Origin of the sequence: Geosporobacter subterraneus DSM 17957 (genome assembly GCF_900142145.1) — a bacterium.
GTDB lineage: Bacteria > Bacillota > Clostridia > Peptostreptococcales > Thermotaleaceae > Geosporobacter > Geosporobacter subterraneus.
Map to the genome: position 1 here is coordinate 1 of NZ_FQZV01000032.1, position 50,555 is coordinate 50,555.

The following is a 50,555-nucleotide window of genomic DNA, read 5'->3' on the forward strand; positions in this document are numbered from 1 at the left end:
AATTCTAATCCCTTTGCTGCTCCCGGCAGTGTAATTGCTCTTAGTAATGCGATGAGTAATAATGCAAATAGGGTAGGGATCATGACTTTGCTTGCTTTTTCTATCCCGTTTGTAACTCCTTTATAAATGATAATTCCAGCGATACCCATTGAGATAAAATGAAAGAATATGGTCTGTGACGGTGTTGTAGTGAAGGTGTTCCAAATCGCCTGGGTTGCTTCTGTTCCCATTCCCGGCTGGAAGGCACCAGACAACGCTAATGTAAAGTACTTCACACACCAGCCCATAATTACGGAGTAGTAGAACATAATCAATAAGCAGACTGCTGCGATCCAGGTACCCATCCAGGTATATTTCTTACCCATGTAGTCTCTGAATGCACCGATGGTACCCAATCCTGTACGGCGCCCCATTACCATCTCGCCCATCAGAAGTGGCAGTACCCAAACAAATAGGGCAATCGTCCATGCGATGATAAAGGGTCCTCCTCCATTGGCTGCAGCTACCCTCGGGAATCTCCAAACATTCCCCGTACCGATTGCCATACCGATAGAAGCTGCAATAAAGCCCCATCGGCTTCCCCATTGCTCTTTTTGTTGACTCATAAAAACCCTCCTTCGATTGATTTTTTTAGTATTATTCCAAAAACTCATTGTTTGCCGGCATTTTACAATGAACTTTTCTAAAAAACATTTTTTGACAATAAAAAAACTCCCATCCCTATGAAGGGACGAGAGTTACCCGCGGTACCACCCTAATTAGCCGAACTCGGCTCACTTTCATAATCGTAACGTGATCAACGTATTGACTTGCTCGTCATATGCTCCAGAGCGGGTTCAAGAAGCTAGTTTGCAGATCTCTCATCCATAATCCGCTTTCTGTGAAACATCACATCTTTACTATTCTCTATCTTTGCACTTAACAATATTATGTTTATACATGATTTTATAGAATTATGCGTTACCTGTCAACTTGAAATTTTTGTTTATATGGAAAAATTATTTTTCAAGACATTCTAGTTCTCCCAATTACTGGGAATTATTCATTTTTCTCTGCATTCCTGTATGGTCAATATAATAGTTTTCCTTCATGATTAACTGGGAAATCGGAACAATTTCATATCCTTGTTTTTGGAGGCGTTCTATTACCAAAGGCAAGTACTCCAGCACATATTTCGCATTGTTATGGAATAATACTATAGAACCCTTCTTGACATTTCTCGTAACACGATCTACCACAGGCTGTGCACCTAACTCCTTCCAATCCAACGAATCCACATCCCATTGAATCACATAATGATGGTTCGCCGTAATGGTCTCTATCACCTTGTTGCTATAATCCCCAAAGGGAGGCCTGAATAGAGTAGGTCTCACCCCTGTCAGGTTTTCTATTTTATCGCTGGTTGTGTTGAGTTCATGGGCAATTTGTTCAGCAGACAGTTTTGACATATGGGGGTGGGTTGTAGAGTGATTCTCCACATCATGCCCCTTCTCGTGGATTTTTTTAACCATATCCGGATACTTATCTACCCAAAAACCCACTAAAAAGAAAGTGGCCTTTACATTATATCGATCTAGTATTTTCAATATGCCATCTGTAAACTGATCTCCCCATGCAGCATCAAAGCTGATAGCTACCTTTTTTTCCTCCGCATCTACACAGTAGATCGGCAGCAGCTTATCTTTATTCATAACGCTGAGAATATGATTTCCCATACCCTTAGAATACACTAGCGTTGCACCGAATACTACAGAAAATATCAGTAGACCTAATAATACTTTTTTGCGAATGATGATAATTCTCATCCCTTTGTCCCCCTTTCTGTACACACATCTCTACTATATATTAAATTTATTCGAAAATTGTCCTGATATTCCTGAAAATATTTAATCTTCTCAGCATATTCCCCTGTAAAAACAAATATAACATATTAGTGACAATGCTATAGGGAGGAAATAGTATGCTCCTAAAAATTATTGCAGGTGCATTAGCAGGAATTTCAATCTTATTTCTCGGTATGAATATGATGTCTGACGGGGTTCTATCCCTTGCTACCAAAAGGTTGAAGTTTGTTTTATCTACCTTCACCACGAATCCTGTGATAGGCGTTCTTTGCGGCGCTTTGGTCACTGCCCTTACACAAAGCAGCAGTGGTACAACGGTAATGGTGGTGAGCCTTGTCAATGGCGGGGTATTAGATTTATATCAGGCAGCAGCAGTAATCATGGGAGCAAATATTGGCACGACCGTCACTGCACAGTTAATCAGCTATGATTTTTTTGTATTTATCCCCCATCTTTTATTTTTGGGGATTTTATTGTATCATTTAAAGCTCACGTCAATCATGCGTGAACTTGGCAGGTTTCTAATCGGTTTCTCTTTACTGTTTTTAGGGATACGGGTTATGGTGGTGTCCCTCTATCCATTAAAAAATCTATTGGGTTTTCAGCACATGCTGTTTTCCGTGGGAGACCATCAGCTGCTGGGGGTTCTTCTAGGGGCCCTAACAACAGGAATCATTCAAAGCAGCAGCACGGGAATTGCTATCCTACAAGGGTTGTCTTATCAAGGTCTCATTAGTCTTTCGCAAGCCCTGCCTATCCTTATGGGTCAAAATATAGGCACCTGCGTCACTACATTGCTTTCCAGCATATCCAGCGATAAAAATGGCAAAAGGGCTGCCCTCATCCATCTGCTTTTTAACCTTTTAGGAACCCTTATACTATTTCCCTTCATGGGTTGGATGGCTATATGGGTTACAAAGCTTTCTCCAAATCTCGTAGTACGGCAAATTGCCAATGCCCACACCCTCTTTAACGTACTGACAGTGATACTTCTGCTGCCATTTTTGTCTGGTTTGGTTACTTTATCAAAAAAAATAATAAGATAGCCTTAAGGCTATCTTATTATTGCTTATTCATTGAGGGTATAGGTACGGATGCTTCGTTCTCCTACCTTGTCTGCATCCAGTATATCCTGAAACTGCTCCGGTACTGTTACGGTATTAGGATCACCGTCAGATATATAACGAATGCGGCTTCCCTTTTCAAATTGCTCAAGCCAGTCATACAGCCCTACCCCTTTTACATACTTTTCTAAATCACTGGCACGCACACGGTGTATAGCCAGTGGATTAAAATCCCTGTGATAGGGAGATTTATAAGGATCCCAGCCTACCTCTAGAATAGCGATGTTGTGATAAGCAGTTCCTTCATATACCCCCTTTTCTAAGTAGGTCGTGAGACTCTTGTCCTTCGGCTTCGATCCAAAGGGCAGTGCCAGAGTATCCACAGTATAATCAGGCAAGAATGCATTTACCAGGTTCACGATTCCTGCTAATTCCTTCTGAATCCTATCCTGATCCGCTTTTGTAAAGTCTACATGGGTGGCAGTATGATTCCCTATTTCCATTCCCTTTTCTGCTAAGTATTTTAATTTAAATTCTAAATGCTCCTTCTGTCCGAAGGGTACGTTGTCATTGATAAAAAAGGTTGCTTTTAATGGAAAATCAGGATGCTCCTGATGAAATTTCTCTAATATCCCTACGGCACAATCAGGATCAATAACCCATTCTCCCTTTTCCTTCTGCAACATATTAAAGTTATTTTGTCTTCCATCATCAAAGGTCAAAACAATGGGCGTATAGCCTGCTTCAGTATGAATATTCCCCGTAACATAATCCTTCAAAGAAATGGGTCGGTAGCCTTTTTTATATAAAACCTCTAAATCCTTTCTAAAGTTCTCCGGAGTCCTTGCCCATTCAGCCTCAGGCTGAGCAATATGATGATACATCAATACCATAATCTGTCCCGCTTCATTGGGTTTCACCTGCTGTAAATCAATCTCCTCTATTGGTTCTTGAGGCTTTGCCTCCTCAAAAGCTAAAACCTCCTGAACTACTGGCTTATCCAGCTCTTTTGCAGTATGCTGCGAAGCAGAGCTATTACATCCAGTGAAGCCAATCATTGCCGCCATAGCTACTGCGATTAATTTTGCTTTTGTCATATATGTGCCCCCCTTCAATGACTTGTTCTAAAATTCATTATATATCAGCTTTATCAGTTACACTAGCTGATCCTAAAATAAATAAAATGGCAATTAATTCCATGAAGCTTTGTTGCAAGCATATTTTATGCGTTCTTCACCCATACTAATCAAGAAGGATTCCATCATTTAAAGTCCAAAGAAAGGAAGTGTTTGCCTTTGTCTATCATCAGAAGCCAATATACGACAGTAAAAGGCGAAAGAACTGAATTAGGCAGAAGAACCTTCAAAATAGAAGACAGACATTTTCATAAAGAAGCAAAGTCTCAAAAAGCACAGCTGGAAAGCGGTCATACCCATGGAATCCGGAAAGATGTAAAAATAAAGATGAATCGAAAGCTAACATAGGGTAGAGCAATCTACCCTATCTTTTTATCACTTTTTTTCCCATGGGACAAGATTTTATGCAAACACCACAAACAGAACCCCTTCCTATATGCTGATAATGCTGATGCATATGGGTACTACAGGCTTTAGCATCAAAAAGTTCCTCTCTTGCTATCCCAGGTTCCCACTGATTTCCCTGGATAGCCAAAGCAGGGCAATTTTCCACACACTTCCTGCAATTGCCACATTGAGATGCATTGATAGGATCGTCATAGACTGGTTCCCAATCGGTTAAAACAGTACCTAACCGTATCCGCGGACCAAATTCTGGAGTAATCAGGCAGGCACTTTTACCAATCCAGCCCAAGCCCGCCCTTGTAGCCACTGTTTTATGCGGAAACACACCCCTATAGCTCTTGCCATCGATATTTACCGATTGGGAAGCTGCAATCGGCATAGCTAAATATCCATCCTGCTGAAGTACCGCAGCGATCTTGAAGGTGATTTGGTCAATAAATGCATTTACCGTTCTATAATGATGAAAGTAGGTGTGAGTAGGTGCTCCATGAATCTGACTAATGATTTCATCGGACAACCTGATGGCAATAGAAATGCCGGTTTTTAGATGAGCATATTCTTCCGGCAACAGCTTAGTAAGATCTGCATATCCTACTTTAGCAGCACCCCACTCTAAAATTTTTTCTTTCAATTGGACAGACTTATCCATTCACCCTTTCCTCCTAGTTCTTAACCTTATCTCAATTACGTTCATAAGTTAATTTTTGTCAATTTAATATTCATATGCAATATAGCCAAAAATTATACCTTATTACATTATATACTAACATATTTCTATATTTCAGTGGTTAAATTAATAGTACAACATCAAAAGATGTTGGCAACAAATAATAACTATAAATAAAATTAGGAGGGAAATTTTATGGCAGGCAGAAACAGAGCTGTTGTACCCGAAGCTAGAGCAGCATTGAATCAAATGAAGCTTGAAATTGCTGGAGAACTTGGAATCACTAACTATGAAACAATAGATAAAGGAAATTTAACTGCACGACAAAACGGATATGTTGGCGGTTATATGACTAAACGATTAGTTGAAACAGCTGAAAGAAGTCTATCTGGAAAATAATTTCAATAAATTAAAAGGAGAAAGGTTCAACCCTTTCTCCTTTTAATTTTTATGATTCAAAAACCATTTTGTATGCTATAATCAAAATAAGTGACGGAAACAAAATACAGCCTATAGATTATCTAAAAAAGCGGGTGAGAAAATGTTTTATAATAATACGCAGCAATTGGCTGAACATAAGCTTTTGTTGTTATATATACTAGATCGTTTTGAAATTCCTTTAACCAATACACAGCTTACTCAGTTTGTTATGGAAAAAGACTATATGAATTATTTTCTGCTGCAGCAGTATCTCGGTGAGTTGGTATCCTCCAGTATGCTGGAGTATAGCGAAAGTGAAGGAAACTATTTTTATTTAATCACAGAAAAGGGCAAAAACACTCTCCAGTTCTTTAGCGACCGCCTTTCTTCCACCCTGACGGCTACTTTGGATCAAGCGGTAGAAATGAAAAAGCAAGTACTTTTGAAAGAAATGCAGATACTGGCGGACTACACAAAGAAGAAAGAGAGCGAATATATTGTAGATCTGAAAGTAATAGAAAATGACATCACCCTTATTGATTTAAAGCTTAATGTTGTATCCAACAAATATGCAAAAGAAATTTGTGATAAATGGAAGCGGGAAGCACCTAAGCTTTATGGAGAAATCATACACCTTCTTATCCAATAAAAGTCCTTTATTTTATAAAATAAAGGACTTTTATATACACAGAATTCCGTTGGGTTCAATGCCTACAGGAATTATTGCTGCAAGCTTCAGTTCCGCTTGATCTATTACAGAGAGGGTATTATCCTGAATATTCGTTGTGAGTAAATACTTTCCATTTTCACTCCTAGCAATACATCCTGGCATCCTTCCCACACTGATTTGATGGATTAGTTTTTGGCTTTGAATTTCTAAAACACTCACTGCATTCATCTCGGCATCAGCAATATACAAATAGAGCCCCTGGTGGCCGATGACAGCATCCATAGGCATTTTGCCCACAAAGATTCTATCCATGATCTGATAGGTGCCTGACTCAACTACCGTTATACTTCCTGCCTCCATTAACGGATAGCCCGTATTGATAATATAAAGCAGTTTTCCATCTTGGCTGAGGGTAATATGATAGGGATGGGGAGGTGTAATGATGGTTTTATCTTGTTCATTGCTGGATGTATCAATTACAGTTAAAGAATGGGCCTCTACATTTACTACATAAAGCTTTTGTCCATCTATGCTCAGTTTTACATCGTGAGGCATGGCACCCACGGGAATCTGCGCTATTGGTGCTCTTGTTTCCAAGTCAATAGCTGTAACTGAATTAGAGTCACTGTTGACTACATAAAGGGTCTTATTTTTGTTACATATCTGCAAATGAGTAGGACAGCTGCCCACACCTATATCATCAACGATCTTTTTTTTGATAAGATCGATCACACTAATGGTAGAGTTATGTGAATTTGAAGTATAAAGATACTGTTGATTATGGTCAATTACCATATGGTGAGGCCCTAGGGTTGGCTTTCGAATACCGCTCAAATTGATGCCTTGTTGAAGCTCCATCTTCCCAATTTGAAGGAAGCTGTTTAAATCTACAATCGAAATAGAATCTTCTCCTGTATTACAAATATAAACTTTGTTTTCCATGTCATTTCCCATCCCATCACCTCGCAGAAAAGACAGTTTCATACTAAAATCAATTTATTATCATCATATGCACTTTCCTTATTGATGTGAGATGTTTTTGAAAATTAATAAACGCCAGAACATATATCCTGGCGTCTATTGTTTGCTTTGTAAGCGGGCGAACACTGTTGGCTCCTATATAACTTTCTAAAAGTAAATGATTCTATCGGTAGAGAATCCGGTCGAGAAGGATATCCTTTGGACACTCCAATTCTCGAATCTTTGCTTCTCTGACCAGCTGATCACACAATTGAAAATATTCTCTATCCCCCGGCTGATCCTTAAGGAGCTCGAAAGTCTTATAGATCTCTTGTATTAGCTCTTCATCATCCATTCTCTTAAAGGGCCTGAATAAGATCACTGTCATCTTACTTCCCCCATTCACATATATTTCTAAATATATGCATTCAAAAGAATAATATGACAAGAAGAATAATATGACAAGCTTTCCATAGATATAGATAAACGCCTAAGTGATTTAATTAAAGATCATATATCTAATAGGCGTCAACCTAATCTAAATATTTCGAAATTGCCCTTAGAAGCATGTCATTCTGAGCGTTAGCCAATAATCTTATAGAACATAAGCAAGATTACTTTTGATTATCAGAATATATCTCTAGCTTAAAGATCCTTCGACTCCGTTTTTCTCCCTTCAGGATGACAAATTATGGGTTAATTTACGTCTATGGATCTGCCCCTAGGGTTTTCTGTGACGCAAAATTGTTCTTACATCTCCGATCATATAAAGAGATCCGCAGAAGACAATCACATCTTCTTCATGGGCCAATTCAAAAGCAGCTTCTACTGCCTTTGGTATTTCTGCTTCCTTTCGAACAGGCTTTTGGTAAGGTCTGACTCTCTCTTCCAATCTATCCACAGGCAGTGCTCTTTCATTGTTGGGCTGTGTAAGCACCACCTGATCTGCAAGAGGGATTATTTCACTTAACATACCGCTTACATCCTTATCCCCTAAGATGGCGATAACCAGAATCAACCTTTTTTGGGCATAAAGCTTCGTTAAGGCTTTTTTTAGGGCCCGGATGCCATGGATATTGTGCGCTCCATCAATAAGCACAGTAGGATTTTTCTTCATGATTTCCAACCGCCCGGGCCAAACAGTCTTTTTAAAGCCCGTGTACATAGCCTCCTGCGAAATATCAATCTGATGTTCTTCCATCAGAACTTTTAATGCTGTTAAGGCAACGGTGGCATTTTGTGTTTGATGTTCCCCCAAAAGGGCTATGGATAGATTTTCAAACTTCTCTTCCCCACAGTAGGTATGAAACCGCTGGCCTTCCTCGTCATACTCCAACAGCTCTATACGGTCAATGGCAGCAACGCTAAGCTTTGCATGCTGCTGTACACAAACCTCCTCGATCACCTTCATCGCTTCTTCTTTTTGTGGATAAGAAACTACAAAACTGTTTTTCTTAATGATGCCTGCCTTCTCATAGGCTATCTTATCTAAAGTATTTCCCAGATATTCCACATGGTCAAAGTCAATGGGGGTGATCACAGATACAAGGGGGTCATCAATTACATTGGTAGAATCTCCACGTCCTCCAAGACCTACCTCCAGCACAAGATAATCCACCTTCTGACGCTTAAAGTATTCAAAACCGATGGCCGTAACTACTTCAAATTCTGTAGGATGATTCATGCCATCTGCCAGCATTTGTTCCACCTTCTCTTTCGTGAAGGCCGTAATTTCTGCCAGTTCCTTTTTTGGTATATTCTCTCCGTTCACGCGAATTCTCTCTGTAAATTCTTCTAAGAAGGGAGAGGTATATAACCCTACCTTATACCCTTGTTCAACCAATACAGCACTTATGAAGGAAGAGGTAGACCCCTTGCCATTGGTTCCTGCTACATGGATTACCTTTAGGCCTTCATGGGGATTACCCATTAGATTTAATAGATATTTGATGTTCTCCAGACCCAGCTTACTGCCAAATTTATAAACACTGGAAATATAATCTAATGCCTCTTGATAGTTCATCATTGACGCCCCCTGTATTTTATTAATCTTTGCCTTAGAAATACAACCTATTTATGTAGGGGCAGACCCATGTGTCTGCCCTTTTTTTCGGGACGACAAATGGGTCGTCCCCTATATTTATTCCAGTCTTCCGTTCATACTATTTTTTCCTGCTTTTCATTGTCTTAATTCTTTCCAATACCTTATCCATCATCTGCTGATAGGAAGCCTGCTTGCCCTTTTCTTCCTCAATCAAGGAAGCGGGAGCCTTGGCAAGGAAACCTTCATTGGACAGCTTACCCGTTACTCGCTTTAACTCGCCCTCCAGCTTAACTCTTTCCTTCTCCAGCCGCTCTATTTCCTTATCAAAATCCACCAGATCATCTAAAGGCAAGAAGATTTCTACCCCAGGAACGATAGCCGATACCGCATCCTCCGGGATATCCTTTTTATCCTTCTGCAGTACTACCTCTGAAGCCCCGGCTAAAGTCACAAAGTAGTTTTTCCCCATTTCCATAGATGCATGAGCACTGCCCTCTGATGCAGCAAGGATTACTTTCGCTTTTCTTGAGGGCACTACATTCATCTCTGCACGAATATTTCTTATGCTGCGGATAGCCTCCATTACTAAATCCATTGCCTGCTCCTGGGCTGTAAAATCTAACCGATCATCAGATTTTGGCCATGAGGCGATCATGATGCTGTCTTCTTTGGTCGTGGGCAAATGCTGCCAAATCTCCTCTGTGATAAACGGCATAAATGGATGCAGGAGCTTGAGTATATTCTCCAGTACCAGCGTGAGAACATAAAGGGCAGTTTTCTTTGAAATCATATCTTCCCCATATAAGCGTGGCTTTACTAACTCAATATACCAGTCGCAGTATTCACTCCAGGTAAAATCATAAACTTTTTGTACGGCCATTCCCAATTCAAATTTATCCAGATTATCTGTGATTTCTTTGGCAACCCGGTTCATTCTGGATAGAATCCACTGATCCGCCAGGGTTAGGTTTGTCATAGCCTGATCCGCATCAAGATTTGCATCTTCCAGGTTCATCAATACAAATCTTGTGGCGTTCCAAAGCTTATTGGCAAAGTTTCGGCTGGCTTCCACCCGTTCCATATAGAAACGCATATCATTTCCAGGACTGTTTCCGGTAGCAAGGGTCATCCGCAGTGCGTCGGCACCATACTGTTCGATAATATCCAGCGGATCAATACCATTGCCTAGGGATTTGCTCATTTTTCTTCCTTGGGCATCTCTTACCAATCCATGAACAAAAACATATTTAAAAGGAATCTCATTCATCTGTTCCAGACCGGAAAAAGCCATTCGTACAACCCAGAAGAAAATAATATCGTAGCCTGTTACCAAAACATCTGTAGGATAGAAATACTTGAGCTCAGCTGTATTCTCTGGCCAGCCCAAAGTCGAGAAAGGCCATAGGGCAGAACTAAACCACGTATCCAATACATCCTCATCCTGCTTAAACTGATAGCTGCTGCATTTTGTACAGCTTTCAGGCGCTTTAGCAGCTACAATAATTTCTCCGCAATCCTGACAGTAATAAGCCGGTATACGATGTCCCCACCATAGCTGTCTGGAGATGCACCAATCTTTTATATTTTCCAGCCAGTGAAGATAGGTCTTGCTAAAGCGCTCCGGTACAAATTTAATAATACCTTTTTGTACTGCTTCTATAGCAGGCTTTGCCAGTTCATCCATTTGTACAAACCATTGGTCCGAAAGTCTAGGCTCTACTACAGTACTGCACCGGTAGCATATTCCTACATTGTGCTGATGCTCTTTGATAGACATCAGATATCCCTGATCCTGCAAATCCTTAACCAATTCTTTTCTGCACGCATAACGATCCATTCCTGCATACTTTCCTGCATGTTCGTTCATAGTGGCATCATCATTCATTACAGTAATCTGGGGCAAACTATGGCGCACCCCTATCTCAAAATCATTGGGATCATGGGCAGGAGTAATCTTTACGGCTCCAGTTCCAAACTCTCGATCAACATAATCATCGGCGATCACCGGAATTTCCCTGTTCACAATTGGTAAAATCAGCGTTTTCCCGATAAGATGATTGTAACGTTCATCCTCCGGGTGAACTGCTACAGCTGTATCTCCCAGCATCGTTTCCGGTCTTGTAGTGGCAATCTCAATATATTCATCAGAATCCTTTACAGGGTATTTGATATGCCAGAAATGCCCTTGCTTTTCCTCATGCTCAACCTCTGCATCAGACAGGGAGGTTTTACAATCAGGACACCAGTTGATCAATCTATTTCCGCGGTAAATATATCCTTTTTCATATAATCTTATAAAAACTTCAGTTACAGCTTGGCTGCAGCCCTCATCCATGGTAAACCGTTCTCGTTCCCAGTCACAGGAATTTCCCAGCTTTTTCATCTGCTCTACGATTTTTCCACCGTATTCATCCTTCCAAGCCCAAGCCCTTTGCAAAAATCCATCTCTTCCAACCTCTTGCTTGCTTAGCCCCTCTTCTTTTTGAATTTTTTCAACAACCTTTACTTCCGTGGCAATACTGGCATGATCCGTCCCAGGAAGCCAAAGTGCCTCGTAGCCCTGCATCCGCTTCCAACGGATCAAAATATCCTGCAGCGTATGATCCAATGCATGTCCCATGTGCAGCTGTCCTGTGATATTAGGCGGGGGCAGCACGATGGTATAGGGTGTTTTCTCCGGATTTACCTCTGCATGGAAATAGCCCTTTTCCATCCAGCTCTCATATACCTTCTTTTCAAATTCTTGGGGATTATAGGTTTTTTCTAAGTTTTTCGCTGACATTACAGCACTCCTCTCCATCTATGAAATATTCGTATAAACTTCATTGACTGCGGAATTTCTCCAGAAAGAATCAGCCAAAAAGCCAGAAAGGCTAAAAGCATTCCAATCATTTTGACCATGATGACCCCTTGGGTATCATTTCTATTCATATGTCTGAGAATCCAGGGACTTTTATAAATGCAAAAACCCCCTAAAAGCAGCAGCACCATACCCACTTGGAACACCCTATCACCTCACTTTTTCAAATAAAAAAACTCCTTCATCCCAATTTAAGGACGAAAGAGTCGTTTCGCGGTACCACCTTAATTCCGACAAACAGTCGGCGCTTCATAATCTTTATCGGAATTACCCGGCTGAATCTACATGGATTCTTTCTCAACTCAGCTGCTCTGAAGCTACCTTCGACAATTCTTACCGAGAAACCTCTCAGCCTTGGATTTCTCTCTCTGGAGGCAGATAATTGGCTACTCCTCTTCCTCAACACATCCAGTAATATTCATTTTTCATCATTATATCCCATATTATGCAAAAGTCAAGACTTACCCGGTAAAATTTTTATTGTGAAGCTTTTTAAATCCAATGATATATTTTATAAGTGCCATCAGTGTTAATGCCACTGCTGCTGCAACCCAAACAATATGATAAGGCATCTGAAATACCACTGCAAAGATGGCTCCATAAAAAAACACTGTAGCCGTCTTTCCGAAGCTATTAGAGGGAATCACCCGCTTGTTTCCATGATAATATAATGCCAGTGCACCGATAATCAGCAAGGTTTCCTTCGCCCCAATAATTAAAATTACCCACAAGGGAATATATTGGCGGTGGGTCAAACAAGCCAGCACCGTTAACTGCATCAGTTTATCCGCTAAGGGGTCCATGGCTTGGCCCCACTTAGTAATGCTATTATACTTTCTTGCAATATAACCGTCTAGGATATCGGTAACCCCTGCCAGTGCAAACACATAAAAGGCTTGAATAATACTTTCATCAGATCCAGAATAAAAGATATAAACAAATGCAGGTATAAGCAGAAATCGAAGAGCCGTTAAAATATTCGGTATATTCATGAAGGACTCCTTGTTATTCAGAATTATTTGTACCATTATTCTACTAAAATTATAACCTATCTTTCTTTATTTTTCCTCAATAATCTGATAAATTATCCTTCACGCTTTAAAAGTTTTTCGCACAAAAAAAGGACCATCTTGTGAAACAAAGACAGCCCTAGCCCGTTATTTTACATGTAATGTTAATTCTAAGAACTTTCCGGCGCTCTCCATCTTATGGATCAGCTCTTCAGTGATCATTTCACCTTCATAAGCCAACAGAATTTCTCCATCCATAATGTTCTTTGATACCTCTCGTCCGATCAGATACTCCCGTTGCTTTTTCTGAAAGGCTTCTGTGGTAGCTGATGAGGTTTCTTCCCCTATAGGATTAGCCGCTTCCGCTTGAGCACCATTTAATATTGCCGCAAGAGATTCCTTTAACTGATCCTGAAGCTCATGCTCAACAATTGTTACTTCCTTGCCGTAGGTAATGATAGAACGGGAGTCAAAGAACTTGGTCTGCCCCATGTTTTCTATTTCACAACCAATAATTTTTCCCGATTCGTCATTGATAAATATTTCTCGAATCTGACCAAGGTTTTTGCCCTTTTTGGTAAATACCTTGCTATTTACTACCCCAACATTCTTGTTCAAAAGATCTACAACCTTTGGCTCCTGTTGTGCATCCATCAGCAGACCAGCAGTTTCAATCATCAAAGCCTCATCACCGATTCCCATAATCTTACTCATTGGGACAACTTTGATTTGGAACATTGACTTGTCATCTACTACAAAATATTGAACCGTTCCATCTTCCGGATCGATTACTACACTTTTTATTTTCCCTACTTCTTGTCCTTCGAATACACTTATAATGGGAAGATTGACAATTTCTTTCAAGCTCTTCATGGTTTTCCCTCCTGTTGTGTTTGGTTCAGCTGTTTAGTAATGCTGCAGCCTGGCGCAGCAGACCTAGGTCAATTGCATTTTTGTTATCTTTAATGAAGTAGTACAGTATGTCCTGAGCCTGTTGCTTCTGATCCATATCTCTATAGATAGCAGCAATATGTATGCAGCTTAGAAATCTTGTATTTGCTTCTTTTGAATTTTTCAGGATATGCATAAAGCTTTCCAATGCTTCTACATTGCGTCCCTGTCTCTTATATTCAAAGGCTTTGTCAATATAATATGGTACATCCATTTTGGTTTCTACCGACTTAGAAGGCTCTTCCGCTAGCAGATTCGGAGATACTGCCAATGTAATCCCAGGATCAAAGTATTCCCCGAGCAAGCCTCTTTCCTCGTCCTCTTCAAGTTCCTCTACATGGATCTGACTTTGCTGCTGAACCGGCTCAACTGGCAATATAGGTTCCACCGCAGGTAAAGATTCTGCTGGCGGCATGATCGCCATTAACCCTGAATGTGCCTGCTTGTTGAATAATGCATTTCCCATTATAAACAAACTGCTGCCTGCTAATATACTGGCATACTTGTGACTATTCATTAAAAATAAAAAAGCACAAAGGATGAGAAAATATAGAATGACTGCATTCTTAAGACTATAATAAATAGCCACGAATGGAAAGGTAAATCCTGTAGTAGTTCCAAAAAATGTACTGTTAATGAATAAATTTCTGCTAATTCCGATCCTGTAGAAGATTACATCATACAACAAAAACAACAAAATATTCACTACAATGATAAATAATACGACCCCAAAATAATCCCCCCCATCTAAATAAATTTGTGTGGATAATGACTTATTTTTTCTACACGGTTCGACCAAATCCTTTTAATTTCCTGTTTTTGGTACTATAGTACTAGTCTTTATATACGCAAAAAAACAGGCACTCTCCTGCCTGTTATAATCGTAAACTGGTAATTTGATCGGTCATTACCAGCGGTCTTGTGTCATCCTTTACACCATAGGCCATCAGCACTTCACCGATGAAAAGGGTATGATCTCCCGTAGTATATAGGTCTAAAACCCTGCATTCCAGGTTCACAACCGCATCTTGAATAAGGGGCGCCTTAATATAAAAGGGCTTTTCCGTCAAAATTCTTCCTTCCTGAAACTTGTCCACATCATAGCCGGTTTTGCTTCCGCAATACAGGGCCAGTTCTTCCTGCTTCTCACTCAGTATAGCTAAAGTAAATTCTCCCGATTGTTTGATTAGATCATGAATATATCGCTCGGGAGATATGCTGATCATGAGCAGCGGTGGTATATTAGATACCTTCGAAATCCAAGCTACAGTGGTCACATCCCGTTTTTCGTTGTGCTGTGCGGTTACCAAACCCACGGGATTTGGAATTTTTCTTAAACTGACTTTGATATCACTGCTTTGCATTTGTACGCCTCCTGATTATTTAACAATTCTTAGAGAATATCTTCTCTCCAAATAATTGACCAGTTCTCTCGTCATATCCATGCAGTCGCTGCTCAGAACATCCCACTCCCGCTTATAGTTGGCATAGATAAATCTTCTGATGCTGGAGGTTGGAAGGTATGGATTTCCACCATGATCTATAACCTCTTTGTAAATACACAATCGGGATACTCTTCCCAAGCCACTTTGAAGATTTAGGGGATCAATTCCCACATCAATCTTCTCTCTGTGAACCAATGCATACCAGTTGTAGTTTTCAATCTTACCCTTTATATACCCGTACTTGTGCTTACCCTCGTCAATACTAATTTTATAATTCATATCAATCCCTGCCTTTTAACTCATTTGACATTTTTACATAGAATCTATTTTGATATAAGATATATTCATTAGTATTAGCATTTAATAATTTTTTTTACATGAGGGCATAGATTGATAATAATCTTTTAATATGGAGGCAGATAAGGATGCTTAGGCATAATCATTTACTCCTATACCTTTTTTTTGTTTTTGTGGCGGTTTCCAGCAGTTTATTAGGAAAAATTCTATTGATGTATCCACATATTGTCTGGCATTCCTATACCCAGATGGACCGATTCTCCATTCACTCCTTGCAGTTTTTGGCCAATCATCGATTTATGGGAATTATTCTGGCAGCAATAGGTTTCATTCTCCTATGCTATTTATCTTTTCTAACAGCTTATGCGCTTGCCTGCCACTGGCAGATTCTTCAAAAGCCTATACGTTTGTTTTTGTTAGGCTGGATAATTCTTTTGGGATTCTCAGGAATCTTAAATTCTGCTCTGTTGCTGCATATCTCTGAATATCTTCTTCTGTTTTCTATATTAATATTGTTTTTATCTCTCCTGTGCAGTTATTTTTGGTATACCGGATAGATTCTCCCCTGATCTCATTTATTCCGGCATAATCAAATCTGATTGATCCGGTTTATTGTGAATCTAAAAAAGCTCTCTTCGTTTTTACCATTTCCTCATATTGATCTTCTGTTATCTTGCCTTCATCTAACAATTGATCACAAAAACTGATAAATTCCATCACTAATTCCTTTAAAAGAAGTTTTTCCATTCCATAATCCCTCCAATATCATCAATTTTCTTCATTGTATGATGGGTTCTTGTGAAATATGACAAAAACCGTAAAAAATATCCTGTTTTTTACCGGTTCATTTTTGGCTATAGACGCTCATATATCCGTCTGTACAGTTTATACCTATTATATATTTATACCATTGTTATAAAACCTGTAACCATTATTTTTCTCATTGAATATATTGAAATTATATGATGAATATTACGCCATTTTGGAGGGATTGTTGTGAGAAAATTGAAAGCCATCTCATTCATCTTAGTGTTTACACTGCTGCTTTCTATGGTTTTTACCGGCTGCAGTTCAAACAAGGAATTGACGAAGATTAAACTATCTGAAGTAACCCATTCCGTCTTCTATGCACCGCAATACGTGGCTATTTCAGAAGGATTTTTCGCTGAAGAGGGCCTTGAAGTGGAGCTGATTAACGGTCAAGGAGCAGATAAAGTCATGGCCGCTCTATTGTCTGATCAGGTAGATATTGGATTTATGGGTCCGGAAGCATCGATCTATGTCTACAATCAAGGTGCCACAGACTATGCAGTCAACTTTGCACAATTGACACAGCGGGACGGGTCATTTTTCCTGGCCAGAGAACCAATGCCCAATTTTAAATTTGATGATGTTCGAGGCAAAAGCATCATCGGCGGGCGAAAAGGCGGTGTACCGAATATGACACTGCAGTATGTATTAAGAAAATACGGCGTTGAACCAGGGATAGATGCAGAAGTACGTACAGATATTCAATTTCCAGTAATGGCTGGCGCCTTCACCGGCGGAGAAGGTGATTTTGTGGCCCTTTTTGAGCCAGCAGCCTCTCTTGTTGAAAAGGAAGGAAAAGGCTATATCGTTGCTTCCATTGGGGCAGAAGGCGGATATATCCCATATACCGCTTATTCAGCTAAGAAAAGCTATATTGAAAAAAATCCTGAAGTGATCCAGCGATTTACCAATGCCATCTATAAAGGTATGAAGTGGGTAGAGACCCATACTGCAGAGGAAATTGCAAAATCCATCGCACCCCATTTCCCCGAATCGGACTTAGATATTCTGACAAGAGTTGCTGAACGTTATAAGGCACAGGATACCTGGAAGCCAGACCTGGTATTGACTGAGGACGGATTAAACCACCTGATGTATATCATGGAGCAGGCAGGGGAGCTGGATAAAAGAGCGCCATACGACGCCATTGTAATCACAGAGTTTGCTAAAAAAGCAATGAAATAGGAAGAGCAAATCCACCCTACATAGGGTGGATTTGCTTTTAACCAATCTTACTCTCCAAAGTTTGTTTCAAATAAAGAAATGATAGCCTCTAATGCTTCTTTCTCGTCTGATCCGTCAGCTCTTATCTGTATTTTCTCACCTTTAACAGCTCCCATTGCCATAATCCCCATAATGCTTTTTGCATTTACCTCGTTATTTTCTTTTATTAGTACTATATTGCTTTTAAATTGGGCAGCGGTTTTTATCAGCAGAGTAGCCGGTCTTGCATGCAGCCCTGTTGCATTCCTTATTTCAATTTCTTTTTGAAGCATTAAAAGATCTCCTTTCTTTTGTCAACTAGCGTCACAGAACGAGTTCCTGCGTGCCAATTTTATATATGATTTTATCTAGTCTATTTTCTTCTTCAAGATTCCTAATAGCAGAGCAGTAATCATCGTTCCTGCTGCAATGGCTACAATATATCCGCCTAGATTTCCAACTGCGTTTGGTATAGGCAATACAAAGATTCCTCCGTGTGGGGCTCTTAAGGTCGCCTTAAATGCCATAGAAAGGGCTCCGGCTACCGCTGAACCTGTAATAATAGAGGGCAATACTCTGATTGGGTCTGCTGCTGCAAATGGAATTGCACCTTCGGTAATAAAGGATATTCCCAATACCCATGCTGCTTTTCCCGCTTCTCTCTCGGCAGTGCTAAATTTATTTTTAAAGAGAACTGTTGCCAAAGCCAACCCAAGGGGCGGCGTCATACCTGCTGCCATAACGGCTGCCTGAGGTTCGAAAATATTGGAGCCTAGCAGGCCAACTGCAAAGGTATATGCAGCTTTATTAACGGGACCTCCCATGTCAAAGGCCATCATAGCACCTAAGATGGCACCCAGCAGGGCTGCATTTGTTCCGCTTAAGTTTTGCAGCCAGCCTGTTAATGCATCAGAAATGCTCTTTACAGGTGCTCCAATTACATAAATCATCATGATACCAACAAATAAGGACGATAAGAATGGCAATAACAAAATGGGCTTTAAGCCTTCAAGAGACTTTGGCAGACGGATGGTCTTCTTAAGAAAATCTGCTGTATAACCTGCGATAAAGCCGGCAATAATACCGCCTAAGAATCCAGCCCCCACTTGTACTGCTAAAGATCCACCAATTAGACCAGGAGCTAATCCGGGTCTATCTGCAATAGAAAAAGCAATATAACCTGCCAGAATCGGTACCATTAACCCAAAAGCTGATGCCCCGCCGATTTGCATAAGTGCTGCAGCCAAAGTTCCTTCTTCTTTGAACGCTTCAATACCAAATACAAATGATAATGCAATGATTAAACCGCCGGCTACAACTAAAGGAAGCATAAAAGAAACACCTGACATCAAGTGCTTATAGAAGCCTGTTCTTTCAGCACTTCTTTCTTGTTTAATCGTTTCCACCTGCTGGGCTAAATCTTTTTTCTCAAGCTGCATGGCTCTTTCAATAATATTTGCTGCATCTTTAATGGCTTGAGCCACTTCAACTTCCAAAATCGCTTTACCTTCGAATCTTTCTTTAGAAACGTTTGCCCCTGCTGCAATAATCACTGCATGGGCTTCTCTGATTTCTTCAGCCGTTAGTTCGTTTTCCACCCCTACAGAACCCTGTGTTTCTACTTTTAATGCAATTCCCTTTTTCTTAGCTGCATTTTCTAAGGCTTCAGCTGCCATGTAGGTGTGGGCTATTCCTGTTGGACATGATGTTACTGCTACTAATTTCACTTTTAAATCCCCCTTTTCATTATTATTTTTTACTCCTGAAATGCACTTATAACTTCAGCTTCGTTTGTTGAAGCTATCAGCTTTTCCCTCACATCTTCGTGCATCAGTTTCCTTGATAACTGGCTTAACACTTTAAGATGCTCGTTGTTGGAATCCTCCGGCACAGCAATCAGAAAGAAAATATAAGCGGGCTCTCCGTCCAAAGATTGATAATCAATTCCTTTCGTAGATTTGCCAAATACAATAGATGGCTTAGAAACCGCATTGGATCTTCCATGGGGTATGGCAATCCCCATACCAATACCTGTAGAAGACATTTTTTCTCTCTCCATCACTGCATTGACAAAGCCCTCTCTATTGCTGACGATCCCTTTTTTGACCAGTGCATCTACTAACTCTCCTACTACTTCTTCTTTGCTGCCCGCCTTAAGTTCTAAGAGCATCAAATCCTTTTTTAGCATATCTGTAATCTTCATCTTTTTTCACCCTCCCTATCCAATCTCTAGGATTTTGATTCTATTTTTATATTGCTCTATCCTTGGATATTGACCGAATACAGTCCCCTGTTTTACATGTACTGTAGCCGTAGCCGCTGCTAAGCTTAAAATGTCCACTAGGGCGTATCCCTTATCGATGCCATATGCAAAAGCTCCTACCATCGAATCTCCTGCACCAACAGTATTTTTTACAGTTACATTTATTTTCTCTGTCTTCCATGCACCATCTTTTGTAATCATTAAGGCACCCTCTGCACCCATAGAAATAACTACAATTTCCACATCCTGATCCAAAAAGAAACTACAGCATTTAATAATATCCCTCGTATCCTTTAGTTTAACATCGAAGGTATTTTCCAATTCATGAATGTTCGGTTTTACCATATAGGGTGATGCCTTGGCACCATCAAGCAGCGCCTGACCGTCTGCATCTAAAATTGTCTTGCAACCCTTTGCTTTAGCAATCCCAATAAGCTTTTCATATATGTCAGAAGATATATTTGGGGGCAAGCTGCCGGAAAAGACCATTACATTGCTGGTTTCTGCCCAAAATCTTACTTTATCATAGAGTTTTTCTACCCAGATTTCTTTCACTTCTTTACCTTGATCATTGATATCCGTTATTTGTTGTTTTGCTGTATCAATAATTTTAATATTGGTTCTTGTTTCCTGGTTTAATTGAACAAAATCTGTTTCAATCTCTAAAGCTTTTAGTCTTTCATCAATCCATTTTCCTGAATCGCCTCCCACAAAGCCCAAAGTAATCGTAGACCCTCCAAGGGCTTTTACAACCTTTGATACGTTAATCCCTTTGCCTCCCGGTTCCATATGGCTCTGTAAAACCCTATTTACACTACCGGGTGTGAAACTGTCAATCTCAATCGTCTTGTCTATTGCTGCATTGAGTGTAACTGTTGCTATCATTATATCCTCCTTACTAGTAGATGATTTCAACGCCTTGGAGAGAAAACTTTTCTACAATTTGTGGTTCAACCCTCTTGTCTGTAATAATTCCATTGACTTCATCCAATTTGGCAATTTGAGAAAAACAAACTTTTCCAAATTTGCTATGGTCAGCCACAATGTATACTTCCTTTGATGATTGGATCATAATGCTTTTGGTGTGAGCCTCGCTCATGTTAGGTGTTGTACATCCATCCTGAATCGTGATCCCATTAGCTCCAATAAAAGCCTTATCCACTCGAAATTTCTGAATAATCCTATCGGTCAAAGGACCGACAATAGATAATGTCTCTTTTCTGGTATAGCCCCCGGTCACTACCACTTCTATATCTTTTTTTGGGGTGAGTTCCAATGCAATCAACATAGAGTTGGTTAATACAGTTACGTTCTTTGCACTAATATATTTTGCTATTTGCAGCGTCGTTGTACCTGCATCTAAAATAATGGTTTCATTATCTTTAATGAGTGCTGCAGCCTTTTTCCCGATTTCTATTTTTTCTTCCTTGTGGGCCTCTTCCTTTTCATCCATAGTTGGTTCAAAGCCTGTATTTTCTGCTTTTACTGCCCCTCCATGGGTTCTTTTTAACAGCCCGGCATATTCTAAATCTTGCAAATCCCTTCGAATTGTAGATTCTGATACCTGTAATTTCTCCGTTAATTCATCCACCTTTACACGATTCTTATTGTCTAATATTTCTAAAATTCTAGCTTTTCTCTCCTCTATAAACAAATTATCCCCTCCGTTAGATACCTAATTTCGAAAAAGTGACCGTTTATGATTTTTATTTGATCATTTTTGATTGATTATGAATTTATTTGATTGTTTTTGATTATATCATTGTCAATTTTTTCTGTCAACTATAATATCTACTATTTTTTCATTTGCATTTGATCGTTTTTGATTGATTTTTTGACAGCAAAAAATCCACCTTATTTCAGATGGACTTTCTATATTATTGAACAGAAATTTCTATTCCCTTATGATAAGCTTGAGTATAACAAATTCGCTTAAATAACAGCTTCATACTTTCTCCATTTCCCTTAAAATGTAAAATCCTTTCACGGCGTATTTCTCCTGTAACTAACTTTTCAAGTCTTTCTTCCATCATCTTTTCTAAAGGAAACTCTTCCCCGTCTGCTTCCAAATATATCTTCCTAAAAATGATATCCTCACGAGTATCAATCGTAACATAGGTATTGCTTCCTTCTGTTCTGACCCCCTTAATCAGGACTTCCTGCCCTTCTACCTCAAGTTTTTCCGTCTCCATACCATCTTTCAGAACCACCGCTGTATGAATATCCTTCGTTTTAGTCATCTCTGTCAATTTAATTTCAAGTTTTTTCACACCTTTGGGCAATGCGTCAAATCTAACCTTAAAGGTTATTCCTTCTAAAGAAGTACTCATGCTTGATCCCGTCTGCTCTATTTTTATACCATCTGCATATAGCTCAGTCAGCACCTGTACCCGCGTCCGTTCGCCAGATACAGCCTCTTTCACTAAATCAAACTTTGATCCTACAGAACCGGTAATCACAGTTTGTGTTGGGGTAGCCGTTATGGTATCAAAGTGAATATGGGTACCATCTATAGTTATTGTCTGGCGAATCTTATCTTTAATCATAAATCCCATTGCTTTTTGTCTATCCAGTTTGACTGCGATCATGCCTTCTTCATAGATATCACCATATTTTAGAGGAAAGTAAAACTTTAGTGTTTTTTCGAAAGCTTTTGGCGGTTCATAGGAGTTGATATTTCTGATCTCCGAATTATCCTCATTTATTATTCCCTGTCCGCTGTGCATCATATACCGTCCAAATAAACCACCATAAGCAACGGGATTGAAGTTCGCTTGGTCTACCTTTCCCGAAGGATCCTTTACTGTATAGAATGCCAGCAGCTGGTTATCATCTACCATGATTCCATCTAGCGTTACCGTAACACCGTTGCCAAAGGTATAGCTTTCATTGACCGGCTGTCCTTCTCCTAATTCATTCAGATCCTTTAGCGTTCCCCACATAAGCTCTTCAAAGCCTAAAATCCTTTTACCATAAAAAGCAAGTGTATCAAAATTATAAGATATTAAAAAATAGTATAAAGCTTCTATTGTCAAACATTCAACAGGAGTGGGCTTTCGCCCACTCCCTTAACTCCATTTTGGTGTTCTGAATTCACCAGGCTTTATCCTTTTGCTTTCTTCCTCCGAAACAATATAGGCTGAAACACCCTGTTGATCATATTTTTTTACCTGCTGAATGGCTTCTTCTCTACTCATAGGTTCGGAGATAAATGCGTCGGTTCGAATCACATATCTTTTATCCATAAAATTTCCTCCTTCGTAACCTGACTTTCCATCCTTCATATATTATTATGATCATTTTTAAGTCGGGTATCTTAGGAAATAATTGGACTGTTTCCAAGAACCTTTTATTCTCATCTAATATTATCCCTTTTTGCCATATAACTCAGCTATTTTTACGATCACCTCTACGGCTTTTTCCATGGCATAGGTTGGAATATACTCGTACCTGCCGTGGAAATTGTGTCCTCCGGTAAAGATATTGGGCGTTGGCAGTCCCATATAGGAAAGCCTTGCGCCATCGGTGCCGCCCCGTACGGGAGTGATTGCAGGCTCAACATCTACAGCCTGCATCGCCTCATAAGCAATATCTACCACATGCTTAACTGCTTCGATTTTTTCACGCATATTATAGTACTGATCCTTTAAGTCTAGGGCCACGGTGCCTTCTCCATATTTTTGGTTCAACTGATCTACCACATGCTTTACTAAATTTTTCCTATCCTCAAATCTTTTTTTATCAAATTCTCGAATGATATAATGCATTTTCGTCTGCTCTACATCCCCATTTAAGCTATTGAGGTGATAAAAACCTTCATATCCTTCCGTATGGGCCGGTGTTTCCTCCTGAGGCAGCATTGATGCTAATTCTACAGCTATGAGCATAGAATTGATCATTTTATTTTTTGCCGATCCTGGATGTACATTTCTCCCGTTGATTGTGATTTTCGCTCCTGCTGCATTGAAATTTTCATATTCCAGCTCTCCGATCGGCCCTCCGTCTACAGTATACGCATAGAGTGCACCAAACCTCTCTACATCAAACAAATCTGCACCCCTTCCAATCTCTTCATCTGGAGTAAAGCCAATCTTGATGGTCCCATGGGGAATTTCCGGATGTTGGATGAGATATTCAGCCGCTGTGATAATTTCCGCAATACCCGCTTTATTATCGGCTCCTAAGAGTGTTGTTCCGTCTGTAGTGATAAGATCTCTGCCTATATAGTCCTTCAGCTCAGGAAAATCTGCTGGGGATAAAAGGATGTTCTGCTGTTCATTCAGTACAATATCCCTTCCATCATAGTTTCTTACAATTCTCGGTTTTACATTTTCCCCTGAAAAGTCAGGACTGGTGTCCATATGGGCGATAAAGCCGATCACAGGCACCTGATGGTCTACATTTGCTGGAAGGGTTGCCATCACATAGCCATGCTCGTCTACAGAAACCTCTTGCAGTCCTATTTCCTGAAGTTCTTTCCCAAGTATTTCTGCGAATACTTTCTGCTTCTCAGTACTAGGACAGCCTTCAAAACTCTCATCAGATCTGGTGTCATATTGTACATACCTTAAAAACCGCTCTACAACTTTCTCCACTGTACTATTCCCCTTTCTCCTTGTATAAATATGTGACAAAGAATCCTAATGAATATTTGAAATGATGAGGCCATCGACCCCTACATTTCTATAGAGGTTTACCCTGAAAACAGCACAAGAGTAGCCGCTCCTTCAATGATAGTCCCCTTAATAATATATAAATCCACCGGTCTAGTTTTCCATACATTGGTAAACAGATGCAGAATTGAACTCTCCGCTTCCGGTTATACTGTTACCAGAGAGGAGGTAGTTTATGCAGGAACAATATTTGAATTCCTTAAAAGAGCTTAATTATGCTCATCTTACAAAAGATCAGGAAGAACGTCTTCGAGAACTCGAGAAACAGTTTAACAATGACTTTGGAAAACAAGCTTACTTTATGGTGATGGAAAGATAAAAAGCGGAAGCTTTTTATCTTTCTCCACTTTTAGAAGGCTTACTTCAGCAGATCCAAATACTCAGTATTTTTGGCTCTTACAAATGCCATGGTGGCAGAATCCGCGTGGCCTGGATAAATACGAACTTGATCCTCCCACTTAGATATCTTATTTGTAATGGATCGTTTCATAGACTCTGGACTGCCGCCTTCCAAATCTGTTCTCCCTAAATCATCATCAAATATAGTATCTCCTGTAAATGCTATATTTTCATCCTTTACCACTAAACAAATACTTCCAGGTGTATGCCCCGGTGTATGAACTACAATCAATGCAACAGACCCGGCCTGAATGACATCTCCATCAGACAATATCCTATCCGGTGTTATAGAGACAGGCTTCCTGTATCCTCTAAAGGAATGATTGATATTGGGGTCTTTCAATCCTTCCACATCTTTTTTATGAATAGATACAGGGCAGTTGTATTTTTCTTTTAATGCCTCTACTGCGCCAATATGATCATAATGATAATGGGTCAGTACAATTTCTTTAGGCTTTAACCCATGCTTCTGAATATATCCTGCAAATACTGCCGCTTCGTCCCCTGGATCGATAATCAGTGCTTCCAGTGTATTCTCGTCATAAATGATATAGCCATTGGCTTCCCCCATACCAACAATAAATCTTTCAAATTTCATATCATCTACCTCCCTTATCTATATTCTTATCCAATCTCCCATCATCGTAACAATATGATTATAGTAAATTTTTCAACTCCCATCAATGAATAGAATTTATTTTTCCGACCTATTGTTCTTTCACAAAGGGTATATTATGATACAAGTATAATCATATTCATCTTTAGGAAAAAGGGGTAGATGCTATTGAAGAAACAGTTTTTAGATTTGGAACAGGATATTCATGAAATCAAGCTTAGACAGATGGGTGGAGATGTAGAAGTGATCCAAGGAATCATGCATTATGTCAGCTTCGACGTCGAGGGCACCCTTGTGAAATACGTTTATCACATTAACAAAAAAGGTAAATTTTTTCTGCAGCGTCGGGCACCCTATCCGCTGAATGTAGGCGCTTATGAATCCCAGGAAGACGTTATTGATATTATTCGCCATGACTTGGCACAAATGAGAAATGCAAAAAAGAGCAAAAAATTTAATAAGTTTATTGAAATCAATAAAAACCTCAATTGCCTGATGCGCAATTTTGAAGATCTATATTTATATTATAATGTTCCCCGCCAGCAGGCAGAAAAAATAGAAGAAACAATCGACCATCTAAAAAACCTGATTTATGAAACAAAAGATATCAGCGAGCGCGTATACTTTGAAAAAGATCCGGATACACTGTAGCCGGATTTTCTTTTTAGATTTCATCCTCCCGGAAAAAGACGCTGTGTTTTTTCGATAGCCTGTGCATAATGAAGAAATATCACGGCCTGCTATCCTACTGCACAATAGTTTCTTTAAATCACAATAAACGTAAATATCTCTATCAAAATTCAATTATTCTCCCTTTTTCACTTTGTATAAAAAGGAGTACAATAGATACATTGCTGCATCTTTTTTCTATATACTGAAGGAGGAATAACCTTGTCCGGCTCTTTTAATACCTTACTTGCTATCGGAATCTTTGTTGCTACCTATGGCATTATCATTTCTGAAAAAATTAATCGGACTACTATCGCTTTTTTTGGTGCGGTGCTTATGGTGCTGTTTCATATCATTGGACTGGATAAAGCTATAGAAACCATAGATTTTCATACAATCGGTCTGCTTATCGGCATGATGATCATTGTAAATATTCTAAAACGAACAGGTATTTTTGAATACGTGGCAATAAAATCCGCCAAACTGACAAAAGGTGATCCATGGCGAATATTATTGATGCTTTCAGGTATTACCGCCATATCCTCCGCTTTGCTGGATAATGTTACTACGGTTTTGTTGATCGCACCGGTAACTTTGGTTATTACAGAGGCACTGGAAATCAATCCTATGCCCCTTATGATCGCACAAATTTTATCTGCCAATATTGGCGGAACGGCAACCCTTATCGGTGACCCGCCCAATATTATGATCGGCAGCGAAACAGGCCTGGGTTTCATGGATTTCATCATTAATTTAGCCCCACCGGTCCTTGTCATATTTGTTGTAACGATCTTTCTGTTAAAGTTCATCTTTAAGGCACAACTTCACGTAAAGGATGAACTTAAGGCAAAAATTATGGATTTTGATGAACACAGAGCATTAAAGGATAAGTCGCTAATGATAAAATCCCTTGCTGTTTTATCCATAACAATCCTAGGATTTGGCCTGCACCAGTTTATTCATATGGAAACGGCCACCGTTGCATTAGCCGGAGCTTCTTTACTGCTGCTGATCAGCAAAACAGATCCGGAGGAGATTTTCCATGAAATTGAATGGCTGACGATTTTCTTCTTTATATTCCTGTTTATCTTAGTAGGTGCCTTAGAAGAGATGGGTGTCATCGAGTCTATCGCAAAGGGTGTCATCAATATTACCCAAGGCAACCTGCTGTTTACAGGGCTGTTGATTCTATGGATATCCGGAGTTGCCTCTGCCTTTCTAGACAATATCCCTTTTGTTGCAACCATGATTCCATTGATTCAAAGCATCGGTAAGCTTTCCAGTATTGATATCACCCCACTGTGGTGGGCCCTGGCGCTAGGAGCATGTCTTGGCGGCAACGGTACCTTAGTGGGAGCATCAGCCAATGTGGTGGTCGCAGGCATACTGGAAAAACACCGCCGTAAAATATCCTTTATGGAATACATGAAAATTGGTTTCCCATTGATGCTGATTTCTATTGGTATTGCTACAATCTATATGTATATATTCTATTTAATGTAAATCCTAAAGCAAAAAGCGGGGCGGCTATATAATTTCCACTTCCGCTTTTTCCAGTTCTTTCATAATCTTTTCATCAGGTTTATCCTCTAAGACAATGGCATCAATATCAAATAGGCTTGCAAATTTGTAGACGCCGTCCATATAGAACTTTTTACTCTCCATCACCAAATAAGCTTTTTTTGCGGCGCTGATGATTGCCTTCTTCGTGTTCCCATCCTCCGCATCAAAGGTTGTGACACTCTTGTCAAAAACGTTTATTCCTACGCTTCCAATAAAGGCTTTATCCACTTTATACCTGGAAATGGTTTCGATTGCAGTAGACCCAATGAATCCGTCCAGTTCCTTATAGTACACTCCACCGGTACCAATCACCTTGATATGGTCGCTATTTGAGAAAGCATTGATTACATCAATCATATTGGTTATAACCGTCACCCGCTTGTTGCTGGCAGCCAGCTTTTCCGCTATGATGATATTGGTTGTGGAAATATCTAAGAAAATCGTTTCGTTTGATGCGATCATAGAAAAAGCCTTATCTGCAATTCGTTTTTTTGCCTCAACATTCTGTGTCCTGCGATTGACTACATCGCTATTAGGAGCCTGCTGTCGATTTAATACGGCACCCCCATAAGTTCTTTTTAGAAGACCGTTTTTTTCAAGGCTTCTTAAATCTTTACGAATACAATCCTCTGTTACATCAAACAGTTCACTTAACTCCTTTACTACCACCTTTCCCCGATCATTTAATAACTGAATAATTTTATCCTGCCGTTCCTCTGCAAACAATTGATTCACTCCCTATTGTTTTCACATTTGTGCAGCTGCCTAGAGAAAGCTAAATGGCCATAATATGGTTTTTCATATTCCATAGATTATCTATAATATAAACTTTTCGATTACATGGGCTACACCATGCTCTTGATTGGATAAGGTTACATAGTCTGCAATCTGCTTAATATCCTCAACCGCATTACCCATAGCAACACCCAGTCCCGCATATTCAATCATCTGCCGGTCATTGCCCGAATCTCCTATACAGATGATCTCTTCTTTTTTTATGCCGTATAATTCAGCCAAACGCTTCACTCCGTTACCTTTATGGGACGTTTTATTCAGTATTTCGATATGATAGGGAGTGGTTTTTAGTAGAGTATACTTTTCCAGCAAATCCTGAGACAGCCTTGTAATGTCTTTGAACAATTCCTTATTGAATTTATCGTTTGTTCTGCTAAAGATATCAGGGTTCTCTAGGGGAATATCCGGATATATAGATGTTATTTCATCCTTAACAGAAAGATCCTCATTTATAAGGGTGATTTTAATAATTTTTATATCTTTGTTTAGATGGTTAAAATCAACGATTTCCATAGGAAGCTTATTGGCAAAAGCGTCAATATGGGTAGTAAAATTATTGGATTTTGTATAAATCTTATCCTGCGTATAGAAATTGTAATGAATTTGATAAGGATCAAATATTTGCAGGATTCCACGAAGCTCCTCATAGCTTAAATATTTTTCTTCCACTGTTTTTGTATTGATATTATTCACGACATAGGCACCACTGCATGTAACGGAGTATTCGTCTTCCTCCTTTAAGTTTAGCTGCTCAAGGTAGTCATCTATCCCGGGCAAGGCTCTTCCTGTTGAGAGAACTACCTTGATTCCCTTCTCTCTCGCTTTTTCTATAGCCCGTGCATTTTCTTTCGAAATCCTTTGCTGGTGATCCAATAATGTACCATCCATATCCAATGCGATCATTCTAAACATGTGGATCCTCCTCTATTGATCTGCCATAAAACCTGCTTAGTAAAATTTTTCATATCCTGTGCTTTTATAAAAGAATCAATTTCATTATACATCAATATAGAATAATACACAACAATACAAAAACATAAAATTCGCTTATCTATTTTAACCAGATTTCAGCCCAAATAGACGAAAAAAACCTGACCTTATAATACAAGATCAGGCAAATATTTATAAAAATTATTTAAGTCTTACTTCTTGAATATTCCGCAGATGTGTGACTGAGAAATTTAATATTCAGCGGAACGGCACAGAGGCCTTTCCCTACGTAAACCTAAAATAGGGATGTAGGGATCGACGCCCTCGTCGATACGAGTATAAATTAGGATTCTCAGTCAAATATCTATATTATAAATTATCTATAATCCGCTGACATTTTAATGCATCCTCAAAGTCTGCAGCAATTTTGGGGGTATTGATGCCTGCAACGCGATTAGCAAAGTGGATCAATGATGCAGTGTGGCAATTTTGGAAATAACCCAGGGAACCTCTCTCACCAACATAGTACTGCATTATTTCATCCCCTTCCGCAGCTTTTATCATCAGAGTCCTATCCTGATCAAATAAGTACATTTCCAGTTCGTAGGGCTTGATGAAGTTGATTTTCACACTTCCCTTTGTTCCGTAGATTTCAAAGCTTTCTGTCTGATCTCTTTCCGCAAAAACTCTTGAGACCTCCAAATGGCCTATGATGCCATTTTCTAGAAATAATACACTATCTGTAATTTCGTCTACCTGACTCCTATCTTTGAAATAAATCCGTTCATTATGGACAGCTTTTTGAATATCTCCAAGGGTAAATTGAACCAGATCAATTAAATGAACCCCTAAATCCAGTAAGGCACCCTTTCCTGCATTGGCCAGGGTCCTCCATGTGCCTTTTTTCTTTTCACTGAGATAGCTCTTGTGATAGATTCGGATTTTAAAATCAATAATATCTCCGATGGTCTTCTTTTCTAGCTCTCTTTTCAGCAAATGAACCGCCGGCATAAACCGATACATCAATGCAACGGCATTTAATATACCCTTCTCTTGAACAAGCTTTGTCATTTTTAAAGCATCCTGATAATTAGCCGCCAAAGGCTTTTCGCAATAGATCGGCTTTCCATAAGATACGGCCTTGGCGACAATCTCCAAGTGGGTATCGTTAGGGGTACAAATATCTATAAAATCTACTGCCGGATCTTTTAGTACATCCTCTATTTCAGTCACATTTTGTACTCCAGGTAAAGGAATATTCGTCGGTCTTCTTGTAACAATATGGGTTAAATTCAATTGGTAGGGCAAGGCATATCTAAGGTTGGCATCAAAGGCCCCTAATGCGTGGGTTTTAGCGATTCCACCAAATCCGATGATTGCAAAATTAATTTTTCGCATACTGATCCCTCCTTCTTCTATCATACCGTTTTTCAGATAAAAAGAACATCTTTAAATACCTACTCCTAGACTATTTCTTACTGCAGATAAATGCTTCAATTTTTTCTGCCCTCTTATCTACGCTCTTTACTAAATCACTTAATGATTATTTTCAAAATAATCACATATATCTTATTTAACTTTTTATATTTACATTATATAATAAGATAAATCAATAATTAATAATATTAAATAATGATAAATAATAATCCTACTGCTATTAAGATAATAAGGAAAGGGAAATGACAATGGAAGTGAAAGGTTTTACTCTAGAGGGTGCTGTAAAAATGCTGCAGGCTGGGGCAAATAGATTAGGTACCAGTAGTGCAGTCGATATCATTACCTAATATCCTGTAGGGGAAAACACAATAGAAAAACAGCTTAAATCACTCAATCGAAAGGGTTATAAAATCTGCAATTCTTTTACTCTTTTCATGATCCTCCAAGTGAAGTGCTTCTATTTCCTCTTCTGTAAGGGCAAATATCCCTTCTCCTTTTCTCAATCCTGGAAGTAGTTTTAAATGCTTGTCTATCACATTCTCCTGCAGTATATCTATACCATTACCGATTTCACGGGAATTTAACGTGAAATTTTTTTGAGCCTCCATTTTATTCAAAACAGAATCCTCACGCTCTAAGAGCTGATATGTCCATATCTATCAAATAAATCCCCCTGACGCTTGAATGCATGCACCACATCCTTTCTCCATCCATGCATAATGCTTCTAAGCTTTTCCCTGTCTGTATTGTCAGATTTCTTGACAACGCTGCGATAGGCGGCAGCCTCTTCATCCTTTCCCTTTTGTAAAAAGGTAATCATATTGTGCTGCCCCTTCGCAGAAGCAAAAACCTTTACTTCGTTGAAATCGATCATTCTATGAATTGTGCATTTCTCTCGAATGTCCCGTCTAAGCTTATTGCCACTATCAACCGTAGTAAAATAATGGGTCCTTATGAGGGCAATGATCCCCTTCCATCTTGCGATTTCTATACCTAAGTGAAAAAAGTAGTAAAACAAATCCATTTTCACAGAATAAAATCGACTGCCAAATTCAGTACCGGCAATTTTCCTGAACAAAGCCTTATTTCCACTTTCTCCTATATAGGATGGATTCCCGATGACGATATCAAAGCTTTTTTTTCTGCAAATACTTTAGAAAAGCGGTTTTATAGAAACCAAAGCTATCCCCAAGACTATCCCCCACCAGAATATTCTCACGCAAACAGGCCCATAAATCCTTATCATATCTTTCATCCTCCATTGTCTGATCAGAAATAAAGGACAACCATAAACCAATTAAAGAAAGCATAAGTTTATTAAGATGATAAACTTATGCTTTTCCACATTTTTGCTTACTTAAAGTTTTTGGAGCGGGCAACGGGAATCGAACCCGCACAACCGGCTTGGGAAGCCGGGACTCTGCCATTAAGCTATGCCCGCGAGACTATATTGATTTTATTATAAATCCATTTCCTTTAACTGTCAATCATGGCAATTTTTCTTTCTTATATTTTTCTCCAAAGTTTATTGCGCTTATACATTTTATCTCCGCTACATCTATAATAGATCAAGGTTGAAACCTTAGAGTACATAAAAGATAGTTGCATATACCTCATGATTATATTTCATGTATTCTTGTATGTTTCTCATAAAGATTGGAATAATAATTAAGGAAACATATTACATTAAAAAAGGAGTTGAAATAATGGATCGATTGGCGCTTTTGTTAGTGATCATTGGAGCGCTGAACTGGGGATTAATCGGGTTGTTCCGATTTGATCTTGTTGCAGCATTGTTCGGCGGGCAGGGAGCACTTTTAAGCAGAATAGTCTATTCTCTGGTCGGTCTTGCTGGGGCATATGCCATCAGCTTCTTATTTAGAGAGAGGGAAAAGGTACGATAATAAAAAATCAGAGGGACTTCAAAAAAAGTCCCTCTAACTCATTATTCAAATGTAACGATAGCCTCAGGTCTTTTCACCCGCAGCAGCAATGTCTCCAATATTCTTAAGCTATGGTTTAACTGCTCAGGTCCAACATATGCAGTTACAAGGTCCTGGCCTATGACGATATCCATATTCTGAGATCCCCGGGCAACCAGCACTGCTTTATTATTGCCCAGTACTGGGGTTTGATAAATCTTTCCGCCTACCAACTCTTTTACCCTCTCAATTTCCATCATACCGGTTCCCGGTTGAATACGATGCATTTTTAGATATAAATCCGGGCTTACCACCAGTACATAAGGACCATAGAAGCCTTTTCTTACCAATGCTTCCATACCTGCGGCCACATCACTTAAAGGATTCTCACCCTCAGCCCAATTGCCCATCTTGATAATCTGTCTGCCGTTGACAGTAGTTAAACCTTCGTATCCGTATGTCGGATTGCCATTAAAAACAACATCATCTTCTTTATTGCATATAGCGGTAGCTGCAATGGCCACTGGAGACAGATCTAACGGCAGGCCCATCTGTCTGCTCTTCTCTACATCTCTCCATGCCAAGGATAAGTCCTTATAAATCATTGGAATTGTAACATATCTTCTATTTCTCACTTTAATAGGGGTATCTTCTTCTTCTCCGCTAAAGTCTATCTTGCTTTCCATATCTACATCGAAGGCATCCACATTCATACTATCAATCCCTGCACCTAAGGGGCCAAGAATATGAATAAATCTTCTTGCAACCAATTGATCTCTGGCTACTCTTACCACCATTTCATCTATGCTGTTCCAAAGCTCTCCACTAAAGGGAGCATCCTCTCTTAACAAATAATCCACAAGCTTACCCTCCTCTACTCCTCTAATAAACTGCCTACAGTATGTACAACATTGGCTTTATACTCTATTTTCTTTTCCTCAATCCCAAGCTCTGCAAGCATTTCTCTTACTTCTTCCTGTCCCTCTTCAAATAGGTCCCCTTCCTTGGGATCCAATATGCGCAGTAGGGCCATCAATTCTCCTATGTGGGCCTTCTCCTCATCCCGGATATCCGCAAGAACTTTCTTAGCGATGGGATCATCCGTTGCCTGAACATGAGCATCATAAATATAGATAGCTTCTAATTCTCCGGCAATATCTAACCGGATCGCCTGCACTAACTCCTCCTTGGATATTTTTCTGTTAACGTTGGCTGCAAATGGATTTGCAAAACTAGGCATAATAAAAACCTCCCTATTACAAATTTTACTTTTACATTATACCCACCGAAAAAACAGATATTCTTTTTTCTTTGAAAAATATCTGTTTTTCTTATTATCACTTGACGATGCGTACACTTTTTGTGTAAAATTTCACTATATCCTGTATTGAAGATATTCTCAGGAGGAACTTTGATGAAGAAAGATGAAATTATCGACTGCCTCTCAAAAAAAATAAAAATTATCCGGGTGGAAATGGATTATTCTCAGGATTATATGGCAGAAATTCTTGGGATTTCTAAAAAAACCTTGATTCAAATAGAAAAGGGCAGAATTAAGGCTGGCTGGACTGTCATTGTAGCTCTATGTGGTCTATTTCGGGAAAGCGAGATCATTCAGAACCTGCTGGGTGAGGACCCTTTAGAGGTGCTGCAGTTGATCTCCCGTCAAAATCATGCACTGCCCAGGGAAAAAACCTTAGGCGGAAGGGTTTGGTGGACTGATCTTGAGAATAAAAATGGCTTTCGCCTTCAGAAAAATCTTGTCAGCGGTCACTATCGCATACTGGATGGAGATCAGAGACGATGGCTCAGCTCTTTTGACGAAGCCTTTATACGAAAAAGGATGAGAGAATTAACATCAGGAAAGGAACAGTAGTCCTCTGATAAAAGGAGCAAGCAGTTTTTCCGCTTGCTCCTTTCTTTCATCTATTGAGACAATAATCTTATAAATAAGTCTACCTTTTTCATTTGATTCCGGTCTAATAATCCTTGCATTTGCTTAAGCATTTGCAGTTTTTGAATGAAATCATCCTTTTGTGCACGGCTAAAATTACTCATCATTTGATTTATTTCTGCTTCGATTTCTTCTAAGCTCTTGTTCTTATATTTACTAACCATTTTTGCAAACTGTGCCATTTGCTCATCGGTCGGGTTGATGCTCCCAGCAGCTTCTGCTAATTTTTTATTGATTTTGCTTAAATCCTTTGCCATTCTCATCCCCCACTTTCTGATCTGTCATTAAAATTAGAACCCCTGACTGCAGTGATTCTTTTGCATTATCATAGTATGCTTTTAAAAATTTTTTGTGACAGTTTTAGGAGAAAAAACAAAGACCAGATAAACTGGTCCTATAGTCGGTTTGCAAACTCCTTTAGTTTTTCAGCAAGATCCGTCAATGCATGAATCTCTGCTGCAATTTCCTGTGTCCCTGCAGCTTGTTCTTCCGTTAGTGCTCCATTTTTCTCAACCAGTTGAAGTATTTGAGAGACACCGCCTTGAATCTCCTTTAATACTTTTCCTACTTTCTCTACCGATTCGTTACTTGAAACAGCCAGCTTACGAATCTCTTCTGCAACTACCTGGAAACCACGTCCTGCTTCCCCAGCCCTCGCCGCTTCAATGGCCGCATTCAATCCCAATAAATTCGTCTGTTTTGCGATCTGCTGTACAAATCCAAGAACTTGGTCGGTTTCCTTTGCCTTAATGAGGGTATCGTTTACCGAGTCAATGGCCATTTCTCCGGAGGACGCAATTTCCCCTGCACTGGTCGAGATTTGACCGAGAGAACGGGATATCTCATTGAGGGATTCCGAGAGAGTTTGCATCATCAAAAGCAATTCTTCCTTATCGCTGATATTTTTTACAGTGCCAATAGCACCTACGATCCGTCCATTTTCATCTTTGATGGGATAGGCAGTAGCAGCCAGCGGACTTCCAAATAACTCCTTTGGAATCACCCGAGATACTTTTTTGTTCTCATAAATGGCCCTGTGCAAAACCAAGTTCGTATTTAGCGGTTCACCCACCTTTAACTTTATGTCTACATTATTTCCCGGAATATATGCCAATACGGTTTCTGTATCACAAACGCCTACTGCTAAGTCATCTTCCGTAAAATGGTTTATTGCCTGCGCAATATCAATATATTTTTTCAATATTTCATTCATGGAGTATCCCCTCCTATGGTTATAGTAGTTACTAGAAAGTATTTCTCCATGGATTGATCAAAATCCTTCCCAAAGCCCTTTACTTCTTTATAATGTTTCATCATCCAACAGTAAATTTTCTCTATTTTTTGTCAGGCTCTCTATATACCTATTCAACGTCAGCATCAGCATCAGTACTATCGTCATATATACAAGAATCAAGTAAAATCCCATAGATACACCAAAGAGATCATTTGCCTTCCCTACCATCCAATTGGCCAGCATATTAACGACGCTGGATAAAGCCATCACGAATCCCAAAATGGAATTGATCCCGTGATGAAAGGTTTTGATCAGCAGTGCCATAGTAGTGGGATAAATAATAGAAAAGAAAAACCCGCTTATAGAAATCATTACTATAAAGGATTTACCGCCAAACATCCCTACCCCTAAACTGAAAATTACCATGGCTGCATAAAGGATGATACTGCGCATATAGCCTAATCTCTCTGCAACGAACCCTCCTACGAATCGTCCAAAGGTAAATATCATAAAAAAGAGAGATAAATAAGAAGCACTTTTTAGCGGTGTCAACCCCCTGCCCTGCTGCAGATAATTTACAAACCAATTGGCTATACCGATCTCCCCAGCTACATAAAATCCAAGCAGCACAGAAAATAATATGATTTTTTTATCTGATGCAATTTGTCCCAATGGGAGTTTTTGTCTTTTCTCACTTCTTTCCACCTTAGGAAACCTACAAGTCACGAAATAGACTACTATCACGCCAATGACAAGGATGCTGTAACGGTATACATCTCTCCACAGATAATCCGATGCTAGAAGAACACCAGCATACCTGGGACCAATAGTCGCTCCAATCCCATAAAAGAAGTGCAAAAGATTCATCATAATTGCTTGATTTTTTACAAATAGAATTGGTGTAATCGTACTGGCTCCTATGTTGATAAATCCAACACCATATCCTGATAAAAACATAAATAAGACGAATACCGGAAAACTCCAAGCTGTAGATATTCCAAAAGCCCCCCCCGCAAGACAAGTCAAGCCCATAAAAATAACCTTTTGCTGCCCAAACCGGTCTACCAGCATACCCCCGGTGAAGGTAGCTCCTATATATCCTACCGTGGTGATCAGCATCATCCAAGCCAAACTGGTATAGTCGATTTGAAAGGCTTCACGAATACTTGGAATCAACACACCCCGCATATTATCCATGAAACCCTGCAGCAGCATTAATCCAAATATCAGGATTACCAGCATATTCGTCATTCTCTTATTCTCCAACATAATAAAAGTCCCCCATTTTCATCTCAGGATTTCATTATACGCCATTCTCCATGAGTATGCAAACTCTAGTTCTCCATAAGTTTTGACAAAAAGAAAGCTGATCTGCCGACCAGCTTGTTCTTACATCATCAGTACGCCTTCATCCTTAATAATTACCTGCAGGATTCGTTGTTCTTCTCCAGTTTCTGCATTGATATATACCAGGAAGGTATCCTCCAGATAGTTTACCTTAAATTCATAGCAAAGTACCTCACTGCCCCCCTCAGTCGGAACAATAGCAAGTCTTGGCTCTTCTGCCTCTGCCTGAACGCTTATTCTTTCTCTTGCCTCCTGAGGAGTAATCTTTGGTGTATCTAAGGTTCTTTCGTGGTGATTAAACCAGAAGCCCTCAGCCTCAAATCCTATGACACTGCCTTGATCCAGCCCTACCTTTACCTTGATCAGATCTGGATACACAATAACATCCTCCTGTTGATATGCAAAATTGATAACCATTTGTCCATCAGTTTTGATCGAGTAGGTAGGAACCATGTTGGGAAATCCCCTTTTCTGCAGGAAATCCTGGGCAATCTGTACCCCTTGCTTTTCAGATAATCTGGCTTTTTCTACGTTTCGTGTATCCAGCATCCATAAAACCTTTCCACCCACCTTGCTGATCGACATGGATAGGCTGCTCTGATTTTTGTCATTGGAAGGCTGCAAATCGATAACATAGGCAGGAATGTTGCTGTTGTTCATATCTCCTAAGATCGTAGCTTTGTACTGGACTCCATTGCCTGCAAATTTTTCTGCGATGGCTTTAATCTCCTGCGGTGAAATTTCTTTTCCTTCCAGCTTTGGTTTTCTTCTGGACTTGTGTTCTGAAAAGGGTCCATCGTAAATAAGCTCCGGATATTCTTTCATCCGTTCTTCCATATCTATAAACCTGGTTGTGACCATGTTCTCATTAACCTTATCCAGCTTTCGGGCAGCTTTGCGCTGAAGCTCTCCAATCCTCACGCCATCCTTTGCGATACTTGCCTGCAGCTCTATAAGGTTCTGCGCAAGGAGGTTGGCATAATTATGGAGTTCTTGAAGGGTACTCATTTCCTCTGTATTCAAAGGATTTCCTTCAAGATTCTTTCTGGCCAATGCTAAGCTCATATCGCCCACCTGGCTGAGGAACTTTCTGGTTTTACTGACATGAGCATGCTCAATGGGCAGCTGGCTCAGTTTTTCCTGAGCATCATAGGAAAGACGCATGGTTTCCGTGAAAAGCAGCACATTTTGCTTCGGTGTCCCTGTCACCATAGTTTTGGCCAGATTAACCTGTATGTTTTGTACATCTCCCACCATATCATAAAACATCCTATGAAACTGGTTATCTAAGTAGGTCATGTGCTGTTCATTTTGTGCATACTGATTGTATCCCCAAATCCCCACGCCAACTAAAGCTACTGCCAAGAGAATAATAAATCCATTTTTCATTTTTTCTACCCCCTATCGATGTGCAAACCAGTGTTTACCAATTTTTACACTGGGTTCTCTGGTCCAAATCCACTTGCTGGTGGCAGTGGCAGGATTCCAGTAATATATGGCACCACCGGTGGGGTCCCATCCGTTCAACGCATCTCTTGCCGCGCGATAAGCAGTCTCATTGGGCTCCAGATAGATTTGCTTATCTGCAACGGCGGTAAATGCTAAGGGCTCATAAATAACCCCGGCTATAGTATTGGGGAAGGAAGGATGTCTTACACGATTTAAAATAACTGCCCCCACCGCCACCTGGCCTGTGTAAGGCTCTCCTCTGGCCTCGCCGTTAATGGCCATAGCCATCAGCCGAACATCATCATTTCTTGTAACGCCTCTACTGGTAGGTGTATAAGCGGTCTGCGCCCCGGTAGGCATACCTAGAGCTTTTCTTGTCTGCGGTCCAATCACCCCGTCTACTTTTAAGCCGTTTTTTCTTTGAAAATCTCTGATAGCCTGACCGGTCTTAGGTCCGTATATCCCGTCTACTGCACCTTTATAATAACTCCACTGCTTCAGCTTCTGCTGGGCAATACGTACCGTTTCACTAAACTTTGCTGTAGTTCCTCCACCTCTTGCGGCTGCGGCAGGTGCAGTTATACCCAAAGCCCGCCTTGTCTGCGGTCCTATAACCCCATCTGCCTTCAAGCCATGCTTTCTCTGAAAGGCTATAACCGCACGATAGGTTTGGGCGCCATAGACCCCATCAACAGTTCCCTTTAGATAACCCCAGTTCCTTAGTCTCTGCTGTACCTCTCGTACATCGTTTCCTCTAGAACCCCAGGAAATAGTCCTTGCATAGATCGAATCCATAAATAGGATACTGATCAGGAAAGTTATCATCAATGTAAAGCATAGGATTTTAGTGGCTTTTTTCATAGATTTCCCTCCTCTTACCTTATTTTCTGTTGGAGAGAAATCAATTATTCCCCACTGCTGCAATTGGAAAAAAAAAGAAGGAGAAAACTTTCTCCAAGCTCCTCCCCTCTCATCTATATCATTTTTCCGATTTCTTTACCGAATTCATAACAGGTTTTTAGATCTTCCTCAGTAGGAACATATTTAATCTGCAAGCCTTCTTTCACTAGCTGAATGCCTGCTTCCCTTAGTTTCTTCTCAATATTGGCAACGGCCCCCTTGCCCCACCCGTAGGAGCCGAATACGGCACCGATTTTATTCCTGGGTTTTAATCCCATTAATTCTTCCATGAAATAGGCCATATTGGCGATCATGGTATTGTTAATGGTAGAGGATGCAGCCAACAAAGCTTTAGCGTCCAGTACTTCTTTGATAATATCATTAATGTCGGAAACGGATATCCTATATAGTCTTGCATCCACACCTTCACTGACAAGTCCTTCAATGACCGCTCTTGCCATTCTCTCGGTACTATTCCACATGGTCTCATAGACAATAATGGCTTTCCTATGGGTTTCTCCCCTTCCCCATTTCATGTAGGCTTCAAGGATCTTATCCGGATGACTTCTCCAAAGAATACCATGGCTGGGAGCAATCATATCAATCTTTAAATCCATTTTTTTGATTTCTTCGATTTTCTTAACCACCAGAGAGCTGAAAGGCATAAGAATATTGGCATAATACTTTTTTGCCTCATCCATCACAGTGCACATGTCATTTTCATCATCAAACAGCTTTGAAGACGCATTGATGATAATATAATCGATTTTTCCTGGATCAATGATTTCTTTGATATGATCAATCATCACGTCAACAAAGTGTACATCTACAATATCTACTAGAGTAACCTTTTCATCTATAATCAGATAGGCATTATAGCTTGTCCCCTGGTGGGTGCTATAGGAGGGTCCATGAAATTCTCTAATATCCCAATCAATTGCACCTACCCAATAAATACCCTCTTTCAACGCTCTGACTGCCAATAGAATCCCTCCTTTTAATGTAAATAGTAGTCACCAAAATAAAAATACAGCAATGCATTGACTCCATCCTCCACATCGATGATGCTATAGTTAGAGGTAACATTCTGAACTGCAAATTGTATTCTCAGCTCATCTAAGATTTCTTCCACAGCTATGTCCAGATAGTTTTCTACACTTTGATAAAGCAGATCATTCATCCTCTTGCTTTGATCAGGAATCATACGATCCTCTTGATTTCTCATATCCCCTTCTTCATGAACCATGGGCACGATTGAAAACACATCAAACCCCATAGTATTCTCTACATTTAACTGTCCGCTGATATCTTCTACACTGTCAAAATACCCTGTGTTTCGAATAATCTCCTCAACCATATTGCTGCCTACCAGCTTTATGGTATTATCTATGATGACGTTAAACTCTTTCAAAAGGATTCCTCCTCTCTTATCTATTGTTAGTATTATAATCTCCTTCCAATAAAAACATATTCTTCCGATTTCAACAGTTGTTGAGAAAAAAATAATGGCCTAGTGGCCATTATTTTAGTAGGTTAGGATTTTGCTGATATTTGCAATTCCGATTGTAAAGCTGGATATTAAAATAAAAAACATGAAACCGATAATTAAAGTCTTTACTTTGTTCATACATCATTCTCCTACTCTTCCTTATTATTTCTATAATAACCTTTGTATTATTAACGATACTATATTGCTTTATACAATGGACCGATGCCCTAGATAAAGATATTTTGTTGCTTTGCCTCGTCTATTATAGTTATACCACATAAAAGTTTGTTTAATCAATTACATTTCCATTACAAATTCTTTGATATATTTTCATAATTTATAGGGATCCCGACAGCAAAATCCAAATAATAAAGACCCTATTTACTTAGGGCCTTGATTGTACTGAATTATAATCCTGCTGCTTTTTTTACATTTGCCTGATGCTGTGAATCCTGCTTATTGCTGCCATGGGTTAAACTATTTTTAAAATGCAGGCACACATGTCCTTCCATATTGTTTCCCTTGACAAAGTCATAATTGATTCCCTGTCCAAAGCCTGCACTTCTGCTTGAAACCACTTGTCCGCCCGGCTGACTTTCTACTCCTGCATGGGGCATTCCATTCATAGATGCTGCAATCACGCGATTTCCTTTATAAACTAAAACCGCCCTTCGATCCCAGCTAAAACCTCCCCAGATACTTCTCAATGTCTCAGTATCTTCTTTTGTCAAAGTCTCCACATCTGCATGATTGCTTCCTGCAGTGACTTTAACGTTGAAGGTTTTTCCTGTTTCAACATCCTCGATCAATAATACATCATTGTGACTCACTAAAACATCCTTCACTTCCGTCCACCAATCAAGATATTCGCCGACCTTTTGTCTTTGCACCGTACCTCTGCTGGTGGTCTGCGGCTTTGGTTGCGGCTTGTTTGCAGCTACCAGCCCCAGTTCTGTCATTTTTTTGATGGTAGCACTTCCCACAATACCATCAGCCTTTATTTTATGCTTCTTCTGAAAACTTTTTACGGCCTTTTCCGTGATCGTACCGTAATATGTAGTTGTATTTGCCTGCTTAAAGCTGCCATCCTTTTTTAGTGCTTCCTGAATCACCTTAACATCACTGTGACGGGTGCCCAGCTTGTACACCTTTTGTGAAAACACATAACCCTTTGCATCAACTACACCTGATCCAAATCCTAAAAATAAAGCAACCAGCATCAAAACACTTAAAGCTTTTTTCATTAGTCTTTCCTCCTTATTCCCGATAGGTCCCACCACAATTTCACAGCCCTACTCGAAAAATAATTTGTTAGTACCTAATTCCTATGTTTTTTACTATACCATTTATAGTTTACATAAAGCAATATTTTTTGCTAAACTGGTTGAAATTACCTGAAACTTTATGCATATTTTTGCGTCGCAACAATTTCAAAAAAGTAAAAAGCCCTTGAATGCTCAAGAGCTCTATTACACCTATAAACCTGTCAAGTCCTTTACTACTACCGAAGCGATAATCAATCCTGCTACAGAGGGTACAAAAGCCACACTGCCAGGTATTTGATGTCTTACGGTGCAGGTTCGGTCCTTATTGGGACAAATACAATCGGTTTTGCAATCCGATGAGATCGCTTTTGGTTCGATGGGTTCTTCTTTAGAATATACTACCTTTAGCTTTTCTACCCCACGCTTGCGCAGCTCCTTGCGCATCACTTTGGCTAAGGGACAGATGGTAGTTTTGAAAATATCTGTCACTTCAAAACGGGTGGGGTCCAGCTTGTTGCCTGCACCCATACTGCTGATAATCGGAAGCTTCATCTTGCTGCAGCGTTCCACTAAATCCAGCTTTGCCGATACCATATCAATAGCATCTACAACATAATCATAGTCGGCTGCTAACAGCTGTTCAGCGGTTTCAGCATTATAGAGCATTTTATAGGTTTCAACCTCAGCCCTTGGATTGATATCCAGCACCCTTGCCTTCATCATCTCTACCTTTGGTTTTCCAATCGTACTGCGCATGGCATGAATTTGTCTATTAATATTGGTCAAACATATATCATCATCATCTACTAAAACAAATTTTCCCACGCCTGATCTCGCTAAGCCTTCTACAGCATATGTTCCTACGCCGCCAATACCAAACACAGCTACTTTAGCATTTTTAAGCTTTTCAAGATTATCAGTACCGATGACTAGCTCTGTGCGGGAAAATGCATGCAATCCCATGTTTTTTCCTCCTTTGTTACTTTTCACTTGCATTCAATCGACTTCGTATACAAGAAATAATTATATCTATTTTTCACTTGAAAATCAATCTATTTACTACAGGTTTTGCAAGGTTTCCTAACTTCTAATTCCCGTGTACAGGGATCAATATGAACAATAACATCCTTAATATTCTCAATATTGGTTTTAACCAACTCTTCTACTTCTTCTCCAATATTATGTCCTTTATAAACAGAAATATGGGGATCCACACAGATTTTCACGTCTACATATGCCTTTGACCCATGTTTTCTACCTCTTATTTCCGTAACGCATCCGATGCCATCAATATCTTTGATCTTATTGTAGATGACATTCATGTGTTCCTCGTCCAATGCACCATCCATCAGTTCATCAATGCCTGTCAACAGAAGCTCTATCCCAATCTTGGCTACAATCAGGGAAACCACTGCTCCTGCCAGCGGATCTAGGAATACATATCCCATGCGGGCTCCAAGGATTCCCAGCAGGGCAGCTACAGAGGATAGTGCATCGGAACGGTGATGCCAGGCATCTCCCATCATGGCATTGCTGTTTAAGGTCTTTGCAGCGGCAGCGGTAATACGGAACTGATACTCTTTGATTGCGATGGATATAGCGGCAATAAAGGCAGTATAAAGCTCTGGTACGATAAAATTACCTCTAATCATAATCCTAAAGGACTCATATCCAATCTTAAGCCCTGTAAAGGTTAAGGCCATAGCCAGCAGAAATCCCGCAATGGACTCAGCCTTCTCATGACCGTATTGATGCTTTTCATCCTTTGGCTTTGATGCTAACAGCATCCCTAAGATCACTCCAGCGGAAGTAATAATATCTGAAGCAGAATGAAGACCATCAGCTATGGTAGCCGTACTATTCCCTAAGTAGCCCGCCCCAACCTTCAGAATCGTCAACATTACGTTCAGAATAATGGTGATCATGATGATTCTATTTCCAAGCCTTAAACGCTCTTTCTCGTCGATTATCATAAAAATGTCAGCTCCTCATTATCAATTGATATAATATATACCATTATATTCGTTTTGCAAACATTTGCAACCCTCAATTTTTAAATATTTATATATATTTTCTTTATGGGATATGTTATCAATTGATAATATCTATACGCTTACTCTCAATACCATTTGATTTCTATTATCAGATCAGAAAAAAAACAGGCTATTGGCCTGTTTCCCGTTGAATATTGCAGAAGCAATCATAATAGGCTGCCTGCTCTCCCATATCTGAGATGAGGGCTTCTGTCAGAAAGTTGACCGAACCGCTTTGGTGCCACCAACCTTCATAAATCATCAATAAATCTCTTCCGACATGATCATCAACCGCCACTTTTACAAGTAAACTTCCTTGCTTAGAATTGACTCGCGCCAGATCATCCTGTGCCAGTCCGTACTGATCTGCCGTAATGCTATGGATATATACAACAGGGATCTCTTTGGTAAATGCAAAATGCTGTGAGTGAAGAGAGTCCTTTGGATGGGGGGTTATCAACCGCAGAGGATATTGGATTTCTCCTTCTAAAGGTGGACTATATTGAGGTAGTGGACAAAGCCCCTCTTCCTCCGCCCGTTTTGAGTATAGCTCGTATTTTCCTGAAGGCGTTGTGAAGTTTCTATCTTCCCAGGCGATTTCCCGTTTTTCTACAGTGAAAAAGTTATTTTTTAAATCCTCAAAGGTTAGATGGAAAGCTTCTTCTAAAGGCTTAACTGCTCTTTTTAAAAACTCTTCCTTTTCAATGTCCGGATACTGGCTTAGGTTCATCTTTTTTGCCAGGGCTCTAAAAAATTCGTATTCACCAATAATACCATTTCTTGGCTCTACCACTTTTTCAGAGTAATTTAAATAGGGCGAGAACATAGAGGATAACAGCAGGTCTTCTTCTTCCATGATATGGGTGCAGGGTATGATGAGATCTGCACGTTTTGCAGTATCAGTCATAAATAAATCAAATACCACCTTGTATTCTATTTTTTCAAAAGCACGAATGGTTTTCTCTAGATTTGGTCCTTGTACCAACGGGTTTGACTTTGTCACAAACACCGCCTTTATCGGAGGATTATTCTCCTTTTCCAGATATTCTCCCAGAAAGGTTCTGCTAAAGCTCCTATGATTCTCCACAGCTGAGGCGCTTTTAGACACCTCACCGTCAATATATTCAGCGATCAGGCGATTGCCGTAGTTGACACCTCCGCCTGAAATACCAATATTCCCAGTGATAGCACCTAAAGCATCAATACAGCGAATCGTACTTCCTCCATTACTATAGCGCTGCAGTCCATAGCCTAAGATGATGCAGGCAGGCTGATCCTTCCCATAATCTTCTGCCAGTTGACGAATGGTATCTGCATCAATGCCGGTGACAGCCGCAGCTTTCTCCAGAGTGAAAGTTTTCACATAAGTCTCATAGTCTTCAAAGCCGACTACATGATTTTGTATAAATTGCTGGTTTATCATACCGCTTACAATCAAATGATGGGCCATTCCCAGTGCAAGGGCGCCATCGGTCCCTGGCTTGATAGCGATGTGCTCAGAAGCAATCTGGGCTGACTTTGTTTTGATCGGGTCTATCAAAATAATTTTTGTCCCTTGCTGCTTTGCCTGAGTTAAATACTCCATTAAATGAAGATTTGTATTGTATGGATTTCTTCCCCACAGCAGGATAGTCTTTGCATTCAAATGATCTTTTGGATGATGTCCACGGCTTTCTCCGAAATCATACTTTTGCGCAGCGATCCCGGCTCCCCAGCACAAGCTTCCTCTTGGTACCGTAACGCCTCCATAATAGTTAAAGAACATTTTGTCTGCCATCTTACTTAAACCGCAATAGCCGGAATCATAATAATGAAGCACTGCCAAGGTCCCATATTGTGACTTTATATCATTTAGTTTTTCGCTGACCTCTTCTAAGGCATCCTCCCAGCTGATCTCCTGCCAGCCTGTCACTGTTTTTTTCAGAGGACATAGCAGCCTATCGGGGTGATACATTCTTTCCAAATGAGCAGCGCCCTTTTTACATATGTATCCCTTGGTCAAGGGATGATCTTTTTTTCCTTCAATGCCAAGAACCTTTCCATCGGCAACTTCTGCAGTCAATGTACATCCGTCAAAGCAATCTAATGGGCATGCAAATTGAATTTTTTTATTATCCACACTTATCATCCTTCCCTTGGCTCCATTAAAAATGAGCTAAAGGCTCTCCCCTAACTCACTTTATTATTTGTATATTGGATTTTCTCTCCCTCCATAGTTCCGCTGTCATCCGTTCTAGCCTTTGTTTTTGGATGTTGATCTGATCCCAATCCTTAACAAACCCCAGCAGCTTTTTTTGGTCCTCTTCCAATATTCCTTCCTTCAGGCTTTCATATCCAGTAAAGTAAAGGTCCATCAACTGCATCATCTTGTCATGAACCCGTTTTACATCTTCTTTAACAGCAGGCTCCTGGTACCCATATACCTTAATCATTTCCTTCTTTGCCTTCATGCTGGCATGCTGCAGCTCGCTAATTTTTGACAAAATCTCTCCCTTGATCTCCTCTATCTTTTCTATTTCATTGCTAGACTCTAAGAGGTTCATATTGGTATAGATTTCTCCCTGAAGGGCTTCTGCCCTCTTTAAAAATTGATGATAGCTGTACTGCTGGGGATTGAAATACTTGTAATAATCATCTTGAGCTATACAAACACTATACAGAATATAAGATAAGACAATCAATCCTAAGGTAATCCAGAGGACAGAATATATAATTGATCGCTTATGAAATTTGATGACTGCCAAATCTAACAAGTTATGACCCCCATAGTGAATTGCCCAATTTATTTAGACTCTGCTTCCAACTGCTGACTGGAGCTCTCCAAGTACTTCATATATGCTGCGTCCAGCACTTCCTCTGACAAAAACAGGATCAACTCTTGAAGTTTTTTTTGATCATGTTCTTCTAACTTATGGAAGGCTTTCATCAAACGAAATACTTCAGATTTTTCAAAATCTGATTTCATTGCATTTCTTTGCTGTATGCCTAACTCTGTTATATATACCCTTGTAATTCTGCCATCCCGAATGTCTTTTTCCTTGGTGATCAAACCTTTTTTTACCATGCGGTTTACAATATCATGGGTTGTAGATAGATTCCAAAGCCCCCGGGCTGCCAGTTCTGACAGCTTCATGCCATCCTCGAGATAAAGAATCCAGAGAACATGCTGATGAGCGTTGGTTAAATCATACTGCTGGGCCTGAATATCCCATTCTCTTTCCATTGATTTATACAAGCCCTTCAGGATATGTACAAATCTGTGATTTTCAACAATATTTTTTTTGTTCAATGTATACACCGCCGCATCTGTCACATTTATTATTGCTTTAAAATCCTATTACTCATTATATATCCTTTTTGAGCTTTAATACAATATGGTACAACTTTAATTAAGCTGTCTACACCCTTGTAAAAACTTCAGTTTTCGGTCAACCAGCTCGCAATACTGTGTCTGGGTGATTTTCCCCACCCTCAGAAGACTTTCCGCAAAGACAACAAAATCACTAACCAGTTTTTCCAGCGCTGCTTGGTTAATCTCCTGACGACTTGCCTTTTTCTCTATTTCTAACATGAGAACATCCCCCCTGTTTTCATCTTATACTATTTCTTACATATATGGGAATATTCCTGCAATCGAAATAAATTTTTTATAGAAATTTTTAAATTTTCTGCAATGAGCTCAAACTTATTTTCCGTATTATGGATAGCAATAATCCTCATGCTGTTCCACCCTATTTCAACTGCTCCAATCAAGCACAGATTTTCTTTTATGGAATACTATGTAACTATATTGAACCTACAACGTAGGAGGGATAAGCTATGACAGTTGAAAAGGTTGTAGAGATTGAAAATGTGTCTATGAACTATCATACTTTGGATGGTGAAACATTAGCAATCAAGGATTTATCCTTTAATGTATATAAGGGGGAAATTGTGATTATTGTTGGTCCCAGCGGCTGCGGAAAATCCACTGCTCTATCTATCATATCCGGGCTTATCAAGCCCTCATCGGGTAAGGTAGTGGTGAACGGAAAAGCAGTAGTGGAGCCGAGTAAATCCATTGGTTATATGTTTCAAAAGGATCACCTCTTTGAATGGCGTACTATTCTAAACAATGTTTTGATCGGTGTTGAAATTCAAAATAAACTAACAAATGAAATGAAAGAAAAAGCAGAGCGGCTGTTAGAGCTTTATGGATTGGGAGAATTCAAGCATTATTATCCCAGTCAGTTGTCAGGGGGCATGCGCCAACGGGTGGCGCTGATTAGAACACTGGCGATCGAGCCGGATCTATTACTCCTTGATGAACCCTTTACCGCCCTGGACTACCAAACCAAGCTGGCTGTCGCCGACGAAATCGGCCGGATACTAAAAAAGGAGGGCAAAACAGCCATTATGGTTACCCACGATATATCGGAGGCCATTTCCATGGGCGACCGTGTAATCGTGTTGAGTAAAAGACCGTCAACAATAAAAAGCATTCATGAAATCAAACTGACCCTAGATGTAGAACGAACACCCCTAGCCTCTAGGGAAGCTCCTGAATTCAGACATTATTTCAATACAATATGGAAGGAGCTTGATGTTCATGTTAAATAATCAAAAATGTGTGAACGATCTGAAAGCAAAATATCCTGATGTATCAGAAGAGCATCGAGAATTTCTGTGTAAAGTAAAAAAAAGAAAACGGGCCATTATCATAACGCAAGTTTCATTACTGGTAGTTTTTTTTGTGCTTTGGGAGCTCGCAGCCAGAACAAAGCTTATTGATACTTTCCTTACCAGCTACCCCTCTCAAATGTGGAATCTATTTTTGAGATTAATGGAAGACGGGTCCCTTTACCGACACGTGGGAATCAGTACTTTTGAAACGGTGGTTGGTTTTGTAGCGGGTACCCTGCTGGGAACCTTAGTAGCCATTTTTCTATGGTGGTCAGATTTTATCTCAGAGGTATTAGACCCCTATTTGGTGGTTTTAAATGCATTGCCAAAAACAGCCCTTGCTCCGGTCATCATCCTATGGGCAGGAGCCGGCATCACAGGGATTATCGTTACAGCTATGGCCGTATCCATTGTCGTGACGATTCTTGGCGTTTATGGGGGATTCAAAGAGGTTGATAGCGATAAGATAAAAATGCTGCAAACCTTTGGTGCCACAAGATTACAGATACTACAAAAGGTCATCATTCCAGCTAGTATTCCGACCATTGTTAGTGCTGTAAAGATCAATGTAGGACTCTCTTGGGTTGGGGTTATCGTTGGAGAGCTGATGGTGTCCAGAGCTGGCATCGGATACTTAATCGTCTACGGCAGTCAGGTATTTAGACTGGATTTAGTTATGACCAGTGTATTTATCTTAGCAATCTTAGCTACGATCATGTACCAAGGGGTCGCTTATTTAGAGAAGAAATTAATGAAATGGAGATAGAAATAGGCTGCTTTTTCAAGCAGCCTATCTAATCATTTTAAGTAAACAATATTCATAGGAGTGAATTTATGCGTGATGGTCAAATACAGACCACATAGATTTCATCTTGATTGCATGAGATAATACACCAAAGATATAAATCGGAGGTGTTTTTCTTTTATGAAACTAAATGAAAACAGAGAAATTTGGATTAATCGTGTAAAGGACTTTAGGGCCAGTAATCTTACTCAGAAAGCCTGGTGTGAGAAAAATAGCGTTAAGGTCAGTGCCCTCAGGTATTGGCTAAGAAACCGTGATGAACCATCCAGTATTGATTCAGGCAATTCCTATTCTCCTGGATTTGAATTTGCAACGGTTTCAATTTCTCGTGATTTTTCTCCAGCAATAGTACTTGAAATTAATG

58 protein-coding genes, 1 tRNA gene and 2 other annotated features are annotated in these 50,555 nt (G+C 39.8%); of the genes, 13 read left to right on the plus strand and 46 right to left on the minus strand.

The genetic code is table 11. The features are described from left to right. A partial coding sequence (locus BUB56_RS12055) for a sodium-dependent transporter (RefSeq protein ID WP_190014117.1) occupies positions 1 to 605 on the minus strand: 605 nt, incomplete at its 3' end. Between the two features lie 118 nt (positions 606 to 723). Continuing rightward, positions 724 to 922 (minus strand) — a binding site (T-box leader). A 106-nt stretch (positions 923 to 1,028) separates the two neighbouring features. Further along, a complete protein-coding gene (locus BUB56_RS12060) occupies positions 1,029 to 1,805 on the minus strand; it encodes a polysaccharide deacetylase family protein (RefSeq protein WP_110941568.1) in 777 nt (258 codons plus the stop codon). Between the two features lie 155 nt (positions 1,806 to 1,960). Here BUB56_RS12060 and BUB56_RS12065 point away from each other — a divergent pair, with 155 nt between their 5' ends. After that, positions 1,961 to 2,890, plus strand: a complete 930-nt coding sequence (locus BUB56_RS12065; RefSeq protein WP_110941569.1) for a Na/Pi cotransporter family protein — start codon at positions 1,961 to 1,963, stop codon at positions 2,888 to 2,890. 23 nt (positions 2,891 to 2,913) lie between these two features. On the opposite strand, the gene BUB56_RS12070 is transcribed toward BUB56_RS12065, so the two are convergent. Next, positions 2,914 to 4,005, minus strand: coding sequence for a polysaccharide deacetylase family protein (locus BUB56_RS12070; protein ID WP_110941570.1), 1,092 nt, complete (start codon positions 4,003 to 4,005; stop codon positions 2,914 to 2,916). Positions 4,006 to 4,203: 198 nt separating this feature from the next. Here BUB56_RS12070 and BUB56_RS12075 point away from each other — a divergent pair, with 198 nt between their 5' ends. Beyond that, on the plus strand, positions 4,204 to 4,392 hold the full coding sequence (locus BUB56_RS12075; protein WP_110941571.1) for a hypothetical protein: 189 nt from the start codon (positions 4,204 to 4,206) through the stop codon (positions 4,390 to 4,392). Positions 4,393 to 4,408: 16 nt separating this feature from the next. On the opposite strand, the gene BUB56_RS12080 is transcribed toward BUB56_RS12075, so the two are convergent. Further along, the gene (locus tag BUB56_RS12080; RefSeq protein WP_110941572.1) at positions 4,409 to 5,098 is read right to left on the minus strand and encodes a 4Fe-4S double cluster binding domain-containing protein; all 690 of its coding nucleotides are present in this window, start codon (positions 5,096 to 5,098) and stop codon (positions 4,409 to 4,411) included. A gap of 213 nt (positions 5,099 to 5,311) precedes the next feature. Here BUB56_RS12080 and BUB56_RS12085 point away from each other — a divergent pair, with 213 nt between their 5' ends. Continuing rightward, entirely contained in the window at positions 5,312 to 5,515 is a 204-nt protein-coding gene (locus BUB56_RS12085) for an alpha/beta-type small acid-soluble spore protein (RefSeq protein ID WP_110941573.1), read from the plus strand. 142 nt (positions 5,516 to 5,657) lie between these two features. Beyond that, entirely contained in the window at positions 5,658 to 6,185 is a 528-nt protein-coding gene (locus tag BUB56_RS12090) for a DUF4364 family protein (RefSeq protein ID WP_110941574.1), read from the plus strand. 30 nt (positions 6,186 to 6,215) lie between these two features. Here the strand turns inward: BUB56_RS12090 and BUB56_RS12095 are convergent, their stop codons facing one another. From BUB56_RS12095 to BUB56_RS19420, 11 genes are all read right to left on the minus strand, one after another. Beyond that, on the minus strand, positions 6,216 to 7,148 hold the full coding sequence (locus BUB56_RS12095; RefSeq protein ID WP_190014467.1) for a YncE family protein: 933 nt from the start codon (positions 7,146 to 7,148) through the stop codon (positions 6,216 to 6,218). Between the two features lie 202 nt (positions 7,149 to 7,350). Continuing rightward, positions 7,351 to 7,554 (minus strand): hypothetical protein, encoded by a 204-nt coding sequence (locus BUB56_RS12100; RefSeq protein ID WP_110941576.1) that lies wholly within the window; start codon positions 7,552 to 7,554, stop codon positions 7,351 to 7,353. Positions 7,555 to 7,887: 333 nt separating this feature from the next. Further along, positions 7,888 to 9,189 carry a bifunctional folylpolyglutamate synthase/dihydrofolate synthase gene (locus BUB56_RS12105; RefSeq protein WP_110941577.1) on the minus strand — a complete coding sequence of 434 codons (1,302 nt, stop codon included), beginning with the start codon at positions 9,187 to 9,189 and terminating at the stop codon, positions 7,888 to 7,890. A 139-nt stretch (positions 9,190 to 9,328) separates the two neighbouring features. After that, positions 9,329 to 11,992: a valine--tRNA ligase gene (locus BUB56_RS12110; protein WP_110941578.1), complete on the minus strand. Its 2,664-nt coding sequence runs from the start codon at positions 11,990 to 11,992 to the stop codon at positions 9,329 to 9,331. Further along, the gene (locus BUB56_RS12115) at positions 11,992 to 12,216 is read right to left on the minus strand and encodes a hypothetical protein (RefSeq protein WP_190014469.1); all 225 of its coding nucleotides are present in this window, start codon (positions 12,214 to 12,216) and stop codon (positions 11,992 to 11,994) included. Before BUB56_RS12115 ends, BUB56_RS12110 begins: the two co-directional genes overlap by 1 nt. A 44-nt stretch (positions 12,217 to 12,260) precedes the next feature. Next, positions 12,261 to 12,482, minus strand: a binding site (T-box leader). Between the two features lie 49 nt (positions 12,483 to 12,531). Beyond that, positions 12,532 to 13,062, minus strand: coding sequence for a CDP-diacylglycerol--glycerol-3-phosphate 3-phosphatidyltransferase (gene pgsA, locus BUB56_RS12120; RefSeq protein ID WP_110941580.1), 531 nt, complete (start codon positions 13,060 to 13,062; stop codon positions 12,532 to 12,534). Between the two features lie 165 nt (positions 13,063 to 13,227). Continuing rightward, the gene (locus tag BUB56_RS12125; RefSeq protein ID WP_110941581.1) at positions 13,228 to 13,953 is read right to left on the minus strand and encodes a PRC-barrel domain-containing protein; all 726 of its coding nucleotides are present in this window, start codon (positions 13,951 to 13,953) and stop codon (positions 13,228 to 13,230) included. Positions 13,954 to 13,978: 25 nt separating this feature from the next. Next, the gene (locus tag BUB56_RS12130) at positions 13,979 to 14,506 is read right to left on the minus strand and encodes a hypothetical protein (protein ID WP_190014471.1); all 528 of its coding nucleotides are present in this window, start codon (positions 14,504 to 14,506) and stop codon (positions 13,979 to 13,981) included. A 400-nt stretch (positions 14,507 to 14,906) separates the two neighbouring features. Continuing rightward, a complete protein-coding gene (locus BUB56_RS12135) occupies positions 14,907 to 15,395 on the minus strand; it encodes a flavin reductase family protein (protein WP_110941583.1) in 489 nt (162 codons plus the stop codon). Positions 15,396 to 15,410: 15 nt separating this feature from the next. Beyond that, positions 15,411 to 15,755, minus strand: a complete 345-nt coding sequence (locus tag BUB56_RS12140) for a hypothetical protein (protein WP_110941584.1) — start codon at positions 15,753 to 15,755, stop codon at positions 15,411 to 15,413. Positions 15,756 to 16,382: 627 nt separating this feature from the next. Then, complete coding sequence (locus BUB56_RS19420) at positions 16,383 to 16,520, minus strand: hypothetical protein (RefSeq protein WP_190014473.1); 138 nt, start codon at positions 16,518 to 16,520, stop codon at positions 16,383 to 16,385. 249 nt (positions 16,521 to 16,769) lie between these two features. Here BUB56_RS19420 and BUB56_RS12150 point away from each other — a divergent pair, with 249 nt between their 5' ends. Continuing rightward, the gene (locus BUB56_RS12150; RefSeq protein WP_330392635.1) at positions 16,770 to 17,768 is read left to right on the plus strand and encodes an ABC transporter substrate-binding protein; all 999 of its coding nucleotides are present in this window, start codon (positions 16,770 to 16,772) and stop codon (positions 17,766 to 17,768) included. A gap of 47 nt (positions 17,769 to 17,815) precedes the next feature. On the opposite strand, the gene BUB56_RS12155 is transcribed toward BUB56_RS12150, so the two are convergent. The 8 genes from BUB56_RS12155 to pepT all read right to left on the minus strand — a co-directional run bounded on the left by BUB56_RS12155 (position 17,816) and on the right by pepT (position 24,644). Continuing rightward, positions 17,816 to 18,079: an HPr family phosphocarrier protein gene (locus BUB56_RS12155; RefSeq protein WP_110941586.1), complete on the minus strand. Its 264-nt coding sequence runs from the start codon at positions 18,077 to 18,079 to the stop codon at positions 17,816 to 17,818. A gap of 75 nt (positions 18,080 to 18,154) precedes the next feature. Then, positions 18,155 to 19,513: a PTS fructose transporter subunit IIC gene (locus BUB56_RS12160; protein WP_110941587.1), complete on the minus strand. Its 1,359-nt coding sequence runs from the start codon at positions 19,511 to 19,513 to the stop codon at positions 18,155 to 18,157. Positions 19,514 to 19,542: 29 nt separating this feature from the next. Next, complete coding sequence (locus tag BUB56_RS12165) at positions 19,543 to 19,989, minus strand: PTS sugar transporter subunit IIA (protein ID WP_110941588.1); 447 nt, start codon at positions 19,987 to 19,989, stop codon at positions 19,543 to 19,545. 15 nt (positions 19,990 to 20,004) lie between these two features. After that, positions 20,005 to 20,934, minus strand: a complete 930-nt coding sequence (gene pfkB / locus BUB56_RS12170) for a 1-phosphofructokinase (protein ID WP_110941589.1) — start codon at positions 20,932 to 20,934, stop codon at positions 20,005 to 20,007. A gap of 13 nt (positions 20,935 to 20,947) precedes the next feature. After that, positions 20,948 to 21,703 carry a DeoR/GlpR family DNA-binding transcription regulator gene (locus BUB56_RS12175; protein WP_110941590.1) on the minus strand — a complete coding sequence of 252 codons (756 nt, stop codon included), beginning with the start codon at positions 21,701 to 21,703 and terminating at the stop codon, positions 20,948 to 20,950. A 223-nt stretch (positions 21,704 to 21,926) separates the two neighbouring features. Then, positions 21,927 to 23,084, minus strand: a complete 1,158-nt coding sequence (locus tag BUB56_RS12180; RefSeq protein WP_110941591.1) for a DUF4179 domain-containing protein — start codon at positions 23,082 to 23,084, stop codon at positions 21,927 to 21,929. Between the two features lie 33 nt (positions 23,085 to 23,117). Next, positions 23,118 to 23,294 carry a hypothetical protein gene (locus BUB56_RS19425; RefSeq protein ID WP_190014477.1) on the minus strand — a complete coding sequence of 59 codons (177 nt, stop codon included), beginning with the start codon at positions 23,292 to 23,294 and terminating at the stop codon, positions 23,118 to 23,120. Positions 23,295 to 23,414: 120 nt separating this feature from the next. Next, positions 23,415 to 24,644 (minus strand): peptidase T, encoded by a 1,230-nt coding sequence (gene pepT / locus BUB56_RS12185; RefSeq protein ID WP_110941592.1) that lies wholly within the window; start codon positions 24,642 to 24,644, stop codon positions 23,415 to 23,417. Positions 24,645 to 24,897: 253 nt separating this feature from the next. On the opposite strand from pepT, the gene BUB56_RS12190 reads away from it, so the two are divergent. Beyond that, the gene (locus tag BUB56_RS12190; protein WP_110941593.1) at positions 24,898 to 25,041 is read left to right on the plus strand and encodes a polynucleotide phosphorylase; all 144 of its coding nucleotides are present in this window, start codon (positions 24,898 to 24,900) and stop codon (positions 25,039 to 25,041) included. Positions 25,042 to 25,080: 39 nt separating this feature from the next. Here BUB56_RS12190 and BUB56_RS12195 read toward each other — a convergent pair whose 3' ends face one another. Next, positions 25,081 to 25,719: an MBL fold metallo-hydrolase gene (locus tag BUB56_RS12195; protein ID WP_110941594.1), complete on the minus strand. Its 639-nt coding sequence runs from the start codon at positions 25,717 to 25,719 to the stop codon at positions 25,081 to 25,083. A gap of 186 nt (positions 25,720 to 25,905) precedes the next feature. On the opposite strand from BUB56_RS12195, the gene BUB56_RS12200 reads away from it, so the two are divergent. Together BUB56_RS12200 and BUB56_RS12205 are read left to right on the plus strand one after the other, a co-directional pair. Beyond that, positions 25,906 to 26,388, plus strand: a complete 483-nt coding sequence (locus BUB56_RS12200; protein ID WP_242946332.1) for a hypothetical protein — start codon at positions 25,906 to 25,908, stop codon at positions 26,386 to 26,388. Positions 26,389 to 26,628: 240 nt separating this feature from the next. Next, positions 26,629 to 27,909, plus strand: coding sequence for an ArsB/NhaD family transporter (locus BUB56_RS12205; RefSeq protein WP_110941596.1), 1,281 nt, complete (start codon positions 26,629 to 26,631; stop codon positions 27,907 to 27,909). A gap of 24 nt (positions 27,910 to 27,933) precedes the next feature. On the opposite strand, the gene BUB56_RS12210 is transcribed toward BUB56_RS12205, so the two are convergent. From BUB56_RS12210 to BUB56_RS12240, 6 genes are all read right to left on the minus strand, one after another. Continuing rightward, a complete protein-coding gene (locus tag BUB56_RS12210; protein ID WP_110941597.1) occupies positions 27,934 to 28,695 on the minus strand; it encodes a DeoR/GlpR family DNA-binding transcription regulator in 762 nt (253 codons plus the stop codon). Positions 28,696 to 28,785: 90 nt separating this feature from the next. Further along, positions 28,786 to 29,676, minus strand: coding sequence for a Cof-type HAD-IIB family hydrolase (locus tag BUB56_RS12215; RefSeq protein WP_110941598.1), 891 nt, complete (start codon positions 29,674 to 29,676; stop codon positions 28,786 to 28,788). A gap of 387 nt (positions 29,677 to 30,063) precedes the next feature. Then, positions 30,064 to 31,092, minus strand: a complete 1,029-nt coding sequence (locus tag BUB56_RS12220; protein WP_190014479.1) for a Gfo/Idh/MocA family protein — start codon at positions 31,090 to 31,092, stop codon at positions 30,064 to 30,066. 425 nt (positions 31,093 to 31,517) lie between these two features. Next, entirely contained in the window at positions 31,518 to 31,748 is a 231-nt protein-coding gene (locus BUB56_RS12225; RefSeq protein ID WP_110941600.1) for a hypothetical protein, read from the minus strand. Between the two features lie 17 nt (positions 31,749 to 31,765). Next, positions 31,766 to 32,281: an Eco57I restriction-modification methylase domain-containing protein gene (locus BUB56_RS12230; protein WP_110941601.1), complete on the minus strand. Its 516-nt coding sequence runs from the start codon at positions 32,279 to 32,281 to the stop codon at positions 31,766 to 31,768. A 217-nt stretch (positions 32,282 to 32,498) separates the two neighbouring features. Further along, positions 32,499 to 32,572, minus strand: a tRNA-Gly gene (locus tag BUB56_RS12240). 265 nt (positions 32,573 to 32,837) lie between these two features. Between BUB56_RS12240 and BUB56_RS12245 the strand changes: the two genes are divergently transcribed. Further along, the gene (locus BUB56_RS12245; protein WP_110941603.1) at positions 32,838 to 33,035 is read left to right on the plus strand and encodes a DUF378 domain-containing protein; all 198 of its coding nucleotides are present in this window, start codon (positions 32,838 to 32,840) and stop codon (positions 33,033 to 33,035) included. 41 nt (positions 33,036 to 33,076) lie between these two features. Here the strand turns inward: BUB56_RS12245 and BUB56_RS12250 are convergent, their stop codons facing one another. Both BUB56_RS12250 and BUB56_RS12255 read right to left on the minus strand, forming a co-directional pair. Continuing rightward, positions 33,077 to 33,913 (minus strand): family 1 encapsulin nanocompartment shell protein, encoded by an 837-nt coding sequence (locus tag BUB56_RS12250; protein WP_110941604.1) that lies wholly within the window; start codon positions 33,911 to 33,913, stop codon positions 33,077 to 33,079. A gap of 14 nt (positions 33,914 to 33,927) precedes the next feature. Further along, positions 33,928 to 34,293 carry a demethoxyubiquinone hydroxylase family protein gene (locus tag BUB56_RS12255; protein ID WP_110941605.1) on the minus strand — a complete coding sequence of 122 codons (366 nt, stop codon included), beginning with the start codon at positions 34,291 to 34,293 and terminating at the stop codon, positions 33,928 to 33,930. Between the two features lie 174 nt (positions 34,294 to 34,467). Between BUB56_RS12255 and BUB56_RS12260 the strand changes: the two genes are divergently transcribed. Continuing rightward, positions 34,468 to 34,929, plus strand: coding sequence for a helix-turn-helix domain-containing protein (locus BUB56_RS12260; protein ID WP_110941606.1), 462 nt, complete (start codon positions 34,468 to 34,470; stop codon positions 34,927 to 34,929). Between the two features lie 50 nt (positions 34,930 to 34,979). Here the strand turns inward: BUB56_RS12260 and BUB56_RS12265 are convergent, their stop codons facing one another. From BUB56_RS12265 to BUB56_RS12330, 14 genes are all read right to left on the minus strand, one after another. Further along, on the minus strand, positions 34,980 to 35,264 hold the full coding sequence (locus BUB56_RS12265; RefSeq protein WP_110941607.1) for a hypothetical protein: 285 nt from the start codon (positions 35,262 to 35,264) through the stop codon (positions 34,980 to 34,982). Between the two features lie 137 nt (positions 35,265 to 35,401). Further along, on the minus strand, positions 35,402 to 36,220 hold the full coding sequence (locus BUB56_RS12270; protein WP_110941608.1) for a methyl-accepting chemotaxis protein: 819 nt from the start codon (positions 36,218 to 36,220) through the stop codon (positions 35,402 to 35,404). Positions 36,221 to 36,307: 87 nt separating this feature from the next. Next, positions 36,308 to 37,510 (minus strand): MFS transporter, encoded by a 1,203-nt coding sequence (locus tag BUB56_RS12275; protein WP_110941609.1) that lies wholly within the window; start codon positions 37,508 to 37,510, stop codon positions 36,308 to 36,310. A gap of 120 nt (positions 37,511 to 37,630) precedes the next feature. Beyond that, positions 37,631 to 38,977 (minus strand): germination protein YpeB, encoded by a 1,347-nt coding sequence (gene ypeB, locus BUB56_RS12280; RefSeq protein ID WP_110941610.1) that lies wholly within the window; start codon positions 38,975 to 38,977, stop codon positions 37,631 to 37,633. Positions 38,978 to 38,989: 12 nt separating this feature from the next. Next, complete coding sequence (gene sleB, locus BUB56_RS12285; RefSeq protein WP_242946334.1) at positions 38,990 to 39,898, minus strand: spore cortex-lytic enzyme; 909 nt, start codon at positions 39,896 to 39,898, stop codon at positions 38,990 to 38,992. Positions 39,899 to 40,011: 113 nt separating this feature from the next. Next, entirely contained in the window at positions 40,012 to 40,920 is a 909-nt protein-coding gene (locus tag BUB56_RS12290) for an FprA family A-type flavoprotein (RefSeq protein ID WP_110941611.1), read from the minus strand. 14 nt (positions 40,921 to 40,934) lie between these two features. Further along, positions 40,935 to 41,348 carry a hypothetical protein gene (locus tag BUB56_RS12295; RefSeq protein ID WP_110941612.1) on the minus strand — a complete coding sequence of 138 codons (414 nt, stop codon included), beginning with the start codon at positions 41,346 to 41,348 and terminating at the stop codon, positions 40,935 to 40,937. A gap of 485 nt (positions 41,349 to 41,833) precedes the next feature. Then, positions 41,834 to 42,670, minus strand: coding sequence for a peptidoglycan-binding domain-containing protein (locus BUB56_RS12300; RefSeq protein WP_207650439.1), 837 nt, complete (start codon positions 42,668 to 42,670; stop codon positions 41,834 to 41,836). A gap of 231 nt (positions 42,671 to 42,901) precedes the next feature. After that, positions 42,902 to 43,654 carry a tRNA threonylcarbamoyladenosine dehydratase gene (locus BUB56_RS12305; protein ID WP_110941613.1) on the minus strand — a complete coding sequence of 251 codons (753 nt, stop codon included), beginning with the start codon at positions 43,652 to 43,654 and terminating at the stop codon, positions 42,902 to 42,904. 89 nt (positions 43,655 to 43,743) lie between these two features. After that, complete coding sequence (locus tag BUB56_RS12310; RefSeq protein WP_110941614.1) at positions 43,744 to 44,664, minus strand: cation diffusion facilitator family transporter; 921 nt, start codon at positions 44,662 to 44,664, stop codon at positions 43,744 to 43,746. A 190-nt stretch (positions 44,665 to 44,854) separates the two neighbouring features. Beyond that, positions 44,855 to 46,843 carry a molybdopterin-containing oxidoreductase family protein gene (locus BUB56_RS12315; RefSeq protein ID WP_190014481.1) on the minus strand — a complete coding sequence of 663 codons (1,989 nt, stop codon included), beginning with the start codon at positions 46,841 to 46,843 and terminating at the stop codon, positions 44,855 to 44,857. Between the two features lie 55 nt (positions 46,844 to 46,898). Then, on the minus strand, positions 46,899 to 47,477 hold the full coding sequence (locus tag BUB56_RS12320) for a hypothetical protein (protein WP_110941616.1): 579 nt from the start codon (positions 47,475 to 47,477) through the stop codon (positions 46,899 to 46,901). 29 nt (positions 47,478 to 47,506) lie between these two features. Beyond that, positions 47,507 to 48,013, minus strand: coding sequence for a MarR family winged helix-turn-helix transcriptional regulator (locus BUB56_RS12325; protein WP_110941617.1), 507 nt, complete (start codon positions 48,011 to 48,013; stop codon positions 47,507 to 47,509). Between the two features lie 96 nt (positions 48,014 to 48,109). Continuing rightward, complete coding sequence (locus BUB56_RS12330; RefSeq protein ID WP_110941618.1) at positions 48,110 to 48,295, minus strand: hypothetical protein; 186 nt, start codon at positions 48,293 to 48,295, stop codon at positions 48,110 to 48,112. A 248-nt stretch (positions 48,296 to 48,543) separates the two neighbouring features. Here BUB56_RS12330 and BUB56_RS12335 point away from each other — a divergent pair, with 248 nt between their 5' ends. The 3 genes from BUB56_RS12335 to tnpA form a co-directional block, all read left to right on the plus strand. Beyond that, complete coding sequence (locus BUB56_RS12335) at positions 48,544 to 49,323, plus strand: ABC transporter ATP-binding protein (RefSeq protein ID WP_110941619.1); 780 nt, start codon at positions 48,544 to 48,546, stop codon at positions 49,321 to 49,323. Beyond that, positions 49,313 to 50,152 (plus strand): ABC transporter permease, encoded by an 840-nt coding sequence (locus tag BUB56_RS12340; protein WP_110941620.1) that lies wholly within the window; start codon positions 49,313 to 49,315, stop codon positions 50,150 to 50,152. Before BUB56_RS12335 ends, BUB56_RS12340 begins: the two co-directional genes overlap by 11 nt. A 159-nt stretch (positions 50,153 to 50,311) precedes the next feature. Next, positions 50,312 to 50,555 (plus strand): IS66 family insertion sequence element accessory protein TnpA (tnpA, locus tag BUB56_RS12345; RefSeq protein ID WP_408606960.1); only part of this gene is annotated, 244 nt, incomplete at its 3' end.

What these genes read in the sequence shown, in the direction of transcription:
- BUB56_RS12060 (WP_110941568.1), bottom strand. Translation starts at nt 1,805, where the DNA reads ATGAGAATTATCATCATTCGCAAAAAAGTATTATTAGGTCTACTGATA.
- BUB56_RS12065 (WP_110941569.1), top strand. Translation starts at nt 1,961, where the DNA reads ATGCTCCTAAAAATTATTGCAGGTGCATTAGCAGGAATTTCAATCTTA.
- BUB56_RS12070 (WP_110941570.1), bottom strand. Translation starts at nt 4,005, where the DNA reads ATGACAAAAGCAAAATTAATCGCAGTAGCTATGGCGGCAATGATTGGC.
- BUB56_RS12080 (WP_110941572.1), bottom strand. Translation starts at nt 5,098, where the DNA reads ATGGATAAGTCTGTCCAATTGAAAGAAAAAATTTTAGAGTGGGGTGCT.
- BUB56_RS12085 (WP_110941573.1), top strand. Translation starts at nt 5,312, where the DNA reads ATGGCAGGCAGAAACAGAGCTGTTGTACCCGAAGCTAGAGCAGCATTG.
- BUB56_RS12090 (WP_110941574.1), top strand. Translation starts at nt 5,658, where the DNA reads ATGTTTTATAATAATACGCAGCAATTGGCTGAACATAAGCTTTTGTTG.
- BUB56_RS12095 (WP_190014467.1), bottom strand. Translation starts at nt 7,148, where the DNA reads ATGGAAAACAAAGTTTATATTTGTAATACAGGAGAAGATTCTATTTCG.
- BUB56_RS12100 (WP_110941576.1), bottom strand. Translation starts at nt 7,554, where the DNA reads ATGACAGTGATCTTATTCAGGCCCTTTAAGAGAATGGATGATGAAGAG.
- BUB56_RS12105 (WP_110941577.1), bottom strand. Translation starts at nt 9,189, where the DNA reads ATGAACTATCAAGAGGCATTAGATTATATTTCCAGTGTTTATAAATTT.
- BUB56_RS12110 (WP_110941578.1), bottom strand. Translation starts at nt 11,992, where the DNA reads ATGTCAGCGAAAAACTTAGAAAAAACCTATAATCCCCAAGAATTTGAA.
- pgsA (WP_110941580.1), bottom strand. Translation starts at nt 13,062, where the DNA reads ATGAATATACCGAATATTTTAACGGCTCTTCGATTTCTGCTTATACCT.
- BUB56_RS12125 (WP_110941581.1), bottom strand. Translation starts at nt 13,953, where the DNA reads ATGAAGAGCTTGAAAGAAATTGTCAATCTTCCCATTATAAGTGTATTC.
- BUB56_RS12135 (WP_110941583.1), bottom strand. Translation starts at nt 15,395, where the DNA reads ATGCAAAGCAGTGATATCAAAGTCAGTTTAAGAAAAATTCCAAATCCC.
- BUB56_RS12140 (WP_110941584.1), bottom strand. Translation starts at nt 15,755, where the DNA reads ATGAATTATAAAATTAGTATTGACGAGGGTAAGCACAAGTACGGGTAT.
- BUB56_RS19420 (WP_190014473.1), bottom strand. Translation starts at nt 16,520, where the DNA reads ATGGAAAAACTTCTTTTAAAGGAATTAGTGATGGAATTTATCAGTTTT.
- BUB56_RS12155 (WP_110941586.1), bottom strand. Translation starts at nt 18,079, where the DNA reads ATGCTTCAAAAAGAAATTGAAATAAGGAATGCAACAGGGCTGCATGCA.
- BUB56_RS12165 (WP_110941588.1), bottom strand. Translation starts at nt 19,989, where the DNA reads ATGAAGATTACAGATATGCTAAAAAAGGATTTGATGCTCTTAGAACTT.
- pfkB (WP_110941589.1), bottom strand. Translation starts at nt 20,934, where the DNA reads ATGATAGCAACAGTTACACTCAATGCAGCAATAGACAAGACGATTGAG.
- BUB56_RS19425 (WP_190014477.1), bottom strand. Translation starts at nt 23,294, where the DNA reads ATGGATAAAAGATATGTGATTCGAACCGACGCATTTATCTCCGAACCT.
- BUB56_RS12190 (WP_110941593.1), top strand. Translation starts at nt 24,898, where the DNA reads ATGCAGGAACAATATTTGAATTCCTTAAAAGAGCTTAATTATGCTCAT.
- BUB56_RS12195 (WP_110941594.1), bottom strand. Translation starts at nt 25,719, where the DNA reads ATGAAATTTGAAAGATTTATTGTTGGTATGGGGGAAGCCAATGGCTAT.
- BUB56_RS12215 (WP_110941598.1), bottom strand. Translation starts at nt 29,676, where the DNA reads ATGTTTAGAATGATCGCATTGGATATGGATGGTACATTATTGGATCAC.
- BUB56_RS12220 (WP_190014479.1), bottom strand. Translation starts at nt 31,092, where the DNA reads ATGCGAAAAATTAATTTTGCAATCATCGGATTTGGTGGAATCGCTAAA.
- BUB56_RS12245 (WP_110941603.1), top strand. Translation starts at nt 32,838, where the DNA reads ATGGATCGATTGGCGCTTTTGTTAGTGATCATTGGAGCGCTGAACTGG.
- BUB56_RS12255 (WP_110941605.1), bottom strand. Translation starts at nt 34,293, where the DNA reads ATGCCTAGTTTTGCAAATCCATTTGCAGCCAACGTTAACAGAAAAATA.
- BUB56_RS12260 (WP_110941606.1), top strand. Translation starts at nt 34,468, where the DNA reads ATGAAGAAAGATGAAATTATCGACTGCCTCTCAAAAAAAATAAAAATT.
- BUB56_RS12265 (WP_110941607.1), bottom strand. Translation starts at nt 35,264, where the DNA reads ATGGCAAAGGATTTAAGCAAAATCAATAAAAAATTAGCAGAAGCTGCT.
- BUB56_RS12270 (WP_110941608.1), bottom strand. Translation starts at nt 36,220, where the DNA reads ATGAATGAAATATTGAAAAAATATATTGATATTGCGCAGGCAATAAAC.
- BUB56_RS12275 (WP_110941609.1), bottom strand. Translation starts at nt 37,510, where the DNA reads ATGTTGGAGAATAAGAGAATGACGAATATGCTGGTAATCCTGATATTT.
- ypeB (WP_110941610.1), bottom strand. Translation starts at nt 38,977, where the DNA reads ATGAAAAATGGATTTATTATTCTCTTGGCAGTAGCTTTAGTTGGCGTG.
- sleB (WP_242946334.1), bottom strand. Translation starts at nt 39,898, where the DNA reads ATGAAAAAAGCCACTAAAATCCTATGCTTTACATTGATGATAACTTTC.
- BUB56_RS12300 (WP_207650439.1), bottom strand. Translation starts at nt 42,670, where the DNA reads ATGAAAAAAGCTTTAAGTGTTTTGATGCTGGTTGCTTTATTTTTAGGA.
- BUB56_RS12305 (WP_110941613.1), bottom strand. Translation starts at nt 43,654, where the DNA reads ATGGGATTGCATGCATTTTCCCGCACAGAGCTAGTCATCGGTACTGAT.
- BUB56_RS12310 (WP_110941614.1), bottom strand. Translation starts at nt 44,664, where the DNA reads ATGATAATCGACGAGAAAGAGCGTTTAAGGCTTGGAAATAGAATCATC.
- BUB56_RS12330 (WP_110941618.1), bottom strand. Translation starts at nt 48,295, where the DNA reads ATGTTAGAAATAGAGAAAAAGGCAAGTCGTCAGGAGATTAACCAAGCA.
- BUB56_RS12335 (WP_110941619.1), top strand. Translation starts at nt 48,544, where the DNA reads ATGACAGTTGAAAAGGTTGTAGAGATTGAAAATGTGTCTATGAACTAT.
- BUB56_RS12340 (WP_110941620.1), top strand. Translation starts at nt 49,313, where the DNA reads ATGTTAAATAATCAAAAATGTGTGAACGATCTGAAAGCAAAATATCCT.